Origin of the sequence: Fretibacterium sp. OH1220_COT-178 (genome assembly GCF_003860125.1) — a bacterium.
Taxonomy (GTDB): domain Bacteria; phylum Synergistota; class Synergistia; order Synergistales; family Aminobacteriaceae; genus CAJPSE01.
Genome location: NZ_RQYL01000008.1, coordinates 57,672 through 99,057, shown reverse-complemented (window position 1 = coordinate 99,057; position 41,386 = coordinate 57,672). Strand labels below are relative to the sequence as shown.

The following is a 41,386-nucleotide window of genomic DNA, read 5'->3' as shown; positions in this document are numbered from 1 at the left end:
TTTTTGCCGCACCCGACGGGTGCAAAACTAAAGTTCGCTTAAACTATGCAATAACATACTCCGTTCTCGATAAGCGCACCACAACCTGTGGTTTTGGGCGTTGCCCAGACCTTTGCCCTTTGCCCATGAAAAGGCTATAATTCTCTTTATATTTTTTTACAGGCACATGCGAACGACCGAGGAGGACACGACGATGGCGTACGATTTTCAGGCGATCGAGGCGAAGTGGCAGGGGATATGGCAGGAGAAGCGGTGTTTCGAGGTGGAGACGGATCCCTCGAAGCCCAAGTTCTACTGCCTGGAGATGTTCCCCTATCCCAGCGGGGCCCTGCACATGGGGCACGTCCGCAACTACTCCATGGGGGACATGCTCGCGCGCTTCCTCCGCAAGACGGGGAAGAACGTCCTCTATCCCATGGGCTTCGACGCCTTCGGCATGCCCGCGGAGAACGCCGCCATCAAGTACAGGACCAAGCCCCACGACTGGACGTGGAAGAACATCGAGTACATGACCGGCCAGCTCAAGCGCATGGGCTACAGCTACGACTGGCGCCGCCGGGTGGAGACCTGCAACCCGGACTACTACCGGTGGAACCAGTGGCTCTTCCTGCAGATGTACAAGAAGGGGCTGGTCTACCGCAAGGAGGCACCCGTCAACTGGTGCGAGCCCTGCGGCACGGTCCTGGCCAACGAACAGGTGGAGGGCGGGGAGTGCTGGCGCTGCCATTCCCCCGTCGTCAAGAAGAACCTCAGGCAGTGGTTCATCAAGATCACCGACTATGCCCAGGAGCTGGTGGACGACATCGAGACGGAGCTCAATGGCTGGCCGGAGCGCGTGCGCATCATGCAGCGCAACTGGATCGGCCGGTCCGAGGGCGCGCAGCTCACCTTCAGGGTCCCCGAGCTCGACTACACGATCGAGGCGTTCACCACGCGGTTCGACACGGTGTTCGGCATCACCTTCATCGCCCTGGCGCCGGAGCACGAGCTGGTGAAGAAGATGATCGAGTGCCTGCCGGAGGACGAGGCCCGCAGGCTGAGCGATTTCGTGGGCAAGGTCACATCGCAGAGCGCGATCGAACGGTCCGATGCCGGGGCTGAGAAGCTGGGCTGCAAGACGCCTTTCACCGGCGTGCACCCCGTGACGGGCAAGCCCGTCCCCATCTGGATCGCCAACTACATCCTGATGGACTACGGCACCGGGGCCATCATGGGCGTTCCCGCCCACGACCAGAGAGACTTCGATTTCTGCCGGAAATACGGCATCGAGGTCGTCCCCGTCATTCAGCCGGAGGGCGAGACCCTGGACGGCGCGACGATGACGGAGGCCTTCGAGGGCGACGGCCTGGCCTGCAATTCGGGCCAGTTCGACGGGCTGCCCACCCGGCAGGCCATCCCCACGATGATCGCCTGGGGCGAGCGGGAGGGGCTCTGCAAGCGCGATGTGAACTTCCGCCTGCGCGACTGGCTGATCTCCCGCCAGCGCTACTGGGGCACGCCCATCCCGTTCGTGCACTGCCCGCACTGCGGCGTCGTGCCCGTGCCGGAGGACCAGCTTCCCGTGCTGCTGCCGGAGGACGTCGAGGTGAAGGACGTGGGCCGCTCCCCGCTGCTGGACATGCCGGAGTGGCTGGCCACGACCTGTCCGGAGTGCGGCGTGCCGGCCACTCGTGAGGCGGACACGATGGACACGTTCTTCTGCTCGTCCTGGTACTTCGGGCGCTACTGCTCGCCCGGAGACGACCGGGGCCCGTTCCGGAGGGCGGATGCCGATTACTGGATGGCTGTGGACCAGTATATCGGCGGCATCGAGCACGCCTGTCTGCACCTGATCTACGCCCGGTTCTTCACCAAGTTCCTGGCGGATATCGGCCTGATGAAGGTGCGCGAGCCCTTCACCAACCTGCTGACCCAGGGCATGGTGATCAAGGACGGCGCCAAGATGTCCAAGTCCCTGGGCAACGTCGTGGATCCGACGGAGATCGTCGAACGGTACGGCGCGGACACGGTGCGGCTCTTCATCCTCTTCGCCGCCCCCCCTCAGAACGATCTGGACTGGTCGGAGCGGGGCGTGGAGGGGGCGCACCGCTTCCTGGGGCGCGTGTGGCGCTGCGTGGAGGAGCATCTGGAGGTCCTGAGGGCCGCCGGTGGAGAAGTCGTCCCGATGAAGGCTCTTCAGGATCCCGTTCTGCGCGACTTCAAGCGGAAGATCCATACGACCGTAGAGGCCGTCACCCGCGATATCGACCAGGAGAAGCAGTTCAACACGGCCATCGCGCGGCTGATGGAGCTGACCAACGCCCTGTACGCCTTCGGCGCGGAGGGCCGGGCGGCCGACGCTCTGCGGCGCGAGGCGGTGGACGTCCTGCTGAACTGCCTCTCGCCGTTCTGCCCGCACATCGCCGAGGAGCTCTGGGAGATGCTGGGCAATACGGAGCCCATCAGCATCTCCCCCTGGCCGGTTCCCGAGGCGGAGGCGCTGGTGCAGGACTCCGTGACCATCGTCGTGCAGATCAACGGCAAGGTCCGCGCCCGGCTGGAGATGCCGGCGGGGCTGGACGGCGCGAAGCTGGAGTCCGAGGTCATGGCCGACCCCACCGTGAGGGAGCGCCTGGACGGTCGGCCCGTCGTCAAGACGATCGTCGTCCCGGACAAGCTGGTCAACATCGTCGTCAAGGGCTGAGCCTCCCGTCTGCGATGCCCCGCCTCGTCGCGATCGAAGGCCACGAGAGCCAGCGCCGTCAGCTCGAGGAGCGGCTTTCCGCGCTCTCGAGAGAGGGCTACGCCCTGTCGGGCAAACTCGAGGCGGGCACTGCGTTTCGGGACTGGAAGGAGTTGTTCGCCATCGCGGGCAGCCGAGGCCTCTTCGACGCCCGAAGCGTGACGGTGGCCGAGGGGGCGGAGGCGTTGGGCCCCTTCCCGGACGAGCTGTCCCCGCTTCTGGAGGACGATGGGTCGGAGGCCGTCGTCATCGCGACCTTTGCCGGGGATACCAAAAAGATCTTCTCCAAGGAGACGCTGGCGCTCAAAAAAATTCTGTTCCTCCGGGCGGAGGCGTCCGTCCCGCCCTGGAAGCGGAAGGACTGGCTTCTGGGGCTGGCGCGGGAGCGCGGCTGCCGGCTGAACCCCGCGGCGGCGGCCCTGTTGGGCGAGTCCCTCGAGTCCTTGGAGGAGTTGCGCTCGGAGCTCGACAAGCTGTCCTTCTACGCCTCCGGCCGAGAGATAGGGGTCGAGGATGTCCGGGCGCTCTCCTTCGACGAGGGGGCCAAGGCCCTGCTCCAATTCCTGGACGGACTCTGCCTCGCGCGCCACGAGGAGGTCGTCCGGAGCCTCCGTCACCTTCAATCCGACCCCTCGCCGCTGAGGCTTCTGGCCTCGTTGGGTAACCGCCTGCGCCCCGCGCTCTACCTCGCCTGCTTCCCGAAGGACGGGCCCGCCGCCCTGAGGGCCGCCGGAGGGCCCCGGGAACACGCCGTCAAGATGTCCCGACGCGCCCTGGAGAATTTCGGCGCGGAGGCGATCAAACATTTCATGCTGGGTGCCGCACGCCTCTCCTTCAGGGAGAAGACCTCGTCCGCCGAGGGCTGGCCGGGCTTCGAGCTCCTTCTGTGGGAGCTCCTGCGCCATGGTCCCGGGACGGGATCCAGAACTTCCTCGATGCGATAAAACTCCGATGTGTTACAATCAGGGGCAAGAAACGTTCCCCGCGGGAGGAAGATTCCGAGGGGAAAGTCCCGGCCGCGAGGAAGTTTCTGGTTCCGCTCTCAGTATTCCTTATCTACGAAACGGAGGCGAAGGTCGATGGAAGTGCGTTTTGTGCAGCGTGGAACGGAGATCGACGAGAATCTGCGAAGCTACATGGAGGGCAAGGTCTCCAAGCTGGAGAAATTTTTCAGGAAGATCCTGAACAGCCAGGTGGTCGTCAGCCTCCATAAGGGCAATTTCAATGTGGAGACGACGGCCAACGCCAACGGCGTCATCCTGCGGGCGGAGGAGAACGCCGCCGATCCCCGCAAGGCCTTCGACCAGGCTCTGAAGAACCTGGAACGCCGTATCAAACGCCACAACGACTACCTCAAGAACAAAGGGCAGTACCAGGGAGACGTGGAATTCTCCTTCAGCCTGGACGGGATGTCGGAGACCCCTTCGGAGAGCGCCGAGAGCCATGAGCCCGTCATCGAAAAGGTCAAGAAAATCCCCGTCCAGCCCATGGATCCCAAGGAGGCTGTGATGCAGATGGACCTCGTCGGCCACTCCTTTTTCATGTTCCAGAACGCCGATACGGGCGACATCAACGTCGTCTATAAGCGCAAGGATGGACGTTACGGACGACTGGAGCCCGTGGTTTAGCCTTGCTCACGCCATCGAGTTGAGAGCGGCCCCCCAGGGGGCCGCTCTCAACTCGATGGCGTGGATTCTCTTCCGATATCTTTCTTTCCATCTGCTGGCCGGCAGCGGTTCTTTGGCCGTCGGGTCGTTTGCCTGTTGGGGTGGGGGCAAGGCCGTTTCTGGGGTCAGAAGGCCAGAAAATACATCAGCCCGATGTTCACCAGCAACAGCGGAAGGGCCGTTCCCACCTGAGCGGCGATGACCTCGTTCATGTTCCGGATCCCCAAGCGCTCCGCGGGGAGGGCGTTGAAGTTTACGGCCATCGGGGTCATCAGGGTCCCGCAGTATCCGGAGGTCATGGCGAAGACCCCCGCGATGGCGGGGTCTGCGCCGAAGCCGCGGACGACCAGGGGAATTCCAACCCCAGATGTGACGACCAGAAAGGCGGGAAAGGCGTTGCCCATCACCATGGAGAAAAAGGCCGTCGCGATGCAATAAACCGCGGCAGCAGCCAGTTTGCCGTCGATCGTGACGAACGCATCGATCATCTCCAAGACGACGTCCCCCATCCCGGCCTCCGCGAATACCGCTCCCAGGGCAGCCAGAAACTGGGGCAGTGCGATATACCATCCCAAGGACTCGAACATCCTCTGTCCGTCCCGGGCGAGGGCGACGGGAGATTCCCGCATCAGGGGCATGAGGAATACGAGAAGGACGATATGGCTGGCGCCGAAGGCAACGAGGGGGTTCACATCCCAGCCCCAATAAAGCAGGAGGGTGGACGCCAGGGGCAGCAGAAAGGGAAGGAGGAACCTCCGGGACGAAGGGTTGGCATCGCTTTTCCTCTGTTCGTTGGGCGGGGCGTTGCGTCCGTTGAAGGTCGGACCGCCCAGAATGGCCAGCACCGGCATCATGACGACGCATGCGCCCGTCACGGCGGGGGGCATGCGGCTGCCGAAAGCGAACGTGACGCCATAAACGACCAGAAAAAGAATGGCTCCCCATGTCTTGGAGGAGCGATTGCGGCTGTCTGCGAGGATGAGCAGGGCGTAGACGAACAGGAGTCCCCCGATGGTGCGATAAATGGATTCCATGTTGAAAGTTTCGGAGAAAAAAGAGGACAAAGTCAATCCTGCCAGGCCTCCCTAGCCTCTTGGCGCAGGGCTTCGTCCAGGCGCCGGCAGCGCACGACGACGATGGCGTAGGCTGCCAAAGCTGTTGGGACGCCGTATAGGGCGATCTTCATGATGCTGACGGGGTAACCCGCCTGTTCCATGGCCGCCTTGACCAGTAGCCCTCCCGTCGAGGCGACGAAAAGCAACTGGCCGAAAAAGTTGCCGCAGTTTTCGGTTGCGATGGCCATGGCCTTGACGCGGTCGAGGGTGCTGGGCAGGAGATTCCCCTGACGCCGCGCGGCCTCCTCGGCCATTGGCGCGACGAGGGACCGCACGAGCGGGTGGCCGGCGAGCAGGACGCCCAGGGCCACCGAGAGCTGGCGCATCGTCACGTACAGCCATAGAATGCGGCCCACCGAGGCGTCTTTGCCCCTCCGCAGTATGGACTCCACTTTCTTGTGCAGCCCCCGTCGCTCGAGCAGACCCAGCAGGGGCAGGATCAGAAGAAAGGTCGACAGAAAACGATGGGTCGTGAACGCGTTCCCGATCGTCTCGAGAATGGCGATGAACTCCATGTTGCCGACCAATCCCGTGATGAAGGCCGCAAGCAGGATGGTCAGAAGCAGATTGAATTCGAAGGTCGCTCCAATTATCACGATCAGGATGCCGATCAATTTGATCAAGGCACCACCCCCGTACGGAAGAGGTCGAAAAATCGGGGTCGTCCCCTTGGAACCTTTCGTTTTTTTCTTTTGCCGGTTCAGTATAGCACATTGTTCCTCCATTCCGGCCGCCTCGTGCAGCGGCCGGGATGAAAACAGAGGGGCGCCCCTCCAGGCGATGTCGGCAGCCCTTCACGGCCGCATCTTCAGTGCAGCTGGCCCCCTTCCTCGCGGAGGTCCTCGTGCACGACGGCTGCGGTTCGGATCGCCGTCTCGAGCCCCTGGGTGATGGTCTCGATCGACATGCTGGGTTTCCCTCCCAGGCGTGCGGCCTGTTCCGTCATGTACGGGATGTGGATGAAGCCTCCCCGACGCACGTTGCCCTCCTCGGACAAAAGGTGCATCAGACCGTAGAAAATGTGGTTGCAGACGAAGGTTCCCGCGGTGTTCGATACCGAGGCCGGGATCCCCCTGTCCCGCATCGCCCGCACCATGCTCTTGATCGGCAGTGTGGACCAATAGGCCGCGGGAGCCCCTGCGACCACCGGCTCGTCGGTCGGTCGGTTGCCGTCGTTGTCGGGGATTCGAAAGTCGTCGATGTTGATGGCGACACGCTCGGGCATGATCTCGCATCGCCCGCCCGCCTGGCCCAACGCTACGATCAGGGCCGGATCCTCGTCTGCGATGGCCGCCCGGAGCTTCTCGATCGAACGGAATCGTATGGTGGGCAGCGCCCGAGTAACGACGCGGTATCCCTCCAGGAGCTTGCCCTCAAAAAATCTCAGCACTTCGAGTGCGGGGTTGACGGTCTCGCCCCCGAAGGGCTCGAAACCCGTAATCAAAATTCTGCTCTGCATCGGCCCACCTCCTGAATGCGTATCAACCAAAGGGGCGAAAGGGAGAAGAACGACTTCACAAGGCGAGGAACGCCGCGAATGACGATCCCGGAGACCCGTGGTCCCTCTCTTCCATTTCGAGATTGTAACATCCGGGTCGGGCTGAACGTACGGAATGTCGGGGTGCGGGCGGCTGCGGGAGGACGGATAACGAACATAAACGAATATAATGGAGCCCTTGGCGGAACGGAGCACGGCTGAAAGGGCCTGCGGCTGATGTCTTGATTGAAAGGAAGCGATGCAGATGCGGGACGGCATCTCCCTGCCGAGCGTCGTCAAAAGCTGAAAAACGCCCTGCGCTCCTCCGGGAGAGGGGCGCGGCGAGATCGTCCAGTCGACACGAAAAGGGGCGCATCCATTTTCGAGGACGGCGGCCCGCCGTGCAGTGCGGAAAAAACCGCGAGCGGCATCCCTGGGGGATTGCTGTCCACGGGGCGGGATTCAGTCCTTCCGAGTGTCTGGAGAACGTCTTCGGGAGCGGGTTTTGCCTCCCGCGGTTTCCTCCCGTATGTCCGGATCCCTGAAGGAAAGGGTGACCGTCGTCCCCTTACCCTTCTGGCTCCCGATCTCCATCTTGCATCGCTTTCCGAAGAACAGCTTCAGCCTTTCCAAGCAATTTTTCATGCCGATGCCTTCGTCCGGCCGTCCCCTTTCCCTGGAGGATGAGAGCTTTTTCCTCAGTGTTTCGAGCTCCTTAGCTCCTATGCCCGCCCCGTCGTCGACGATCTCGATCTCGCAGGATCGGGGTCGTCTCCTGCAGGAGATCAGGAGGTGTCCTCCCTGGGTTCGGGTGGAATTCAGGAGGCCGTGCTCGATCGCGTTTTCCACCAGGGGCTGCAGGGTGAAGAAAGGCAGGATGAACGTCTCCATCGCCTCCTCGCAGCAAATGCTGTAACTGATCCGGTCGCCGAATCGATATTTTTGAATGCGGAGATAGTCGCCGATGTAGTCCATCTCCTGCTTCAGCGTCACCTGAGCGTTTGCCTGGGTCAGGGTGTAGCGGAGCATGGAGGAAAAGGAGTTCAGCATCCTCCCGGCTCGTTCCGATTCTCCCATGCTCAACAGGCGCGATATCGAGTTCAGGACGTTGAAGGTGAAATGGGGCATGATCTGTTTCTGCAGGGCCTCCAGGCGGGCCAGGGAGAGCTGGTTCTTCAGGTCCATCTGCTCCTTTTGGTACTTCATAAGGGCCTGTGTGACCTGGCTGATCTCCTCCTGCATCTTGGCATAGGCCTTCAGGTTCAGGATGTAGCGGGTGAGGTTCTGGAGGGCCCGGGCGGTTTCCTCGATCTGCTTTCGGCTGAAGACCGGGATCTCCTTGTAATATCGGGAGTAGCGCTCGTCCTGCGCCCACCGCATCTTCGATGCCGTCTCGTCCACGGGAAAGCATCCGGTGTCGCTGCACAGGACCTGGCCCGCCGTGATCGCACCGACGAACTCTCCGTCCAGAAGCAACGGGATTTCGATGTTCACCAGACCGGCATGGCAGATGTAGATGCTGGGCCTGTCCTCTTCGAGGGCGATGCGCAGGGCTTTGCGGTTGGAGCACTGACAGCAGCCCTCTCCCTCAGGCAGGGCGTTGACGGCACGGCAAAAACGCGTGAAATTGCTGCCCTCTCCGAGGTGGCGTCCTTCGCGGTCCACGAAGACGACCCCGAATCCCGTGGCGAAGGCGAAGGACTCCTGCAGCTCCTCCTGGAGCTCCTTGGACAGAAGATCGCGGATATCGCTCATCTGGGGTTCTGGCCGCGGTACTGCACGGGGGTGCAGAGTAGCGCTTTCCTGAAGGCCTTGTAGAAGGAGGAGAGACTGCCGAACCCGCAGGACTCGGCGATGTCCTGTATGGTCATGTTGCTTTGGGAGAGGAGACGTTTTGCCTCGGCCAGCCTTTTTGTCCGCAGGTACTGCGCGATGGACTGCCCGGTCTCCCTGCGGAAAATGCGTTGGATGTGGTCGGCGCTCAGGAATACGATCTTTCCCAGGCTGCCCGGCGTGATCTTTTCCCGAAAGTGCTCGTCCAGGTAGGCGGCGATACGCTGTGTCGGAGGCACGGAGTCCTGAAGGAGGATGGAGGCCGAGGACTGCAGCTCCGCTATGTAGGAGCGCGCGAGGTTTTGGATTTTCAGGATGTCCGAGGCGGAGGCGATGCTCCGGACCAGCAGGTCCTGCGTTGCGTTCCCCGGGACGTCGCGGAAAAGAGGATCCTCGAAGCAGATCCTTTCCATGGTGAAGACGATGTTGACGACGTGGATTCGGTAGGTCTCGAGCGGCTGGCTCTTCGTCAGAAAATCCGAGATGGCCTCGAGGGACCGCTCGAAAAGGAGGAGGTCCTTCACCTGCATGCTCCTGCGAAAATCCTCAAGAGCTTTGCCGGGGAAGGATTCCATCAGCGAGGGCGAGCGGGATTCGTCCGGTCCCCGGGTTTTCGCGGGAGGAAGACAGGCCGTCAGGACGGAGAGAATCTCGTCGTCCGACGAGGGCTTGACCAGATAGGCGTCCACCCCATAGCGGATGGCCTTTTGAGCGAACTCGAACTCGGCGTACGCGGAATTGAGGACGACTACGGTGCGGGGCAGCCGGTGCTTGATCCTTTCGGCGGCTTGAAGTCCGTCGAGGAGGGGCATGCGTATGTCCAGGATGGCCAGGTCCGGCCGGTGCAGCAGGGCCAGTTCCACCGCGGATTGTCCGTCCCCCGCGCTCGCCACGACGCCGTAATCGTCGGTTCCGTCGATGAACTGAGTGAGATAGTTCCTTTCGATGACCTCGTCATCGGCGACCAGGATTTTGTACATCCCTCTGCGTCTCCTTGTCTTTTTTGCGGCATATCGAATGCGGGCGGAAGCTCCCCGGCTGCATGACGAACAGGCGGGGCCGCCATAAGCCCGCGGCGGGGGCTCTGGAAGCATACGGCATACAATGGCGCGTCCTGCCCTCGGCGTTCCCGTTTTCCGGCCTCTTTTTGTCGAAAGACGGGGAGGTTGCCTCGATCCGAAGACACGGGGCCCCGATTGGCGCTTGTTCTCCGGCCTCACATCCATAAAATTTTGACTGTAGGGAAGGATTTCCTTCCGGAACGGTCCATCGTTCCATTATATAGGGAAACGGAGGTCGGTTGGAGTATGAAGGTCAATGATCGCTATTGCTCATTCTACTACGAACTGGACGAGGATTACGGAGAGATTGTCGTCGACAGGGGCAGGACGGCACTGCTCATCGTGGATATGCAGTACCACTTCCTCACCCGTCCCGATACGAGCGGCATGAGCGAGAGGGAAAAAGCGTATTATGCCCGATGGGAGTACTTTTACGATCGGATCGACAACGAGGTGATCCCCAACAACGCGCGGCTCCTCGCCGCCTTTCGGGAGAGGGGGATGCTTGTCGCCCATGCGCGCATCACCGGTCAGCTCGCGAACGGGAGGGACCGGTCCCTGGACCAGAAGGCCACGGGATACAACGAGCTGCTGCTTCTCAAGGGAAATCCCGCGGGGGAGATCGTGGCGCCCCTGCGCCCTCAGGAGAACGAGTTGGTGGTCATGAAGACCACGGACAGCGCGCTTACGGGGACGTCCCTGCGCCTGATGCTGCACAATTGCGGCATCGATACGGTGGTCGTGACCGGTGTGCTGACGGACCAGTGCGTGTCCGGGACCGTACGCAGCCTGGCCGACGAGAGCTTCAAGGTCTGGCTCGTCGAGGATGCCTGCGGGGCCTCGACCCGTGAGATTCAGGAGCATGAACTCTCGGTCCTGAACAACATCTACTGCCACGTGGTCAACACCGATGAACTGATCGCAGCCTTGTAGGAGGGAAAGATCATGAACGACAACAAGCTAAAAAGGAATCTGACCTTCATTCAAATGATCGCCATATCGTCGGGGGCCGTCATCGGAGGCTGGCTTGCCGAGGCGCCCTACTGGTTCCGGACCACGGGGGCGGGGGCGGCCTTTCTGTTCCCCATCCTCGCCCTGCTCCTGGTGCCCGTGGGGCTCGCGTTCGGAGAGCTGTCGGCGATGCTCCCCTTCGCTGCGGGAGTGAATGCCTGGACCAGCAATGCCTACGGAAATAAAACGGGGTTTGCGACCCAGTGGATGATGTTCCTGATCCAGGTGGTGGAGCCCCCGATGATGGCCTTCATCTTCGGCACGGCCATCAACTACTTCTATCCGCTGGACGGCAATCAGATGATGATGGTGGCCATACTCTCCGTCACCGTGTGGTTCGTCCTCTCCAACTTCAACATCAGCCTGACGGGCAGCCTGTCCAATTTCTTCTTCTTTTCGATGATCGTCATCTCCCTCCTGGTCTCGTCCTCCTTTTTCCTTAGCGGACACTGGAGCGCGGATCATATTCGCCTGAACCAGGGCTTCTTCCCCAAGGGCGGCTACGGGATCTTCATCGCCATGGCCGTGTTCTCGCTGAAGTTCATCGGCTTCGAGATGACGCCAACCCTGATCGAGGAGACGAATTTCCCGGCCTCCAAAATCTGGAAGGTCATCCTGGCCTCGCTCTTCATCCCCGCGCTGCTCTACAGCTTCGTGGTGCTGGCCATGGGCGGCATGGCGTCGTGGCAGGACATTGGAGCGATGAGCATGCCCGAACCCGAGCTGGTGGTGCGATACGGCCTGCCCGCGATCCTGGGTATCCTCGCCATCGTGTCCGGACTCATGCACGCCTTCACCACGATGATGGGGTTCTGGACCTCCAGCGCGCGGGTCCTCTACGGCGCCGCCCAACTGAACCAGCTTCCCAGGAGTTTCATGAAGGTCAATCGTTACGGGCAGCCCTTCCTGGCGAATATCGTGGTCTACCTGTTCTCCCTGTTCTTCTGCTTTTTCAGCGGCGACAACTGGGTGCAGTACATCTATGCGATATCCAGCATCGCGGCGGGGATCGTCTACTTCATCTCCTGCCTGGACGTCGTACGCCTCAGAAAGCTCCATCCCGAATGGAAGCGCCCCTTCAGGGCCCCGGGCGGGGTTCCCATGTTCCTGGCGGGCATGGGCATCTCCATCTGGCTGGTCGTCGGGGCCTGCATGGAGCTCGATGTGGGCGGCTACATCTCCCTGGCGCTTTTCTTCGCCCTCGGGGTCGTCGTCTTCGGTGTGGCCGATCGTCACAGAAGGAAGCAGGGACTCGAGTCGATCAGGCTCACTCCTGACGATATCGGAAAAGAATAAGGGATCGCGTAAGGATCGGCGCCGTTTTTTCATGCCGGAAACCGCATCCGCTCGACGAATGAAGGAACGCCTCGGGACAGCCCGCCCCGAGGCGTTCCTTCATGTCCATTCGCGTCAAGGGACGGGGAGGGGCGTCACTCCACCCCGAACGTCCTTCGGACGAACCGGGCCCGACGTTCGGCCCCGATCGCCGAGTAGAGCGCGGCGGACTCCCCGGCGTAGCTTTGCGGCGTCCCGGGGAGGGGGCCGAGCCGCTCCCCGTCCAGCTCGCCCCGTTCGGCCATGGAGGCCGCCCAGGCCTTCGCCATGAGCTGCGCCGCGCACCAGCTCCGCTTGCCGATGGCGGAGAGCCGGTCCCCCTTCTCGAGGGAGGTGCGGACGTCGTCGGGCCTGTTGTCCCGAGCGTCGAGGATCGCCTTGAGGCTGTAGAGCAGGGAGCCGCAGTGCCCTCCGCGGCAGCTCTCGAAGAGCGTCACCCCCTCCTCGATGTGGTCCCGCGCGAGATTCCAGCAGCCCATGTCCAGGGCCGCATCCGCGGCATGTGCGTGGAAGTGGCTGAGCCCCCAGAAGAACCCTGCATCGGAGCAGCGCTCGATGCAGGCACAGAAGTGCTCCATGGCCCCGTCCGGGTCGCCGCGCCACTGGCGCGTCTCGCCGATGTAGCAGCGCGGCGCCAGAAGGTTGAGCGTGTAGTTCCGCCCGAGCAGGCTCAGGTCCTCGAAGAGCGCGGCGGAGTGAGCCAGGATCCTCTCCGCCCCCTCGAAATCCCTCTCGATCATGCGGTGGACCCCAAGGAAGCGAAGGCCCAGCCCCATGTGGTGTTCCTTGCCGAGCCTCTTGGCCAGGTGCACGATCGCGCGCCCCGTGTCCTTCAGCCTTGCGCTCTCGTCCGTCTGCAGGAAGCGGTGTCCCATGTGCTCCAGGCAGTGCAGGCGGATCTCGTCGAATCCGTGCTGCCGGGAGAGCGCCAGGGCGCGCTCGATCAGGGCGCGCCCCGGTCGGTAATCGCCCCAGTTGATGCGGTAGCCGCCCCAGAGCTCCAGGAACGAGGCCTCCATGCGCGTCCTCTCGACGGACTCGGTTCCCTCGGTCTCGCCCAGCAGCTCCCGGACCTGCGCGATCTTGAACTCCGTCTCCTCCCGACCTCCGAAGGGAATCGAACACGAATGCAGCACCCGATCCTCGATCAGCGGGAAAAGGGTGTGGTTCAGGGCGATGTGGAAGCTCATCTCGCTGAGGTGGAGCTTCAGTTCATCGGTCCGGAGCCCGGCCATACGGTAGTGGTGTCGGAGCGCCGCGCTGAGCGTCGGGTTCCAGACCCGCGGGGAGTACCGCGCGCTCAGGATCTCCGCGATGCGCCGGTGGAACTCGCGCCGCTTGAAGCCTGGGAGGGACTCGTAAACGCAGTCCCGAACGTTGGCGTGGCAGAAGTCCGCCAGCAGGCGGTCGCCGTCGGCCGTCTCATGGATGAGCTTCTTGCGGAGCAAGCCCTCCATCGGCTCGACGAGCTCGCCGGGGGAGAGGTTCAGAAACAGTGCGACGTCCTCCAGGGAACCGGACCCTCGGAATGCGGAGAGTGCTTCCAGAAGTCGGCGTTGAGTCGGGGAGAGGTCCTTCATCCGCGCCATGATGGTCTTGGCGAGCCCGGCGGAGGGATCGCCGTCGGGGTCCTCGGACAGGGAGCGCAGCATCTCGGCCAGGAGGAGCGGAATCCCTTCGCTCCCCCTCACGAAATACTCCGCTCCCTTGAGGGAGACGAGGTCGTCCGGCAGAAAGCTGCGGCAGAACTTCAGCGTCTCCGCCGGGTCCAGAGGGCCGAGCGGGATTCGGAGGGAGCGGTGGGGGAGGGAGGGCTTGAGCCTGTCCAGCATTTCGCCGATGGCTGCGGCACCCTCCGGACGGGTCGTGAGGAGCACCGTGAGGGCCGATTCCATCTTTGTCAGGACGGCCTCCAGCAACAGCAGGGACTGGAGGTCGAACTCATGGAGGTCCTCCAGCACAAGGATCAGGCGTGTGTTGGAGGCCAGGGAGTCGAGCAGCCGGGATACGATCCGCCCCAGCCCGAAGGGGGTGGGAGAGGGCGGTCCCCCGGTGCCGGGGCTCACGTCCCTGCGCGAGAAACCGTAAAAGGTCCCCGACAGCGCGGAACGATCCGAGGGGGCGACGGGAATGCCGCGCTCCTCCAGCCTCTTTCCCATGTGTGCGATCAGGCCGTTCCAGGCGGAGTAGGGGGCGGGCGGTCCCAGAAGTTCGGGGCGCGCGGCGAGGATGTCCGTCCCTCTCGCCGCGTTCAGGGCGAGAGCGCGGTTCACGAGGGATGTCTTGCCGATCCCCGCCTCGCCGTGGACGAGGACGAGTTTCAGCTCCCGCCTCCCGTCGGAGAGGAAGCTCACGATCCGCTCCACCTCCGCCTCCCTGCAGCAGAAACGCTCCCCGATGGGCTGGGAGGCTGCGGTACCCCCGGCGATCCTGCGGAGGAAGGCCTCCGCTCGGCTGCTGGGACCGATTCCGATCTCGGACTGCATCCGCGTCCGAAAATTCTCGTAGAGCGAGACGGCCTTTGCGGTGTACCCCCGTTCGTGCCAGGATTCCATGAGCTCCAAAACGGAGTCCTCGTCGAAGGGGTCCAGCGTGAGCAGCGCGGACAGGGCCTCCGTCCGCCCGTCGAAGCGCCCCCGTTCGTAGCAGGCGGCGGCCCGAGTCCTGAGGCTTTCCGCAACCCGCCCCCTCAGTATGTTCCGCGTCAGGCCGAGCCAGGCGTCGAACTCGGGGCCCCCCAGAGCGTCGAAGCCCTGTAGGGGCTCGTCGAGGAAGGTCGGGCCGATGGGGACCGATGGGTCCTCCAGCTTCGGGATGCGGTCGAGGTCCTTGACGATCCCCTTCACGAGAAGGGATCTTCGGTCCACCTCGCAGTTGTCCGGCAGGGCCCTGCGCAGGACGTGCAGGCTGTTTCTGAGGCTGTTCGCGGCCAAGGCCTCGTCCTTGTCCCCCCAGAAGAGGAGTTTCGCCCTGTCCCGCGGCACACGACCCTCCAAGGCCGCGTAGAACAACAGCGCCTCCGCCTTTTTGAGCGGGATGGCGATGCGCTTTCCGTCCCGCTCGGCCTGGGGTTCGCCGAAGAAATGCAGACATACCGTCATGGGGTCGGGAGAGCCCGTCGGCCGTGTCCCGTGCCATGCTTCCATGGCGCTTGCGCGCTCCGTCGCGCCCGTTTCTTCACGAGTTCTCCTCCCCCCTTCGCGAAATGTGCGGCATCCCTTTGGCGGGTGCGCCATTCCATTCAGTATACCTTTTTGGGCGTTAAAAAAATGTTAAGCAGTGGGAGCTTCCCCCGATTGGGGCGCCGGATTTAACGATGCCGGGAACCTCCGTCAGATCGGGATAACGCATGTTTAACGGGGAGGTGATAAAAGAGGAATGGTGGAGTTTCATCCGAAAATCCAAAATCTTGAGGAGAGCGGGGTGGCGACGTTGTCGGGCATCGTAGCGGAAGGAACCGGCGACTATTACGCGCGGAAGCTGAATGCGGCCAGGCTGGAGGAGGTCTATCGGACGCGGCTGTCGAGGGTCCGTCAGTATTTGGAGGCGGAAATCGCCTTCGCGCGCGGCTTCCTGAGCGGGCGCGAGAGAGTGCTGGAATTGGGGGCCGGGTACGGACGCATCATGAGAGAGCTTGCGCCCTTCTCGGCGTCAATCTTGGGCGTGGAGCTCTCGGAGGATTCCGCGGCCTTCGGGAAGGAGTATCTGAAGGACGTTCCCAACGCCGAGCTGCGGGTGATGGATGCGCACCAAATCGGTTTCGCCCCCGAGTTCGACCTGGTGTTGTGCCTGCAGAACGGTCTGTCCGCCATGAAGGGGGATCCTATGAACCTGGTGCGGCGGGCTCTGTCCGTTCTGCGGCCCGGGGGCAGGGCTGTTTTCAGCAGCTACAGCCCGAAGTTCTGGGCGCACCGTCTGGCGTGGTTCCGGGAACAGGCGGAGAAGGGGCTGCTTGGGGAGATCGACGAGGAGCGGACGGGAGATGGTATCATTGTGTGCGCGGACGGGTTCCTGGCCACGACCTTTTCCGCGGCCGACTTGAGAGCGCTTGGGGAGGCCGCCGGGTGCGCCTTCCGGTTGGAGGAGGTCGACGAGTCGAGCGTGTTCCTCGTCGCCGGAGGGTCGTGAACGCCCGGAAAACCATGTTGCCGAAGCGGGGGCCGTGCAACGGACGCATGGAACTCAAATCGAATCGAAGGGGAGAAATCGATATGGCGGAAGATCGTTCAGGAACGGGTTTGTTCAAATTTGTCTGCTACAGTCTGTTCGGCCTCTTCATGTTCTTTTGCCCCCTGTCCCTCTGGGGCAAGACCACCATCCCGGTGGATCACATCATCAGCTACATCACCCGGGAGCTCTCGTCGGGGGCGAAGCTCTACATTCTTCTGGTGATGTACGTCGGGGCGGTGCTGCCCTTCGTCCGCAGGAACTGGGACAAGGACGGGATCACGCAGTTCTTCACGATCGCCAAGGTCTTCGGCGCCGCGGCGGGGACCGCACTCTACTTCGGCGTGGCTCCGGCATGGCTGGCCCGCCCCGATTTCGGCCCCTTCCTCTACGACAAGCTGGCGACCCCCGTGGGGCTGGTGATCCCCATCGGCTCGGTCTTCCTGGCGTTCCTGGCCTGTTTCGGGCTGATGGAGTTCACGGGGGTGCTCATGACCCCGGTGATGCGCCCCCTCTTCAAAACCCCCGGGCGCTCCGCCATCGATGCGGTGGCCTCGTTCGTGGGCAGCTACTCCATAGCGCTGCTCATAACGAACGGCGTCTATCGTCAGGGCAAGTACTCCGCGCGGGAGGCGGCCGTCATCGCCACGGGGTTCTCCACCGTGTCCGCGACGTTCCTGCTGATCGTCGCCAAGACGTTGGGGATGATGGATTATTGGGCCGTCTACTTCTGGGTGGCCATGGGGGTCACCTTCGCCGTGACCGCGATCACCGCCCGCCTCTGGCCGCTCTCCTCCATGCCGGACGCCTACTTCACAGGGGAGCGCGTCCGGGATCCCGAACGAGGCGGGAGCCTGTTCTCCCAGGCCTGGCAGGCGGGGATCGAGACGGCGGCCTCGGTGGATCCGCTGCCCAAACTGGTTTGGGACAACTTCCGTGCCGGGCTGAACATGGCCTTCAGCGTCATCCCCTCCATCATGTCCGTCGGATTGCTGGGGCTGGTTCTGGCGGAGTACACGCCCCTGTTCGACTGGGCCGGCTACGTCTTCTACCCGTTCTTCAGGCTGTTCGGCGTCTCCCAGGCGATGCTCGCCGGGAAGGCTGCGGCGGTGAGCCTGCCGGAGATGTTCCTTCCCGCGATCCTCGCGGCCAAGACCGGGACCCCGCTTCTGAAGTTCGTCATCGCGGTGGTCAGCATATCGGAGATCCTGTTCTTCTCCGCCAGCATCCCCTGCATCATGGGGACCGACATCCCGCTCTCGCTGCGCGATATCCTGGTGATCTGGTTCGAGCGCGTCGTGCTCAGCATCGTCATCACCATCCCCATCGCCATGCTGCTGGGGTTTGCGGACGTGATTCCGGGGTAGGAACCCACTCCGGCCCCGGATCGATCGGCATAAACAGGCATAAACGCAGATGGGGCGGCTCATGCCGCCCCACCTGCCGCTCGGATTCGGCGTCGCCCGCGTGCCGTCCGGGCCCGATCGGGCAAGCCCCTCAATAAAAAGACGGAAGAACCGATAATCCAATGGAGGCCGAATCGAGAGGGCCGGCCCGGTGCTGTCCTTTTCCTTGTCCCGAGAGTCGTCCGGCGACGAACTCGGCCCGTGTCTTTGCGCGTTGTCTTTTTATTTTGCTATAATTGCCGTGGCGTCGTGAGTATTCATTATATTTTTTCTTGAAACGGTCCCTGGCTCTGAATAAGGGTTAAAAGAGACGGGAGGAAGTCCGAGTGGAAAAATGGATGCGTCTTTTCGGCATGTCGCTGTTGTTCTCCGTCTTATGGCTGAACTCGGCGGACGCCAAGGATCGTACCGTGGCGCTTTATTCGATCAATCACCTGCAGAGCCAGCTTCTGCCCATCGAGGTGGGCGAGCAGAGGGTGAGGCGGTTTCTCGGAGGCCTGTCTCAGGCTGCCGGGGTGGTTCAGAGGGACAGGGAGAAGTACGACAACTCCATTTTTTTCACGACGGGGGAGGTCCTGGCGGGGAAGCTGTGGCGCTATTTTCGCGGCGAACCCGAGATGCGGGCGCTCCTGGAGGCGGGGGTTGCCGTCAATACCCTGGGAAAGCACGAATTCGACTACGGCGTGGGTTATCTGAAGACGGCGCTCTCCTATAACGATCTTCCCATAGTCATCTCGAACATCGTCACTCAGGACCCCGTACTCCTGTCGAGATTGAGGAAGACCTTGATTCTCGACGCCGGGTCCGTACGGGTCGGTTTCTTTGGGCTGCTCTCTCCCAGGGTGATGAGGACGACCGCGAAGCCGGAGGGGGTGTCCTTCGATCCCGATCTGAACACGATCGCCCGTGCGATGGTCGAAGAGCTCCGCAAGGAGGGGGCGGAGTTGATCGTCCTGCTCAGCGGCCTTTACGAGAGCGAGAACATTGCCCTTGCCGAGTCGGTGGCGGGCGTGCACGTCATTTCGGGCTGTGGCATTCCCGAAAAGGGCCAGCGCGACCTCTTTTACGTCACGGGGCCGGACGGAGGGCAGACCGCCGTGACGTGGAGCGGGGAACGCGCTCAGTTCGTGGGGCGGCTGCAGGTCGTCCTCAGCGGCGGCAAGCTCGATGAAAAACGGACGAATTGGAAGCTGCTGCCCGTGGGCGACCGGACGTCGCCACACCACAAGGTGCTGGAGACGGCCACGAAGTACGAGCAAAAATTGGCCCAATCCCTCGGCAGGGTCATCGGCAGGGCCGAACGCATCATAGACGCCAGAAAGAAGACGCTCAGGAACGGCGAGGCCCCGATCGGAAATTTCATCGCGGACGGCATTCGCTGGAAGGTGAGCGCGGATGTCGCCCTATTGAACGGCGGAGGGATCCGCAGCGACAGGATCTATCCGGCGGGCGACGTCAAGGAACAGGTTCTGGCGGAGCTGCTGCCTTATGGAGATCGGCTTTGCTCCCTTACCCTGACGGGCAGGGATCTGAGATGGGCGCTCGAGGTATCGGCCTCGGCCCTCGTCGGTGCGCACGAGAAGGATTTCAATCCGGACGTAAGGCTCCATTCGGGATCCTTTCTGCAGGTCTCCGGGCTTCAGGTCGTTTACGATCTTACGGCTCCTCCCACTTTGATGAAGGACGGGTTCGTCGAGACCCTGGGCAGCCGCCTGAAATCCCTGTCCGTTTTGAGGGACGGAGAGTGGAGGGAGGTGCGGGACGACGAGACCTACACCGTTGCCGTGTCCTCCTGGATGGCGGGGGGCGGGGGCGGGGGCAAGTACACCGTGCTGCGGGATGCTCCACGCGTCGATGTGGACTGTCTGGACACCGAGGCCTTCATCGAATATTTCAAGGTCGCCTGTCGGGGCAGGGCGGCGCTGCAGAGGGACGGCCGTATTACGGTGACCGGACGTTAGCGGCGCCTTTGAATGAAACGAGAAGGCGAAAGAGCGAACCCGGCAGAGGGCTCGCTCTTTTCTGTTCTCAGGGCAGGTGGGTCCGCCTCCATTGCGGCGGGGGGCCGTCCTCGCCCCAATATTCCGTCAGCCTTCGAATCTTGTCTCCCTCGAGCTCGAAGAAGGATACGGCGTGGAACGAGGTCCTTCGATCCTCCGATCGGACCCGGACGACCGATATTGCCAGCGACGGCATGGTTTCCAAGCGTTCGACGGTGATGTCCCAGCGTCCGGGATAGGCGGCGTTCAGAGCGCCAAACTCCTCGGCCGTGAAGCGCTCGCCCGTGTTGGGCCAAGAGATCTGGGCATCCGGGAGAAAATGGAACGGCAGGGCGTCCCATTTCCGTTGGGCCATGTCCGACCACAGCGCCCTGACGCGTTCGGCCGGCGTCATGTCAATCCAACCAGAGAAGGGCCTCGATCTCCTTGATGGTCCCCTCTGCGTCGACCGTTAGGGTAAGGCTGGTGTAATCCGTACCGTAGGCGACCTTTTCGGCCGTCCGCTCCGCCGGATCGCCCAGGGCTTTCAGCACCTTGTCGACGGGGTCGCCGACGCGGACGTTGCGCAGGGCGTAACGGTCCGAGGAGCAGAACAAAGCGAGCGCCCAGCGTCTTTTCTCCGAGCTCATCGTACCGAGAGTGAGGGACAGCCCCTCGTACTCCAGGGTCTCGATGGTGTCCTCGACCCCCTCTTCATGGCGGTTTTCGTGTTTTTCCACCGTGTCCTTCATGGGGGTCCCCAAAGCCTTGACGACGCTCTCCCGGTCCGTCCCGAAGGACTCCAGGATCTCCGCAGTGAAGTCGTTTATCCTCTCGTCCCGTTCCTCCTCGGAGAGGGCGAAGCCCCTCCCGGCGGAGAAGAAGACCGTCAAAATCCCGAGCCACAAAGCGACTTGTCTCATCGTACCCTCTCCCTTAAAAGTTTAAAGTATGAGAGTATTTTATCATGCTCGACAGGTAAGAAATGAATGGCCGGCGGCGGCACCTTCAGGCGTGCGATCCCCCGGAGCGGGGGATCGCAGAGGGGGCTTGTGGCCCGTCCGGCCCGGACGCTCCCTTGAGCGTGCTGCGGCGGATGGCCCTACAGCCTGATGCCCGCCCACAGGAGAAGCTGATTGACGGAGAGGAAAAGGAGCCAGACAACGGCCAGGGAGGCGACGAGGTTCACGGCCCTACGGTTTTTGTCCGTTCCGACGACCTTGGGGTGGTTGGAGAGCAGGAGGATGACCCCGGCGACGAGGGGGGCGCCGATGACGGTCGACCCCTGAGCCATGATCGTGAGCTGTATGGGGTTGGAGCCGAAGATCAGGCCCACGGCCATCCCCAGAGCCGTGATCAGGCTGGCCAGAAATTTGACCCAGAAGTCGTCGATGCCCTTGCCCAGCCCCATTGAGTCCGCCAGGAAGGTGGCGCCGATGACGGCGTTGGCGAGGGCGGAGGAGAAGGCCGCGGCAAAGAAGCCCAGGATGAAGAGGATGCTGGCGAAGTTGCCCAGGAGGGGTTTCAGGAGCGCGGCGATGCTGGGGACGTTGGTGATCTGAGCGCCCAGGGGAAGGACGCTGGCGGCCGTGATGAGGATGATGCAGGTGATGGCGGTGAGGATTGCGATGCCCACGCTCGCGTCCCGGTTGGCCTTGGCCAGATAATCCCTCTTCCAGCCCTTCGATTGCACGAAGTAGCTTTGGCTGGCCGCCCCGACGATGCTGAAGGTCGTCGCGGAGAGGGATACGACGAGCTGCCAGTGTGCCACCCTGCTGGGCAGAAGGGAGCGCAGCAGCTCCGAACCGCGTATCTGGGGCAGGAAGAAAAAGACGTTGCCGAAGAAGCAGAGCAGCATGATCAAGACCAGCAGCATCATGGCCTTTTCCAGAAGCTGGTAAAAATTGCGGGAGCTCCAGTAGAGGAACATGATTCCGCCGAAGCTGATCAGGATCCAGGCGTTGGTGCCGAGGAACGGAAAGAGCGCGTTCAGCGCGAGGCCCGTGTTGATGTTGTTGCCCGCCTGAAAGCCGGTGCAGGTGGCGAAGCAGGCGATCCCGAAGAGGAGGGCGAGCGGCCGTCCGTAGAGAGAGGCGATCTGATCGAGCATGCTTTTTCCGGAGCTGCACCCGATTTTTGCGGCCATTCGGGTGAAGAGCACCATGAAACAGGCCGCGAGAAGGATGGCCCACAAAAAGGTGTAGCCGGCGGTGGTGGCGGCCCGGGACGCCACGATGATGCTTCCGGCGCCGAACACCGTCGCCGCCACGATGAGGCCGGGGCCGTAGGATTCGACCAGATTTCTGAACGCGCTCTTTGTCTTTGCGGGTGCCGTTCCGTTGGTGCTGTTCATCTTCAGAACCTCCTATATTTTTTTGTCCCCGTCGGGGGCCGTTGCCCATCGGCTCAGGTTGTCCCGGACGAAGTCGTCGTCGTTCAGGTGGGGGTACATCGCGTAGACCCTGTCGATCTCCTCCTTCTGGCCGGGCGAAAGCCTCTCGTCGGGATCCAGGCAGAGGGTGTTTTTGAAGATTCCCTGCCTTCTCAGAACCTCGTGCAGGCCGGGGATGCACCCCCTGAATCCGTTGGCTGCGTCGAAAAAGGCTGCATTGGCGTCCGTCACCTCCTGGGCCCGCGTGAGCCACTCGATCGGCAGTGCGTCGCCCTCCCGGATCGCTCGGATGGCCTCGAACAGGTCGACCACCCGGTGCGTCCAGACGCACCAATGGCCCAGAAGCCCCCCGACGAAACGTTTTTCGTAGGTTTTGCCGTTTTGGCGGAATCGCCAGGTCGTCAGGAGGTCGAGGACGATGTTGTCGTCGTTTCCGGTGTAGAGCGCGATCTTATCGGATCTGGCGGACAGGGCCGCCGCCCGGACCACGTCGAGGGTTCGGTAGCGGTCGAAGGAAGCTGCCTTGATGGCCACGACGTTCTCGATGGCGCAGAGCCGCTCCCAATAGGCGTAGCTGAAGGTCCGTCCCCCCACGGCCGGCTGCAGATAGAATCCGATGACGGGCAGTACCTCGGCCACCGCCTCGGTGCGTCTCAGCAGCTCCTCCTCCGTGAGGTGCGAAAGGCCGCCGGGGCTGAGCAGCACGGCGTCGTATCCGTGCTTTGCGGCCAGGCGGGCCTCCCTCTCGGCCTGATCCGTCGGGCCGCATGCACCGGCGATCCGGACGATCGTGCGCCCTTGTCCGCTCTCGTAGCGGGAGATTTCGTCCGCGACCAGCTCCAGAATCCTTTCGAACAGGCCGACGTGCGGGTCCCGGATGGCGAACTGCGTGCTGTGCACGGCGGTGGCGATGCCGCCCACCCCGCTAGCGAGGTAATAGCGCATCAGGACCCTCTGCGTTTGCTCGTCAAGTTCCCGACGCTCGTTCAGAGCCAGCGGCGTTGCGGGGATGACGGTGCCCCGAGCCAGAAGATCCAGGGCCTTTCCGTGGCGTTCCATCAATAGACGCCCCCCCGCTCCTCGAAGTGCGTTGGCTTGTTCAGGTTTCTTCCGCCGGAACGGATCCATTCGGCCTGCCATTTGACTAGCGTCTCCGCGGGGACGGAGGGGTAGCCGAACCGCTCGAGGGCCTGGGACGCATCGCTCAGGTACGCGTCATCCTGGGGCCGTCCCGAGAAGGAGGGCTTTTTGTCCAGCAGCTCGCCCAGCTTGAGGGCCGTTTTCTCCACGGACAGGGTCTCCGGTCCCGTGACGTTCATGACCCGGGACGGGGAGTCGGCATGGAGGAGTCCCCTTATCGCGACCTCGTTGGCGTATCCCTGCCATACGCAGTTAAAGCAGGCGGTGTCGAGGGGGATCGGCTCGTCCCGAAGGATGCGTGCGGCGATGTCGGCCAGTACGCCGTAGCGCAGGTCGATCGCGAAGTTGAGACGCAGGATGAAGACCTTGGTCCCGTAGCGATGGGAGGCGTATTCGAACGCCCGTTCGCGGGCCAGGCAGCTCATGGCGTACTCGCCCGTGGGACGCACGCGGTCCGTCTCGACGGCTCCGCCCGTATGGGGCGGGACCATGGCGTAGATATTGCCGGAGGAGAAGACCGTGATACGGGAGTTGCGGTACTTTTCGCCCACAAAGGCGGGCAGGGTGGCGTTCATGCCCCAGGTCTGCCATTCGTTGCCGTCCGTCCCGAATTTGCGTCCGGCCATATAGATCACGTTCGGAACCTCGGGCAGTCCGTCGAGTTCCTCCCGGTTTTGAAGGTCGCAGGACAGCGTGTGCACTCCCGCCTCCTGCAGCGGAGTGCTTGCCGCGGGGTCTCCGAACCGCGAGACGGCGATGATTTTCTTCGACACGCCCGCCTTTTGGGCGGCTTGTTGGGCCAACCGGCAAAGGCTGGGGCCCATCTTGCCTCCGGCCCCCAGCACCAGGATATCGCCGTCGATCCGGCGCATGTCATCGACCAGGGCAGGGGTTGGTGTCGCCAGCAGTTCCTCCAGTTTTTCCTCGGTCCACATCGGGACCATCACCTCCAGATGTCATTCTCCCTCAGCGGGGGCAGCCGTGTCCGAGGTAGCGTATCAGCATGTCGGAGACGGATGCGATGCGTCGTTCCATGTTCTCCTCCGAGACGGCATCCCGGTCGAAAACCTGTTCCAGGGTGTACCGGTTGGAGAAATAGTTGAAGCTGCATGCGATCAGGGTCTGCAGGATATCCTCGGAGCGGATTTCGGGGGCCACCTCGCCCCTCTCCTTGCCCCGCTCCAGGATGTGGTGGAGTCCGCTTCTCATGATGTCCTTCACTCCGCTCAATCCCTTTTCCCTGAAGAACTTGCCGTAGTTCAGGTTCTCCCACATCACCATCCTCACGTAGGAGGGGTTCTCCCTCAGAAAATGGAAATAGGCCCTAACGAAGGCACGGATTTCCTCCATGCAGCCCTCGCTCCGGCGGATGATGTGTTCCTCGAGTTCGGTCAGACGGCCATAGACCATCTCGAGTACGGACTTATAGAGCTCCTCCTTGTTGCCGAAGTATTGGTACAACAGGGCCTTGTTGACCTTTGCCCGAGCTGCGATCTCGTCCACACGGGCGCCGCTCAGCCCCTTCTCCGCGAACTCGATTTCCGCGGCCGACAGAATGTTTCGTTTCGTGTCCTCGGAATTGCGTTGATGCATTTGGAAGAGCTCCTTCCCCAATAATAACTAACCAGTTAGTTATTATTGGGGAAGGAGGGACGTTTGTCAAGGGAAAAGGGACGCTTGTGCCTGTCCGGCGGAGCGTCCGGGTTTTCTCTTCTCCGGTACGGACGGTAATCCCTGTTGGAAATCGTCTCATGATAAGACAAGAATAAATTTTCAACTAAATTTGCCGATCATGGGTTATAATGAATTCGTGGCGATGAAGAAATACGCTTTATCCTTTTGAAAACTTGCTTTAGCTCCTATGATTTTGTCGGTATGAAATTCGCTTCGAGAACACGGCATCCTCAAGGTTCGTGCCTCCAGGGGGCTGCGGGCCGGCCGCGCGCGTCACACGTTCGTTCCGAAACGTGGAGGGCCTCTCTTGGCGCTTTTCCCACGCCGATCCATCGGGGTCCTCCTGTCCGTGCAATCGCAGAACCGCCATTTTTCGGCAATCGAGGGGGTAGACGGAAAATGCAGCAAAGACGGTTTTACGTGAACGGCATCGAGCGCAACCTCATCCTGGACGGCGAGACCCCGCTGTCCACCGTGATTCGCGAACAGCTTCATCTCACCGGCACCAAGGTCGGCTGCGGCCTGGGGCACTGCGGGGCCTGCAACGTCATCCTGGACGGAAAACTGGTGCGCTCCTGTGTGCTCAAGATGAGCCGAGTGCCCGATGGGGCCCGCATTCTGACCATCGAGGGGATAGGGACTCCCGAACGCCTGCATCCGCTCCAGACCGCGTGGATTTACCACGGCGCCGCCCAGTGCGGCTTCTGCTCACCCGGCTTCATCGTCTCCGCCTATGCGCTGCTCCAGAAGAACGCCAGCCCTTCGCGCGAGGAGGTGCGCGATTGGTTCCAGATCAACCGGAACGCCTGCCGCTGTACGGGCTACATCCCTCTGGTCGACGCGGTGATGGACGCCGCGAGGGTTTTGAGGGGGGAGATGAAGCAGGAGGATCTGGTTCGGAAGGCCCCCGAGAAAGGCAGCATCTGGGGTACCCGCTATCCTCGTCCCACTGCGCTTGCGAAGGTGACGGGCACGCTCGATTACGGCGCCGACCTGGGGATCAGGATGCCCCCGGAGACGCTTCAGCTGGCGCTCGTTCAGGCCAGGGTCTCCCACGCGAACATCAGGGGGATCGACACGTCGGAGGCGGAGGCCATGCCGGGGGTCTTCAAGGTGGTCACCCACAAGGACGTCAAGGGCAGGAACCGCATCACCGGCCTGATCACCTTCCCGACGAACAAGGGCGACGGCTGGGATCGCCCGATCCTCTGCGATCAGAAGGTCTTTCAGTACGGGGACGCCATCGCCATCGTCTGCGCGGACACCGCCTGTCACGCCAAGGCGGCGGCCGAGAAGGTGAAGGTCGACCTGGAAGTGCTTCCGGCCTACATGAGCGCGCCCGAGGCCATGGCCGACGACGCCATCGAGATCCATCCCGGAACGCCCAACGTTTACTTCACGCAGCACATCAGAAAGGGGGAGGAGACCGGGCCCCTGTTCGCGCAGTCCGACGTGGTGAGCGTCGAGGATGATTTCTACCTCCAGCGCCAGCCGCACATGCCCATAGAGCCGGACGTGGGCTTCGCCTACGTGACGAACGAGGGCGTGCTGAAAATCCATTCCAAGTCCATCGGCGTCCACCTCCACGCCGCGATGATCGCCCCGGGCCTGGGCGTGGAGCCCGAGAAGCTCGCGCTGGTCGCCAACCCCATGGGCGGCACGTTCGGCTACAAGTTCAGTCCGACGATGGAGGCCTTGGTCGGCGCGGCCGCCCTCGCCACCGGCCGGCCCGTCTTTCTGAAGTACGACTATCGGCAGCAGCAGCAGTACACCGGCAAACGCTCGCCGTTCTTCACCCACATGAAGCTGGGGGCGAAGAAGGACGGGACGCTCGTCGCGATGGAGACCGACTACATCGTGGACCACGGGCCCTACTCCGAGTTCGGGGACCTGCTGACCCTGCGGGGGGCCCAGTTCATGGGGGCGGGGTACCACATCCCCAACATTCGGGGGGTCGGCCGCACGGTCTGTACCAACCACGCCTGGGGTTCGGCGTTCCGGGCCTACGGATCGCCCCAATCCCTCCTGGCGTCCGAGGTCTTGATGGACGAGCTGGCGGAGAAGCTCGGGATGGATCCGCTCGAGCTGCGTCTGAAGAACGCCTACCGCCCCGGCTCCACCAACCCGTCCGGCCAGGAGCCGGATTCCTACAGCCTCCCCAAGATGCTGGAGGCCCTGAGGCCCAAGTATCGGGAGGCCCTGGAGCGCGCCCGAAAGGAATCCACCCCGGAGAGAAAGAAGGGGGTCGGTATCTCCGTCGGCGTCTACGGATCCGGTTTGGACGGCCCGGACGGCTCCGAGGCCTTCGTCGAGATGAACCCCGATGGGACCATCACCGTGTGTACCGCGTGGGAGGATCACGGTCAGGGCGCGGACGTCGGAGCCATCGGCACGGCCCACGAGGCGCTGAAGGAGATGGAGGTCCACCCGGACCGTCTGCGCTTTACATGGCCCGACACGTCGACGTGTCCGAACTCCGGCCCCGCGGGCGGCTCCCGGTCGCAGGTCATGACCGGCAACGCCATTCGCGTGGCCTGCGAGAACCTTCTGGCCGCAATCCGGAAGCCCGGCGGCGGGTTCCTGACCTACGACGAGCTGAAGGCGGCGGGCAGGCCGACGCGCTACGACGGGAAATGGTCCGCCGTGAACGCGACGAACTGCGACGAGAACGGGCAGGGCAAACCCTTCGTGGTCTACATGTACGGCGCGTTCATGGCCGAGGTGACCGTCGAGGTCGCGACGGGCAAGACGACCGTGGACAAGATGACCCTGATGTGCGACTGCGGCAGGATCAACAACAGGCTTGTCGTGGACGGCCAGAACTGGGGGGGGCTGGCTCAGGGCATCGGCCTGGCCCTCAGCGAGGACTTCGAGGATATCGAGAAGCATGCGACGATGCTCGGCGCGGGGTTCCCCTACATCAAGGATATCCCGGACGCGATGGAGCTCAACTACTTCGAGGAGCCGCGGGCGGAGGGGCCGTTCGGGGCCGCGGGGGTCGGGGAACTGCCCCTGACCGCGCCGCACCCGGCCATCATCAACGCCATCGCCAACGCCTGTGGGGCCCGTGTCACCCATCTGCCTGCCAGGCCGGAGAAGGTCCTGGCGGCGATGAAGCGGTGACGACCTGCCCGGGGGAGGCTTTGCGCCTCCTCCGGGGACCTTCCGAAAGGTCCGTGGGCCTGCCCAAAATGGGGAAAATCTCATGGAACAGAACCGACTGAGGGAGTACGAGGCCCGGTGTGTGGAGGAGGAGCCGCCGTTCTGTCAGGCGGCCTGTCCTCTGAATGTGGACGGCCGTGAGGTCTGCCGCCGGATCGGGTCCGGGGATACGGACGGAGCTTTGGCGGTGCTGTTGCGCGCGTTGCCCCTGCCGAGGCTCCTCACCCGACTCTGCGAGCAGCCCTGTCAGGCGGCATGCAAGCGTAAGGACCTGGGCGGGCCGATCGAGATGCGTGCGCTCGAGCGCTTTTGCGTCCTGAACGGCGCCGCGCCGCGCCCTCCCCTGCTCCCGCCCGGCGGCAAAAAAATTGGGGTTGTCGGGTCCGGCCTGAGCGCCCTGACCGCCGCTTGGGACCTGGCTCGGAAGGGCCATGCCGTGACCCTGCATCATGCGGGCGCAATCGGGGCCTCCCTGCTCTCCCGCGTCGGTCCGGAGGACCTGGCGGCCGAGACGGACGCGTTGCTCCGGGCCCGCGTCCGGGCGATCCCGCTCGGACGCCCGGCGTCGGAGATCCTGGACGGACTCCTTCAGGGGTGCGATGCGGCCTGCGTCGCCCTGGACGATCCCGCGCTCGGCTCCGGGCTCGAGGAACGCCTGGGCCCCATCGATCCGACGACTCTGGCGACGGCTCTGCCTCACGTTTTCGCCGCCGGTGCTCCGTCGTCCTTTGTCGACAGGGCGGCTCAGGGCCGTACCGCCGCACAGTCGATCCTGCGCGACCTTCAGGGGGCCTCGCTCACCGCCGACCGGGAACGGAGGAGGACCCGGCTCCACGTAAACCTCCAGGGGGTCTCCAGCGTCCCGACGAAGCTGGCCGCGCAGGACCCCGCTCCGGAGGAGGTACGGGAGGAGGCGAGACGCTGTCTGGACTGCCGCTGTCTGGACTGCGTCAAGGTATGCACGTATCTGAAGTCTTACGGGAGCTATCCCAAACGGTACGCGCGGGAGATCTACAACAACCTCTCCGTGGTGCAGGGCACGAGGTCGGCCAACCGGATGATCAACTCCTGTTCCCAGTGCGGGCTCTGCGCCGCCGTCTGTCCCAACGGGTTCGACATGGGGGCGCTCTGCGCCGAGGCGCGGGACGAGATGAACCGGCAGGGAAAGATGCCTCCCTCCGCGCACGAGTTCGCACTTCTGGACATGGAGCACGCCGACGGCCCTCACGCCGCCCTGTTTTTGCCGGGGTCCGATCGCGACGGTCCCCCTGCCGGGCGTGTTTTCTTCCCCGGCTGTCAGCTGGCGGCGTCCGACCCCGAGCGGACGGCGAAGCTCTATGAGTTCCTTAGGGAACGTTCGGAGGAGGGCTTGGGGCTCTGGCTGGGGTGCTGCGGAGCGCCCGCGCTCTGGGCGGGGCGGATGGAGGCGTTCGGCCAAAAGCGGCGCGCGATGGAGGACCGTTGGCGGGAGGCCGGCGAACCCGAGCTGGTGCTGGCGTGCTCCGCGTGCCTTCAGACGTTCCGGCGCCATGTTCCCGGAATGCGGGTGGTCTCGGTCTGGGAGGTTCTGGAGGAGCTTCGGGCCAGGGGCGTTGCATTGCCGCAGGCTGCTGGCGCGGATCGTTCGTTCGTCCTGTACCCGCCCTGCACCTTGCGCGGCGAGCCGCGGGTACGGGAGCTCCTGTGCAGGACCGCGGAGGCCGCGAGAGCGGAGGTCCGGCCCTATCCCGAGGAGGGGGAGTGCTGCGGGTACGGCGGGCTTCAGGCCTGCGCCAACCCGGATCTTGCGGATGCGACGGCCGCTCGGATCGTCGAACGCGCCGGAGAGGAGACGCTTTTGGTCGGGTGTGCGATGTGCCGGGACCGGTTCGCGTCCGTCGGCGCACGGGTCGCGCACGTTCTGGACCTGATCTTCCCCGAGGGGCGCGGCGCGGATTCGCCGCCGCCGCGCCTTTCGGAACGGCGGGAGAACCGGGAGCGTCTGCGCGGGGAGCTCCTGAGGACGGTATGGGGTGAGGAGAGCGAGGGAGAGGAGGGGGCTGCCATGGAGCTGCGGTTCGCTCCGGGGATCCGGGAGAGGCTGGACAAGCGGCGTATTTTGGACGAGGACCTCCGGCGCGTCGTCCGGAACGCCGAGGCGACGGGGCGCAGGATGGTGAGTCCCGAAGGTCGTTCCCTGGCCTGCCTGAGGCCGCGCAACGTGACGACCTGGGTCGAGTATACGCTGGAGGACGAGGCCGCCCGGATCCACAATGCCTGGACGCATCGCATGGTCGTCCAGGGCTCCGACTTCGGGGAGGACGGGCCATGAGCGCAAAACCGATCGTCGAGGGGCTCGAACGCTATCTCAGCTGGACCTGCAACCTCTGCGGACGCCCGTTGACGCTGGGAAAGGTCGACATCGACTATCTGGGAAGCCGGTTTTCCGTGGAGCTCCCCCGGTGCGAGGCGTGTGGGCTGGCCCTGATCCCGGAGGAGCTGGCGCTGGGGCGGATGCTGGAGGTCGAGCAGATGCTGGAGGACAAATGACGGGGTCCTTGGAGGGAAGGAGGGAGGGGACGCCATGTACGACCAGGGGTTCGAGCTGGACGAGCTTCAGATGGAGCTGATGGCCTTGGACGGCAGACGCTACCACTGCAGTCAGATCCTGGTTTCTCTGGGCCTTCGCCTCCAGGCGCGGGAGAACCCGGAGCTCGTCCGTGCCGCGGGGGGGCTGGCCTTCGGGCTGGGACACAGTAACGAGACCTGCGGCGCCCTGCTGGGGGGGTGCTGCCTCCTCGGGCTCTATGGGGGCAAGGGGCACGACGGCGAGGAGGAGGCGGAGTGGTTCCGGCTCTCCAACCGGCGCCTGGCCGACTGGTTCCGCGAGACCTACGGACTGGGGACGGAGGGCGCCCCCAGCATCCGCTGCACCGACCTGCTGGATCGGCACGGCCTCAAACACTGCGGTGCGATGGTGCGAGGAACCTACCTGAAGACGATCGAACTTCTGGGCGAGTTCGGTGTGGATCCGGCCGAACCGAGGGGGGAATCGTGACCGGGACGTGGAGCGTGTGTCCCGTCTGTCTGAAGCGCGTCCCCGCCGATCGCCGTGTGGAGGGGGCGGACCTCTATTTGCACAAGGAGTGTCCGGAGCACGGGACGTTCCGGGCCGTCGTCCGCCGCGGCGACCCCGGGATCTGGGAGGTCCCCGCTCCCTCGGGGGTCGATGCCTCCTGTCCGGCGGCCTGCGGGAACTGCCCTCATGACGCCTACGGATGAACCGCCCTGGTGGAGGTCACCCGTCGGTGTGACCTTTGCTGTCCCTTCTGCTTCGCCTCCTCCACCTCCGCGGACCGGGATCGCCCCTTCGGGGAGCTGATCGCCGAGTTCCGGTTCGTCATGGAGGCGCAGGGTCCCGGGATCCTGCAGCTCTCCGGAGGGGAGCCCGCCGTCCGCGACGATCTGCCCGAACTGATCGAGGCCGCCGCGGCGCTGGGTTTTTCCGGCATTCAGCTGAACACCAACGGACTCAGGCTCGCCAACGAGGCGGGGTACGCCGGACGCCTGAAGTCGGCGGGGCTCTCATGGGTCTACCTCCAGTTCGACGGAACGGACGACCCTCCCTACCTCGCCCTGCGGGGGCGCCCCCTGGCCGGACTCAAGCGGAGGGCCGTCGAGAATTGTGCCGCTGTCGGGCTGAACGTGGTGCTGGTCGCGACGGTCAGGCCGGGGATCAATGCCGACCGGATCGGTGATATCGTGCGCTTCGCCGTGGCGAACGCGCCGGGCGTTCGGGGCGTCCATCTCCAGCCCGTGACTTATCTGGGACGCTACCCGGAGGCCCCGAACGACGAGGACCGGATCACCCTGCCCGAGGTCGTACGCGCTCTGTGCGATCAGACGGGGCTTTTCGAACCGGAGGATTTCCGTCCCACCGGCGTGGAGCATCCCTCCTGCTCGTTCAACGGGGTCTTCTTCGTCGGCGAAGGGGGACGGCTCGCCCCCCGCGTCTCCCGTCATCAGGAGAAGGATCCCCTCAGGGCCGCCGCCATCCTCTCCCGCCAGTGGGGTTTCGACGTCGGATCTCTCGAGGATGGACCCGGCCGGGACGACTTCGACCGGGCCCTGGCGTCTCTGGGCACCCGCCTGACGATCTCCGCCATGGCCTTTCAGGACGCCTGGACCCTGGACCTCGAAAGGCTGCAGCACTGTCCCATCAAGGTGGCGCACGGGGGGAAACTCTACCCGTTCTGCGCGTGGAACCTGACGGCGATGGACGGGACGCGCCTCTACGGTCCGGGATCATGATCCTGGACGGATGGATTGCGCAGCGCCTGGGTGTCTCCGCCCTGACGCGCGGCGCCCTTCTGGAATGGCAGAGGCGCACCCTGCGGGAGATCGTCGCGCGCGCCTCTGCCGCGAGCCCTTTCTACGCCCGGCACCTGATCGGCGTCGATCCGTCGGAGCCGGGAACGCTGCCCTTCATGGATTTGCGCCCCCTGGCGGAGGATCCCCTGGCGCTTCTGTGCGTTCCCCAGGGCGCGGTCGCACGCGCGGCGACCCTCGAGACCTCCGGGACGCGCGGGAGCCGTAAGCGCCTTTTCTTCTCGGACGAGGACCTCGAGGACACCAAGAGCTTTTTCGCTGCGGGGATGGCCCACGTCCCGGGTTCCCGCACCCTGATCGCCATGGGGGGCGAACGCCCCGGCTCGGTGGGAGCTCTGCTCGGCGAGGCTTTGGGCCGTATCGGACGCGTTGGGTTCGCCGAGGGGCCCGTCTCGGACCCCTCGGCGGTGCTGGGGCGCATCGCCGCGCTGAACGCCGACTCCCTGGTGGGGGTGCCTGCAGAGATGCTCGCTCTGGCCCGAACGCCCGGTGCCGGTCTCGTCGGACCCCTGAGGAGCGTTCTGCTGTCGGGCGACGCCGCGTCCCGTCCTCTCGTTGCGGCAGTGGAGGCTGCGTTCGGCTGTCCCGTGTTCCGGCACTACGGCATGGCCGAGACGGGCTACGGCGCGGCCGTGGAGTGCGCCCGCCGCGAGGGGATGCACATTCGCGAGGCGGACCTGCTGGTGGAGGTCGTGGACGGGGAGGGCAGGGGGCTCGACGACGGGGAGTGGGGCGAGATCGTGGTGACGACCCTGACGCGTCGGGCCCTGCCCTTGATCCGCTACCGGACCGGCGACGAGGGACGAATCCTCCCGGGCCCCTGCCGTTGCGGCAGCGTGCTGCGGCGGCTGGAGGTCCGCGGGCGTCTGGACGACCGCCTGACGCTGCCCACGGGAACCGTGCGCCTCGGCGAGCTGGACGAGGCGCTTCACGCTCTGCCGTGGCTGTTGGGTTTCGACGCCGCCGCGGGGAGGGGGCCGGGCGGCGTCCTGTTGCGTCTTACCCTGTACTCCGTCTCCTCCTCAGAGTTGGAGCGCGGGCGTGAGGCGGAGTCGGCGGTGCTCGGAATCCCTGCGGTCCGGGACGCATGGCGAGGCGGAACCCTGCGGCTCGAGTGCGCGATCCACCGCCGGCCCGACGGATTGCGCCCAGGGAAAAAACGTATTTTACCCCTTGAGAAATTCCCTTCTGCCCCCAATGGAAGCTGCGGAACCTCTTGGACCGCAAGCGGGGAAACTTTTTGGAGTTTCCATCTACTCAAAAGAAGTGGGGAACGGTAACGGTTTGAGGACGCGCAGTGATTAATGCCGCGTATCGCATCGAGGTAAGGCTCACTCGTATCCGGGGCGTATCGCTGTATCGATAATCAGGCCCTGCGCGGTGCTGTCCTTGAGGCCAGGGTTGGGGGCTTTGTGTGGAAGGCGGCCCTTGTCCTGGGTCTGAGGTTTGTCTCTTCCATTCGGGGGAGGCTTTCGGTTTATTGCGTTGCGAGGTAAAATGGAAAAGCGGTTCCTTTGCATGCCCCGTCGTTTGGGGAGGGGATGCGGAGGGCCAAATGCCGATTTTATAAAGGTCTCGTGCCGATTCGAGCTTTCGGGAGCCCTATGAAAAAACGAGGTGAGGCGTAGTGGTGCAGTTCGAAAACAGCGTTACGGTCTCAGGTCTGCTGCATTTCATCAAGAGCGATAAAAAGGACGGCAAATTCTTTCCCTTCTCCATCCGCCATGAAAATCTCTGGGTCGACGGGACGATGCGTAAGGACTTTCTGACCGTACGCGCTTTTGTCCCCGAGGTCAAGGAACAGTTGAAGACCCTGGCCGAGGGGACGCCGATCAAGGTGCACGGCGTGTTGCGTGCCTCCCGCGGGAGCGGCGACATGTATCTTTCCGCCGAGCGGCTGGAGGTTCTCAGTCAATAACGGGACGCCCTTTCGAGAGGGGCGCCCTTTGTTTTTGAGATGACAGGATCGGCAGCCCGTCTGCCGTGACGACAAGACGACGGAAAGAGGGTGTTTCCTTTGAGTTGGGAGAACAGCGTGCGGATATCGGGACAGGTGCACCTCCTTAAGGGGCAGGCGGAGGGGGAGACCGCCACGGGGAAATACGTGCAGTTTGCCGTCCGGCAGGACAACCAGGACCCGGACGGCTCGCCGCGTCGCGATTTTCTGGTGGTGCGCGTCTACGACAGCGAATTGAGGGAGGTCCTGAGCCGCAAGCAGACCGGGGATCCCGTGACCGTGGAGGGGACGCTGCGCTCCTCGCGCGGGAGTGGGGTCAATTACATACGCTGCACGTCGATCGCCTGAGGCCCGTCGAGGGGGATCCCAAATTGAGTCCCCGTACGGTTCCGCCGAAGTTGGAGGAGGGACGCCCATCGGATGGAGGCCGATGGACGTCAGGGGGGCAGTGCGGTCTCCCGGCCTGGGTGGGGAAAATCAGAGGCGTTTGAACTAGAGCGCTGTCCCGGCCTCGATCGAGGCCGGGACGGACGTTTTTCCGCTTCCAGCGACGGAGGACGAGCCTATCGCTTCAGCAGGTGGAGGGCGAAGCCGCCGATCTCGCGGTCCAGGTAGGCCACGGTCAGGGAACCCTCGGCGTCCCGCTTCTCGGTCTCCGGACGGGTTCCGATTCCCTTGCGGGCCAGGAAGGCTACGGCCCGGTCGACGCTGAGGGTCGAAAGGGCGATGTGCCCGTTCATCCCCAGGTACGGCGTCTTCATGAACTCAAAGGCCGTTCCCGCAAAGTTGCTGCTGTTCCCCTCCTTAAGCGCGAATCCGAAGAGGTCGCACATGAGGGTCGCCTCCGTCAGGGAGGTGTCCGCATCCGGCTCGTTGATGCCCACGTGCCGGAGCTCGAAGCCGAGCGCGCCCATCACCGCCTCGCGGCAGAGCCGGGAGATCTCCTCGAACCTCCCGGCGGCGACCAGTTCCGGTTTGACCATCCAGCTTCCGCCCACGGCCAGAACCTTGTTGAAGGCCAGGTAGTTCTTCATGTTCGCGGCGTTGATCCCGCCGGTGGGGACGTAGCTCACGCCCGTGTAGGGCCCGGCGAAGGCCTTGAGCATGTCCAGCCCTCCGGACGGCTCGGCGGGGAAGAACTTCAGCACGGAGACCCCCATCTCGATGCCCCGTTCGATCTGCGAGGGGCTGTTGATGCCCGGGATGACGGGGACCCCGTTGGCGATGCAGAACTGCACGACCGAGGGATTGAAGCCCGGGGACACCAGAAACTTCGCCCCGGCACCGACGGCTCGTCTTGCCTGTTCCACGGTCAATACGGTCCCCGCGCCGACCAGAAGGTCCGGCAGTTCCCCGGTCAGCCTTCGGATGGACTCCTCGGCGGCATCGGTCCGGAAGGTGATCTCCGCAACGGGCAGGTCCCCATCCACCAGCGCCTGTCCCAACGGCAGGGCCTGGTCCGGGCTGTCCAGCTTGACGACGGGTACGACGCCCACGTCCGCTATCTGTTTCAGAATTTCGTTCATTGCGCTCTCCATCCCCTCTGAATGCGATCGCTTGATTGGTCGAATTCGTTTGTGGAGCCCCTATCGCTGCACGCGCCCGGAGCCGTCCCCGCCCATAAGGGTCATGACGTCCTCCGGGGCCACGCGGTTGTAGTCCCCGTAGACCGTGTGTTTCAGCGCCGAGGCTGCGGCCGCAAACTCCACGGCGTTCTGGAGCCCTTCCAGGTTGTTCAGCCCCCAGATGAGGCCGGAGCCGAAGGAGTCCCCGCCGCCGATGCGGTCCACGATGTCCCGGATCTCGTACTTCCTGCTGACGTGGAAGGCGTCCCTGGAGGCCAGGACGACGGACCAGTTGTTCCAGTCGGCGCTGACGGACTCCCTCAGGCTCACCGCCAGGTATTTGACGTTTCCGAAGGCCCCCATGACCTTTTGGGCCAGCCCCTCGTACTTGGAGGTGTCGAGCTCCCCCGCGGTCACGTCCACGTCCAGCTCGATGCCCAGGCATTTCTGGCAGTCCTCCTCGTTGGCGATCATGACGTCGATGTACTGGGCCATCTCGCTCATGACCTCCTTGGGGGGTTTACCCCACTTCCAGAGCTTCTTGCGGTAGTTGAGGTCGCAGGATACCGTCAGGCCCTTCTCCTTGGCGCGCTTCATCGCCTCGAGGGCGACCCGGGCGGTCCCCTCCGCGATGGCGGGGGTGATCCCCGTCGTGTGGAACCACTTCGCCCCATCGAAGATAATGTCCCAGTCGAAATCGCCGGGCTTGACCTCGGCGATGGCGGAGTGTGCGCGGTCGTACACGACCTTGGAGGGACGCATGGCCGCCCCCGTCTCGGTGTAGTAGATCCCCAGCCGATCGCCGCTGCGGCGGACGTGACGGGTGCAGACGCCGAAGCCCCGCAGCTCGCGCAGCATGGCGTCCCCGACCGGATTTTTGGGGGCGGCGGTCACGAAGGCGACGTCCTCGCCGTAGTTGGCCAGCGATACGGCCACGTTGGCCTCCGCGCCGCCGAACGTCGCCACCAGATTGGGGGTCTGAAAGAGGACCTCGTGCCCCGGAGGCGTCAGCCTCAGCATGACCTCGCCGAACGTTATGTACTTTGCCATGACAATATTCCCCTTTCGAGAGTCGTTTCCCTATGTTCGAGATGTATCGAGAAGAGGACGCGGCTGCCGGTCCTAGCGGGCCAGCCACCCTCCATCCACGGCCAGGACGTGCCCCGTGACGTAGTTCGAGGCCGCGGAGGCCAGAAACACCACTGCCCCCTTCAGGTCGTGGGCGGTCCCCCATCGAGCGGCGGGAATGCGCGCCAGGATCTCCCGGCTCCGGACCTCGTCGCTGCGAAGCGGTTGGGTGTTGTCCGTCGCCATGTAGCCCGGGGCGATGGCGTTGACCTGAATGTTGTACTGCGCCAGCTCGTTGGCCATCAGTTTGGTGAGTCCCACGACGGCGCTCTTGCTGGACGTGTAGGAGGGCACCCGGATTCCTCCCTGAAACGAGAGCATGGAGGCGATGCTGACGATCTTGCCCCCTCTTCCCTGTTCCTTCATCCGGCGGGCGGCCGCCTGGGAGAGGAAGAACACGGTGCGGAGGTTGACGTTGATGACGTCGTCCCAGTCCGACTCGGTAAAGTCCAGCATGTCTCCGCGCCGGATGATCCCCGCGTTGTTGACCAGAACGTCCAGTGCTCCGAAGTGTTCCACGGTCTCATCGACGATTGCGGAGACCCGCTCCTGCGAGGTCAGATCGGCCTCGATGTAGTGAAAGCGGCGCCCCACCCTGGCGATGGCGGTCTCCAGCTCGGGCATGGGATAGGGTCCCACCCCGACGATGTCCGCGCCCGCCTCGGCCAAACCCTCGGCCAGCCCGAACCCCAAGCCCTTTCGGGCCCCGGTGACGACGGCTACCTTGTCCGTGAGACTGAAAAGCTGCTTGATGTCCATGGTGAATCTCCTTCCCTTTCAGGGTTCTTTCCTTTTGCCGCAGGGGGGCTCCCGGGAGCGGCTGCGGGGATGAACGCCGGAGGAGCGCATTTTTTCGCCCCTTTCCGAGTTCGGCGGATAAAATATCGTGCACCAAACCGCACCGACTTGAGGCGTATCCGGAGGGCCGGCCCTGCCCCTGCAGCGAAGCGGTCTTTCGCCTTTACCGAGAAGCTCTTTGGACTGCTTTTGCGATGTGGGTCTTGCCCTGGAAAGATAAGTTTATCCCCTGCTTTTCGGGCCGTCAAGGAAGGTACGAGCCCCGCTTCGCAGGTCGAGGCGGCTTTTTGAGAACAGAGAGCGTTGTCTTTATGGGCGAAGCGCTTTTGTGTTTGTAGCCGGCAGGTGCGCCAATGGACGGGACGGGATGCCTCTACCGCACAACGCGTTTTGCTTGTGGATTTTGAAGATGGCGCCGAGGAACCGAGCGACAAACCGACGCCGTGCTGATATCATGAAAATGTCGGATGCTCTTTCGCCGGGTCCGCTTGTCTGTGGGGGGACGGCCTTCTGCAGGGGAGGGCACGGCATGTTTTTTCCTGGAAGGGAGTTTTGAACGTGAGGGAATCGATCGTTATCGCCGCGTCCGTCCTTCTGGGCGGCGGGGTGGGGCATCTCCTGCGCCTTCCGTCCGGCGTGCTGGTCGGGGGGATGGTCGCCGGGCTTTTGGTGAAGGGCGTCACGCTGGGCGATCTGCCGGGCGGAAACCTGCTCTCCGTCGCCTCGCAGCTTCTGGTGGCCTACGTCATCGTATCGAATTCGGACGTCGCCTCGCTGCGGGCGCATCCGGAGGCCGTTCCCGCCGCGCTCTTCTACATCGTGCTGCTGCTGGCGTTCTGTATCGGCATGGCCTTCGCGGTCGTGCGCTTCTTCGGCATCGACCTCCGGACGGCCGTCTATGCGACGGCGCCGGGCGCGCTGTCCGGCATGGCCCTGTCCGCGACGGATGCGGGGGCGGAGACGCCCGTCTCCCTGATCTTCCACCTCTTCCGCATGGTGATCGTCCTGATCGTGACGCCGCTCGCGGCCCTGTTCCTGACGCGATGAGCGAGCCGGGCGCCCTTTGGGGAGAGCCGCTCTGCCGCGCGCTGAGGCGCCGGGTCGGGCGCGCGCTCGGGCGGTACTCCATGATCGCGGAGGGGGACCGGGTGGTCGTGGGGCTCTCGGGCGGCAAGGACAGTCTGCTGCTGCTGCACGCGCTCTCGGACCTCCGCCGCCGCAGTCCCGTGCGCTTCGACCTGGCCGCCTGCACCGTGGCGCTGACCGGCATGGACGTCTCGCTCCTCCGGGACTACTGCGCGGTGCGGGACGTGCCCTACACGGCTCTCGAGCATCCGATGATGGAGATCATCGAGAGCCGCGGAGAGCGGTCGCCGTGCAGCTTCTGCGCCAACATGCGGCGCGGGCTGCTGAGCTCCTGGGCGCGGGACAACGGGTTCAATCGACTGGCTCTCGGGCACAGCCTGGACGATGCGGTGGAGACCTTCTTCATGAACCTGTTCCGTGCCGGGCGCGCGCGCAGCTTTCAGCCCGTGGCCCACATGACGCGGACGGACATCACGGTCATCCGCCCCTTGGTCGCCTCCCCCGAGGCGGCGATCGTGGACGAGGTCCGTCGCCTTGGACTGCCCGTTTTGGAGACGGTCTGCCCCTTCGCGGGCGGCACCGAGCGGCAGCGGGTGAAGGAGCTTCTGGAGGGGCTGCGCCGCGACGTTGCCGATCTGTTCGGCAACGTCGTCAACGCTTTGGAAAACCTTTCGGACGTCGACCGCTGGACTTCGGCGGCCGGCGACGAGACAACGGAGGATGTCCGATGAGTGCGGAAAGCTGGGACCATTGCGATTACTGCGTGCCGATCGTCTTCTGTTTCCTGATTCGGGACGACAGGATTTTGCTGATTCGTCGGGCCAACGAGCCCTACAGGGGGGAGACGACGGTCCCCGGCGGGCGCAAACGGCGGGGGGAATCCCTTCGCGCCGCCTGCGCGCGGGAGATGCTGGAGGAGACGGGCTATGTCGTCGGGAATCTCGACTTTGCGGGGATCCTGCACGCCTTTCGGGACGGGGAGGACCGGGAATACGTCTCGTATTACTTCGTCTGCCGAGACTTCAGCGGCGAGCTCCGGGAGAGCGACGAGGGGACCCTTTTATGGTCGGGCCTGGACGAAAGCCTGACCCTGTCCGGCATTCATCCCTTTTACGTCAAGCTCCTGCCCGCCATCCGCAACGGAGCCGTCGTCGATGTGACGGTGCGGATCCGTCCCGATGGAGGCGAGGATTGGATTTGAGGAAAAGTTAAGCCCGGGCCGTATCCAAAACCTGAGGATACGTTATAATGGGCGAGCCTCACGTTGCAAAGTTCACCCATTTCTTTCGAGATCGATTTGCCGCTCGGCGGCGTTCCCTCCCTGGGGCGCCTCGAGTTTTCAGGTTGCGCGAGCTTGCGGCGGAGCCCCTCGATTTTTTGGTGCCCGCAAAGGATGCCAGAGGAGGCCCCGTGAAGATGTTCCCGACGGCCCATGACGGGCCGATGCTCCATACTCGGAAAAGGAAGGGAGTTTTTGAGGAAATGAGGAAGACAAGGTTTTGCGGTGTCGTGGTTTGTTTTGTGCTTGCGTTGGTGCTGGTCCCGGGGGCGCTCGCGGCCGATAAGTCGGTCGTGATCGGCCTGACGGGCGACGTCCACTCGCTGGACCCCTACGTCCTGAACGAGGACATCACCAATGCGGTCAACGACCACATCTTCGACCGTCTGATGGCTCCAGACAAGGACCTCCAGCCCGTTCCGGCGCTGGCGGAGAGCTGGGAGCTCTCCGAGGACGGACTCACCTGGACCCTGCACCTGCGCAAGGGCGTGAAGTTCCACAACGGCAACGACTTCACCGCCGACGATGTCCTCTTCACCTTCGACCGTTCGCGGCGTCAGGGCAAGAGCGCCTTCACCTACTGTCTGGCCGGCGTCGAGAGCTACGAGAAGACGGACGACCACACGGTGAAGATTCTGAGCGGTGCCCCCAACACGCTGCTGATCTCGCACCTCAAGGACCTGCTCATCCTCGACAAGGAGACCTGCGAGTCCCACGACGACGAGTGGATCGCCCTGACCCCCAACGGGACGGGCCGCTACACGGTGGTGGAGCACGTGCGGGGCGACCGCCTGGTGCTGAAGCGCAACGAGGCCTACTGGGGCGAGAAGCCGGAGGTCGAGACGGTGACCTTCAAGCCCATCACCAACGAGGGGACGCGCACGGCCAACATGATCTCCGGCGCGGTCGACCTGATCACGGACGTGCCGGTCCGCAACGTGGACATGCTCAAGGCCAACAAGGACATCACCGTCGTCTCCCAACCCAGCTTCAGGGTGATCTACCTGAACCTGGCGGGCTGGACCGACAGCCCCTCCAAGGATGCGCCCATGCCCCTGAAGTCC

36 protein-coding genes (1 of these 36 running past the window's edge) are annotated in these 41,386 nt (G+C 63.7%); 21 read left to right on the top strand and 15 right to left on the bottom strand.

The genetic code is table 11. The features are described from left to right. Positions 1 to 193: 193 nt before the first annotated feature. From leuS to hpf, 3 genes are all read left to right on the top strand, one after another. A complete protein-coding gene (leuS, locus tag EII26_RS05180; RefSeq protein WP_124888083.1) occupies positions 194 to 2,683 on the top strand; it encodes a leucine--tRNA ligase in 2,490 nt (829 codons plus the stop codon). A gap of 14 nt (positions 2,684 to 2,697) precedes the next feature. Next, complete coding sequence (gene holA / locus EII26_RS05175; RefSeq protein ID WP_124888082.1) at positions 2,698 to 3,666, top strand: DNA polymerase III subunit delta; 969 nt, start codon at positions 2,698 to 2,700, stop codon at positions 3,664 to 3,666. A gap of 135 nt (positions 3,667 to 3,801) precedes the next feature. Next, positions 3,802 to 4,350, top strand: a complete 549-nt coding sequence (gene hpf / locus EII26_RS05170; protein WP_124888081.1) for a ribosome hibernation-promoting factor, HPF/YfiA family — start codon at positions 3,802 to 3,804, stop codon at positions 4,348 to 4,350. A gap of 164 nt (positions 4,351 to 4,514) precedes the next feature. On the opposite strand, the gene EII26_RS05165 is transcribed toward hpf, so the two are convergent. From EII26_RS05165 to EII26_RS05145, 5 genes are all read right to left on the bottom strand, one after another. After that, positions 4,515 to 5,423, bottom strand: coding sequence for a 5-oxoproline transporter, DUF979 family subunit (locus EII26_RS05165; RefSeq protein ID WP_124888080.1), 909 nt, complete (start codon positions 5,421 to 5,423; stop codon positions 4,515 to 4,517). Between the two features lie 32 nt (positions 5,424 to 5,455). Continuing rightward, positions 5,456 to 6,127, bottom strand: coding sequence for a 5-oxoproline transporter, DUF969 family subunit (locus tag EII26_RS05160; RefSeq protein ID WP_124888079.1), 672 nt, complete (start codon positions 6,125 to 6,127; stop codon positions 5,456 to 5,458). 185 nt (positions 6,128 to 6,312) lie between these two features. Beyond that, complete coding sequence (pcp, locus tag EII26_RS05155) at positions 6,313 to 6,963, bottom strand: pyroglutamyl-peptidase I (protein ID WP_124888078.1); 651 nt, start codon at positions 6,961 to 6,963, stop codon at positions 6,313 to 6,315. A 480-nt stretch (positions 6,964 to 7,443) separates the two neighbouring features. Continuing rightward, positions 7,444 to 8,736, bottom strand: a complete 1,293-nt coding sequence (locus EII26_RS05150) for a sensor histidine kinase (RefSeq protein ID WP_124888077.1) — start codon at positions 8,734 to 8,736, stop codon at positions 7,444 to 7,446. Next, positions 8,733 to 9,794: a response regulator transcription factor gene (locus tag EII26_RS05145; protein ID WP_158612171.1), complete on the bottom strand. Its 1,062-nt coding sequence runs from the start codon at positions 9,792 to 9,794 to the stop codon at positions 8,733 to 8,735. Before EII26_RS05145 ends, EII26_RS05150 begins: the two co-directional genes overlap by 4 nt. Positions 9,795 to 10,121: 327 nt before the next feature. On the opposite strand from EII26_RS05145, the gene EII26_RS05140 reads away from it, so the two are divergent. Next, complete coding sequence (locus EII26_RS05140; protein WP_124888075.1) at positions 10,122 to 10,808, top strand: cysteine hydrolase family protein; 687 nt, start codon at positions 10,122 to 10,124, stop codon at positions 10,806 to 10,808. Between the two features lie 12 nt (positions 10,809 to 10,820). Then, positions 10,821 to 12,182, top strand: a complete 1,362-nt coding sequence (locus EII26_RS05135; RefSeq protein WP_124888074.1) for an APC family permease — start codon at positions 10,821 to 10,823, stop codon at positions 12,180 to 12,182. 134 nt (positions 12,183 to 12,316) lie between these two features. Here EII26_RS05135 and EII26_RS05130 read toward each other — a convergent pair whose 3' ends face one another. Next, positions 12,317 to 15,367, bottom strand: a complete 3,051-nt coding sequence (locus tag EII26_RS05130; RefSeq protein WP_158612170.1) for an ATP-binding protein — start codon at positions 15,365 to 15,367, stop codon at positions 12,317 to 12,319. A 232-nt stretch (positions 15,368 to 15,599) separates the two neighbouring features. On the opposite strand from EII26_RS05130, the gene EII26_RS05125 reads away from it, so the two are divergent. From EII26_RS05125 to EII26_RS05115, 3 genes are all read left to right on the top strand, one after another. Continuing rightward, positions 15,600 to 16,349 (top strand): class I SAM-dependent methyltransferase, encoded by a 750-nt coding sequence (locus EII26_RS05125; protein WP_124888072.1) that lies wholly within the window; start codon positions 15,600 to 15,602, stop codon positions 16,347 to 16,349. Positions 16,350 to 16,459: 110 nt separating this feature from the next. Then, positions 16,460 to 17,755: a YjiH family protein gene (locus EII26_RS05120; RefSeq protein ID WP_233572614.1), complete on the top strand. Its 1,296-nt coding sequence runs from the start codon at positions 16,460 to 16,462 to the stop codon at positions 17,753 to 17,755. 365 nt (positions 17,756 to 18,120) lie between these two features. After that, a complete protein-coding gene (locus tag EII26_RS05115; protein WP_124888070.1) occupies positions 18,121 to 19,755 on the top strand; it encodes a bifunctional metallophosphatase/5'-nucleotidase in 1,635 nt (544 codons plus the stop codon). A gap of 67 nt (positions 19,756 to 19,822) precedes the next feature. On the opposite strand, the gene EII26_RS05110 is transcribed toward EII26_RS05115, so the two are convergent. From EII26_RS05110 to EII26_RS05085, 6 genes are all read right to left on the bottom strand, one after another. After that, entirely contained in the window at positions 19,823 to 20,188 is a 366-nt protein-coding gene (locus EII26_RS05110; RefSeq protein ID WP_124888069.1) for a nuclear transport factor 2 family protein, read from the bottom strand. Position 20,189: 1 nt separating this feature from the next. After that, positions 20,190 to 20,696, bottom strand: coding sequence for a hypothetical protein (locus EII26_RS05105; protein WP_124888068.1), 507 nt, complete (start codon positions 20,694 to 20,696; stop codon positions 20,190 to 20,192). A gap of 179 nt (positions 20,697 to 20,875) precedes the next feature. Next, on the bottom strand, positions 20,876 to 22,126 hold the full coding sequence (locus EII26_RS05100; protein WP_124888067.1) for an Nramp family divalent metal transporter: 1,251 nt from the start codon (positions 22,124 to 22,126) through the stop codon (positions 20,876 to 20,878). A 12-nt stretch (positions 22,127 to 22,138) separates the two neighbouring features. After that, on the bottom strand, positions 22,139 to 23,224 hold the full coding sequence (locus tag EII26_RS05095; protein ID WP_124888066.1) for a dihydrodipicolinate synthase family protein: 1,086 nt from the start codon (positions 23,222 to 23,224) through the stop codon (positions 22,139 to 22,141). Beyond that, positions 23,224 to 24,240 carry an NAD-dependent epimerase/dehydratase family protein gene (locus EII26_RS05090; RefSeq protein WP_124888065.1) on the bottom strand — a complete coding sequence of 339 codons (1,017 nt, stop codon included), beginning with the start codon at positions 24,238 to 24,240 and terminating at the stop codon, positions 23,224 to 23,226. The genes EII26_RS05095 and EII26_RS05090 overlap by 1 nt, the downstream gene beginning before the upstream one ends. Before the next feature lie 31 nt (positions 24,241 to 24,271). Beyond that, positions 24,272 to 24,898, bottom strand: a complete 627-nt coding sequence (locus EII26_RS05085; RefSeq protein ID WP_124888064.1) for a TetR/AcrR family transcriptional regulator — start codon at positions 24,896 to 24,898, stop codon at positions 24,272 to 24,274. Positions 24,899 to 25,378: 480 nt separating this feature from the next. Here EII26_RS05085 and EII26_RS05080 point away from each other — a divergent pair, with 480 nt between their 5' ends. The 9 genes from EII26_RS05080 (at position 25,379) to EII26_RS05045 (ending at position 34,814) form a co-directional block, all read left to right on the top strand. Beyond that, positions 25,379 to 28,102 carry a molybdopterin-dependent aldehyde oxidoreductase gene (locus EII26_RS05080; protein WP_124888063.1) on the top strand — a complete coding sequence of 908 codons (2,724 nt, stop codon included), beginning with the start codon at positions 25,379 to 25,381 and terminating at the stop codon, positions 28,100 to 28,102. 82 nt (positions 28,103 to 28,184) lie between these two features. Continuing rightward, positions 28,185 to 30,452, top strand: a complete 2,268-nt coding sequence (locus tag EII26_RS05075; RefSeq protein WP_124888062.1) for a pyridine nucleotide-disulfide oxidoreductase/dicluster-binding protein — start codon at positions 28,185 to 28,187, stop codon at positions 30,450 to 30,452. Further along, a complete protein-coding gene (locus EII26_RS05070; protein ID WP_124888061.1) occupies positions 30,449 to 30,670 on the top strand; it encodes a DVU_1557 family redox protein in 222 nt (73 codons plus the stop codon). Before EII26_RS05075 ends, EII26_RS05070 begins: the two co-directional genes overlap by 4 nt. Before the next feature lie 34 nt (positions 30,671 to 30,704). Then, positions 30,705 to 31,178 carry a DVU_1555 family C-GCAxxG-C-C protein gene (locus EII26_RS05065; protein WP_199735074.1) on the top strand — a complete coding sequence of 158 codons (474 nt, stop codon included), beginning with the start codon at positions 30,705 to 30,707 and terminating at the stop codon, positions 31,176 to 31,178. Beyond that, entirely contained in the window at positions 31,175 to 31,402 is a 228-nt protein-coding gene (locus EII26_RS13260) for a hypothetical protein (protein WP_199735073.1), read from the top strand. Before EII26_RS05065 ends, EII26_RS13260 begins: the two co-directional genes overlap by 4 nt. A gap of 9 nt (positions 31,403 to 31,411) precedes the next feature. Next, the gene (locus tag EII26_RS05060) at positions 31,412 to 32,431 is read left to right on the top strand and encodes a radical SAM protein (protein ID WP_199735072.1); all 1,020 of its coding nucleotides are present in this window, start codon (positions 31,412 to 31,414) and stop codon (positions 32,429 to 32,431) included. Further along, complete coding sequence (locus EII26_RS05055) at positions 32,428 to 33,789, top strand: DVU_1553 family AMP-dependent CoA ligase (RefSeq protein ID WP_124888060.1); 1,362 nt, start codon at positions 32,428 to 32,430, stop codon at positions 33,787 to 33,789. Before EII26_RS05060 ends, EII26_RS05055 begins: the two co-directional genes overlap by 4 nt. A gap of 347 nt (positions 33,790 to 34,136) precedes the next feature. After that, entirely contained in the window at positions 34,137 to 34,427 is a 291-nt protein-coding gene (locus tag EII26_RS05050) for an OB-fold nucleic acid binding domain-containing protein (protein WP_124888059.1), read from the top strand. Between the two features lie 99 nt (positions 34,428 to 34,526). Then, positions 34,527 to 34,814 carry a DNA-binding protein gene (locus tag EII26_RS05045; protein ID WP_124888058.1) on the top strand — a complete coding sequence of 96 codons (288 nt, stop codon included), beginning with the start codon at positions 34,527 to 34,529 and terminating at the stop codon, positions 34,812 to 34,814. Positions 34,815 to 35,029: 215 nt separating this feature from the next. Here the strand turns inward: EII26_RS05045 and EII26_RS05040 are convergent, their stop codons facing one another. From EII26_RS05040 to kduD, 3 genes are all read right to left on the bottom strand, one after another. After that, a complete protein-coding gene (locus tag EII26_RS05040; protein WP_124888057.1) occupies positions 35,030 to 35,992 on the bottom strand; it encodes a bifunctional 4-hydroxy-2-oxoglutarate aldolase/2-dehydro-3-deoxy-phosphogluconate aldolase in 963 nt (320 codons plus the stop codon). Positions 35,993 to 36,052: 60 nt separating this feature from the next. Then, a complete protein-coding gene (locus EII26_RS05035) occupies positions 36,053 to 37,081 on the bottom strand; it encodes a sugar kinase (protein WP_124888056.1) in 1,029 nt (342 codons plus the stop codon). A gap of 72 nt (positions 37,082 to 37,153) precedes the next feature. After that, positions 37,154 to 37,918, bottom strand: a complete 765-nt coding sequence (gene kduD, locus EII26_RS05030; RefSeq protein ID WP_124888055.1) for a 2-dehydro-3-deoxy-D-gluconate 5-dehydrogenase KduD — start codon at positions 37,916 to 37,918, stop codon at positions 37,154 to 37,156. A gap of 597 nt (positions 37,919 to 38,515) precedes the next feature. Here kduD and EII26_RS05025 point away from each other — a divergent pair. From EII26_RS05025 to EII26_RS05010, 4 genes are all read left to right on the top strand, one after another. Next, complete coding sequence (locus EII26_RS05025) at positions 38,516 to 39,004, top strand: AbrB family transcriptional regulator (RefSeq protein WP_158612168.1); 489 nt, start codon at positions 38,516 to 38,518, stop codon at positions 39,002 to 39,004. Beyond that, positions 39,001 to 39,774: a tRNA 2-thiocytidine biosynthesis TtcA family protein gene (locus EII26_RS05020; RefSeq protein ID WP_124888053.1), complete on the top strand. Its 774-nt coding sequence runs from the start codon at positions 39,001 to 39,003 to the stop codon at positions 39,772 to 39,774. Before EII26_RS05025 ends, EII26_RS05020 begins: the two co-directional genes overlap by 4 nt. Then, positions 39,771 to 40,244 (top strand): NUDIX domain-containing protein, encoded by a 474-nt coding sequence (locus EII26_RS05015; RefSeq protein ID WP_124888052.1) that lies wholly within the window; start codon positions 39,771 to 39,773, stop codon positions 40,242 to 40,244. Before EII26_RS05020 ends, EII26_RS05015 begins: the two co-directional genes overlap by 4 nt. 281 nt (positions 40,245 to 40,525) lie before the next feature. Continuing rightward, positions 40,526 to 41,386 carry the 5' portion of an ABC transporter substrate-binding protein gene (locus tag EII26_RS05010; RefSeq protein ID WP_124888051.1) on the top strand. 759 nt of this gene lie beyond the right edge of the window, so the window shows 861 of its 1,620 coding nt (coding positions 1–861); its start codon is at positions 40,526 to 40,528; its stop codon lies off the right edge, out of view.

Excerpts from the sequence above, each read along its gene's own strand:
- EII26_RS05110 (WP_124888069.1), bottom strand. The coding sequence starts at position 20,188 with ATGACGCCGGCCGAACGCGTCAGGGCGCTGTGGTCGGACATGGCCCAA.
- EII26_RS05100 (WP_124888067.1), bottom strand. The coding sequence starts at position 22,126 with ATGAACAGCACCAACGGAACGGCACCCGCAAAGACAAAGAGCGCGTTC.
- EII26_RS05125 (WP_124888072.1), top strand. The coding sequence starts at position 15,600 with ATGGTGGAGTTTCATCCGAAAATCCAAAATCTTGAGGAGAGCGGGGTG.
- pcp (WP_124888078.1), bottom strand. The coding sequence starts at position 6,963 with ATGCAGAGCAGAATTTTGATTACGGGTTTCGAGCCCTTCGGGGGCGAG.
- leuS (WP_124888083.1), top strand. The coding sequence starts at position 194 with ATGGCGTACGATTTTCAGGCGATCGAGGCGAAGTGGCAGGGGATATGG.
- EII26_RS05090 (WP_124888065.1), bottom strand. The coding sequence starts at position 24,240 with ATGTGGACCGAGGAAAAACTGGAGGAACTGCTGGCGACACCAACCCCT.
- EII26_RS05070 (WP_124888061.1), top strand. The coding sequence starts at position 30,449 with ATGAGCGCAAAACCGATCGTCGAGGGGCTCGAACGCTATCTCAGCTGG.
- EII26_RS05145 (WP_158612171.1), bottom strand. The coding sequence starts at position 9,794 with ATGTACAAAATCCTGGTCGCCGATGACGAGGTCATCGAAAGGAACTAT.
- holA (WP_124888082.1), top strand. The coding sequence starts at position 2,698 with ATGCCCCGCCTCGTCGCGATCGAAGGCCACGAGAGCCAGCGCCGTCAG.
- EII26_RS05140 (WP_124888075.1), top strand. The coding sequence starts at position 10,122 with ATGAAGGTCAATGATCGCTATTGCTCATTCTACTACGAACTGGACGAG.
- EII26_RS05130 (WP_158612170.1), bottom strand. The coding sequence starts at position 15,367 with ATGGAAGCATGGCACGGGACACGGCCGACGGGCTCTCCCGACCCCATG.
- kduD (WP_124888055.1), bottom strand. The coding sequence starts at position 37,918 with ATGGACATCAAGCAGCTTTTCAGTCTCACGGACAAGGTAGCCGTCGTC.
- EII26_RS05020 (WP_124888053.1), top strand. The coding sequence starts at position 39,001 with ATGAGCGAGCCGGGCGCCCTTTGGGGAGAGCCGCTCTGCCGCGCGCTG.
- EII26_RS05035 (WP_124888056.1), bottom strand. The coding sequence starts at position 37,081 with ATGGCAAAGTACATAACGTTCGGCGAGGTCATGCTGAGGCTGACGCCT.
- EII26_RS05075 (WP_124888062.1), top strand. The coding sequence starts at position 28,185 with ATGGAACAGAACCGACTGAGGGAGTACGAGGCCCGGTGTGTGGAGGAG.
- hpf (WP_124888081.1), top strand. The coding sequence starts at position 3,802 with ATGGAAGTGCGTTTTGTGCAGCGTGGAACGGAGATCGACGAGAATCTG.
- EII26_RS05135 (WP_124888074.1), top strand. The coding sequence starts at position 10,821 with ATGAACGACAACAAGCTAAAAAGGAATCTGACCTTCATTCAAATGATC.
- EII26_RS05055 (WP_124888060.1), top strand. The coding sequence starts at position 32,428 with ATGATCCTGGACGGATGGATTGCGCAGCGCCTGGGTGTCTCCGCCCTG.
- EII26_RS05015 (WP_124888052.1), top strand. The coding sequence starts at position 39,771 with ATGAGTGCGGAAAGCTGGGACCATTGCGATTACTGCGTGCCGATCGTC.
- EII26_RS05105 (WP_124888068.1), bottom strand. The coding sequence starts at position 20,696 with ATGAGACAAGTCGCTTTGTGGCTCGGGATTTTGACGGTCTTCTTCTCC.
- EII26_RS05095 (WP_124888066.1), bottom strand. The coding sequence starts at position 23,224 with ATGGAACGCCACGGAAAGGCCCTGGATCTTCTGGCTCGGGGCACCGTC.
- EII26_RS05165 (WP_124888080.1), bottom strand. The coding sequence starts at position 5,423 with ATGGAATCCATTTATCGCACCATCGGGGGACTCCTGTTCGTCTACGCC.
- EII26_RS05080 (WP_124888063.1), top strand. The coding sequence starts at position 25,379 with ATGCAGCAAAGACGGTTTTACGTGAACGGCATCGAGCGCAACCTCATC.
- EII26_RS05040 (WP_124888057.1), bottom strand. The coding sequence starts at position 35,992 with ATGAACGAAATTCTGAAACAGATAGCGGACGTGGGCGTCGTACCCGTC.
- EII26_RS05065 (WP_199735074.1), top strand. The coding sequence starts at position 30,705 with ATGTACGACCAGGGGTTCGAGCTGGACGAGCTTCAGATGGAGCTGATG.
- EII26_RS05085 (WP_124888064.1), bottom strand. The coding sequence starts at position 24,898 with ATGCATCAACGCAATTCCGAGGACACGAAACGAAACATTCTGTCGGCC.
- EII26_RS05150 (WP_124888077.1), bottom strand. The coding sequence starts at position 8,736 with ATGAGCGATATCCGCGATCTTCTGTCCAAGGAGCTCCAGGAGGAGCTG.